This is a genomic window from Lysobacter antibioticus (assembly GCF_000731095.1).
Taxonomy (GTDB): Bacteria; Pseudomonadota; Gammaproteobacteria; order Xanthomonadales; family Xanthomonadaceae; genus Lysobacter; species Lysobacter antibioticus_B.
This window is the reverse complement of record NZ_JMTZ01000059.1, coordinates 1-46,067: the sequence shown is the minus strand read 5'-3', so window position 1 is coordinate 46,067 and position 46,067 is coordinate 1. Positions and strand designations below refer to the sequence as shown.

General features: G+C 68.2%; 32 protein-coding genes. 13 read left to right on the top strand and 19 right to left on the bottom strand.

Annotated features, from left to right (window positions below; translation table 11 throughout):
• Positions 1–179: 179 nt before the first annotated feature.
• Together EX88_RS0116715 and EX88_RS0116710 are read right to left on the bottom strand one after the other, a co-directional pair.
• A complete protein-coding gene (locus EX88_RS0116715; RefSeq protein ID WP_036149219.1) occupies positions 180–758 on the bottom strand; it encodes a response regulator transcription factor in 579 nt (192 codons plus the stop codon).
• 158 nt (positions 759–916) lie between these two features.
• Positions 917–3,505 (bottom strand): glycoside hydrolase family 3 protein, encoded by a 2,589-nt coding sequence (locus tag EX88_RS0116710; RefSeq protein ID WP_081931122.1) that lies wholly within the window; start codon positions 3,503–3,505, stop codon positions 917–919.
• A gap of 134 nt (positions 3,506–3,639) precedes the next feature.
• On the opposite strand from EX88_RS0116710, the gene EX88_RS0116705 reads away from it, so the two are divergent.
• Positions 3,640–4,665 (top strand): LacI family DNA-binding transcriptional regulator, encoded by a 1,026-nt coding sequence (locus tag EX88_RS0116705; protein WP_031373134.1) that lies wholly within the window; start codon positions 3,640–3,642, stop codon positions 4,663–4,665.
• A gap of 89 nt (positions 4,666–4,754) precedes the next feature.
• Here the strand turns inward: EX88_RS0116705 and EX88_RS0116700 are convergent, their stop codons facing one another.
• The 9 genes from EX88_RS0116700 to glnA form a co-directional block, all read right to left on the bottom strand.
• The gene (locus EX88_RS0116700) at positions 4,755–6,317 is read right to left on the bottom strand and encodes a sodium/sugar symporter (RefSeq protein ID WP_031373133.1); all 1,563 of its coding nucleotides are present in this window, start codon (positions 6,315–6,317) and stop codon (positions 4,755–4,757) included.
• Positions 6,318–6,592: 275 nt separating this feature from the next.
• Positions 6,593–9,259 carry a TonB-dependent receptor gene (locus EX88_RS0116695; RefSeq protein ID WP_031373132.1) on the bottom strand — a complete coding sequence of 889 codons (2,667 nt, stop codon included), beginning with the start codon at positions 9,257–9,259 and terminating at the stop codon, positions 6,593–6,595.
• Between the two features lie 472 nt (positions 9,260–9,731).
• Positions 9,732–11,114: a S8 family peptidase gene (locus EX88_RS0116690; protein ID WP_031373131.1), complete on the bottom strand. Its 1,383-nt coding sequence runs from the start codon at positions 11,112–11,114 to the stop codon at positions 9,732–9,734.
• A 535-nt stretch (positions 11,115–11,649) separates the two neighbouring features.
• The gene (locus EX88_RS0116685) at positions 11,650–12,009 is read right to left on the bottom strand and encodes a VOC family protein (protein ID WP_031373130.1); all 360 of its coding nucleotides are present in this window, start codon (positions 12,007–12,009) and stop codon (positions 11,650–11,652) included.
• A 23-nt stretch (positions 12,010–12,032) separates the two neighbouring features.
• A complete protein-coding gene (locus EX88_RS0116680; protein ID WP_031373129.1) occupies positions 12,033–12,884 on the bottom strand; it encodes a helix-turn-helix domain-containing protein in 852 nt (283 codons plus the stop codon).
• Between the two features lie 221 nt (positions 12,885–13,105).
• On the bottom strand, positions 13,106–14,479 hold the full coding sequence (locus tag EX88_RS0116675; protein ID WP_081931120.1) for an ammonium transporter: 1,374 nt from the start codon (positions 14,477–14,479) through the stop codon (positions 13,106–13,108).
• 20 nt (positions 14,480–14,499) lie between these two features.
• Entirely contained in the window at positions 14,500–14,838 is a 339-nt protein-coding gene (locus tag EX88_RS0116670) for a P-II family nitrogen regulator (protein ID WP_031373127.1), read from the bottom strand.
• 46 nt (positions 14,839–14,884) lie between these two features.
• Positions 14,885–15,688: a TorF family putative porin gene (locus tag EX88_RS0116665; RefSeq protein WP_051885219.1), complete on the bottom strand. Its 804-nt coding sequence runs from the start codon at positions 15,686–15,688 to the stop codon at positions 14,885–14,887.
• Between the two features lie 574 nt (positions 15,689–16,262).
• Positions 16,263–17,672, bottom strand: a complete 1,410-nt coding sequence (glnA, locus tag EX88_RS0116655; RefSeq protein WP_031373125.1) for a type I glutamate--ammonia ligase — start codon at positions 17,670–17,672, stop codon at positions 16,263–16,265.
• A gap of 290 nt (positions 17,673–17,962) precedes the next feature.
• On the opposite strand from glnA, the gene EX88_RS0116650 reads away from it, so the two are divergent.
• From EX88_RS0116650 to EX88_RS0116630, 5 genes are all read left to right on the top strand, one after another.
• The gene (locus EX88_RS0116650; protein ID WP_031373124.1) at positions 17,963–18,769 is read left to right on the top strand and encodes an undecaprenyl-diphosphate phosphatase; all 807 of its coding nucleotides are present in this window, start codon (positions 17,963–17,965) and stop codon (positions 18,767–18,769) included.
• A gap of 31 nt (positions 18,770–18,800) precedes the next feature.
• Entirely contained in the window at positions 18,801–19,292 is a 492-nt protein-coding gene (locus EX88_RS0116645) for a DUF2750 domain-containing protein (RefSeq protein ID WP_031373123.1), read from the top strand.
• A gap of 85 nt (positions 19,293–19,377) precedes the next feature.
• Positions 19,378–19,881, top strand: coding sequence for an META domain-containing protein (locus tag EX88_RS0116640; protein ID WP_031373122.1), 504 nt, complete (start codon positions 19,378–19,380; stop codon positions 19,879–19,881).
• Between the two features lie 127 nt (positions 19,882–20,008).
• The gene (locus tag EX88_RS0116635) at positions 20,009–20,938 is read left to right on the top strand and encodes a DUF4377 domain-containing protein (protein WP_031373121.1); all 930 of its coding nucleotides are present in this window, start codon (positions 20,009–20,011) and stop codon (positions 20,936–20,938) included.
• Between the two features lie 98 nt (positions 20,939–21,036).
• Positions 21,037–21,891: an META and DUF4377 domain-containing protein gene (locus EX88_RS0116630; protein ID WP_031373120.1), complete on the top strand. Its 855-nt coding sequence runs from the start codon at positions 21,037–21,039 to the stop codon at positions 21,889–21,891.
• A gap of 24 nt (positions 21,892–21,915) precedes the next feature.
• Here EX88_RS0116630 and EX88_RS24685 read toward each other — a convergent pair whose 3' ends face one another.
• From EX88_RS24685 to EX88_RS0116600, 6 genes are all read right to left on the bottom strand, one after another.
• Entirely contained in the window at positions 21,916–22,389 is a 474-nt protein-coding gene (locus EX88_RS24685; protein WP_051885217.1) for an RDD family protein, read from the bottom strand.
• 139 nt (positions 22,390–22,528) lie between these two features.
• Positions 22,529–23,155 carry a YbhB/YbcL family Raf kinase inhibitor-like protein gene (locus EX88_RS0116620; RefSeq protein WP_031373118.1) on the bottom strand — a complete coding sequence of 209 codons (627 nt, stop codon included), beginning with the start codon at positions 23,153–23,155 and terminating at the stop codon, positions 22,529–22,531.
• 99 nt (positions 23,156–23,254) lie between these two features.
• The gene (locus EX88_RS0116615) at positions 23,255–25,330 is read right to left on the bottom strand and encodes a tetratricopeptide repeat protein (protein ID WP_031373117.1); all 2,076 of its coding nucleotides are present in this window, start codon (positions 25,328–25,330) and stop codon (positions 23,255–23,257) included.
• Between the two features lie 93 nt (positions 25,331–25,423).
• Positions 25,424–26,413 carry a YheT family hydrolase gene (locus EX88_RS0116610; protein WP_031373116.1) on the bottom strand — a complete coding sequence of 330 codons (990 nt, stop codon included), beginning with the start codon at positions 26,411–26,413 and terminating at the stop codon, positions 25,424–25,426.
• Positions 26,414–26,420: 7 nt separating this feature from the next.
• Positions 26,421–27,230 carry a lysophospholipid acyltransferase family protein gene (locus EX88_RS0116605; protein ID WP_031373115.1) on the bottom strand — a complete coding sequence of 270 codons (810 nt, stop codon included), beginning with the start codon at positions 27,228–27,230 and terminating at the stop codon, positions 26,421–26,423.
• A 341-nt stretch (positions 27,231–27,571) separates the two neighbouring features.
• A complete protein-coding gene (locus EX88_RS0116600; RefSeq protein WP_051885216.1) occupies positions 27,572–28,891 on the bottom strand; it encodes a sugar MFS transporter in 1,320 nt (439 codons plus the stop codon).
• 451 nt (positions 28,892–29,342) lie between these two features.
• On the opposite strand from EX88_RS0116600, the gene EX88_RS0116595 reads away from it, so the two are divergent.
• From EX88_RS0116595 to EX88_RS24680, 6 genes are all read left to right on the top strand, one after another.
• Positions 29,343–30,431 (top strand): glucokinase, encoded by a 1,089-nt coding sequence (locus tag EX88_RS0116595; RefSeq protein ID WP_036149215.1) that lies wholly within the window; start codon positions 29,343–29,345, stop codon positions 30,429–30,431.
• A gap of 202 nt (positions 30,432–30,633) precedes the next feature.
• Complete coding sequence (locus EX88_RS0116590; protein WP_031373112.1) at positions 30,634–33,321, top strand: TonB-dependent receptor; 2,688 nt, start codon at positions 30,634–30,636, stop codon at positions 33,319–33,321.
• A 194-nt stretch (positions 33,322–33,515) separates the two neighbouring features.
• Positions 33,516–35,921, top strand: coding sequence for a family 20 glycosylhydrolase (locus tag EX88_RS0116585; RefSeq protein WP_051885215.1), 2,406 nt, complete (start codon positions 33,516–33,518; stop codon positions 35,919–35,921).
• Between the two features lie 243 nt (positions 35,922–36,164).
• Positions 36,165–36,803, top strand: a complete 639-nt coding sequence (locus EX88_RS0116580) for a hypothetical protein (RefSeq protein WP_051885214.1) — start codon at positions 36,165–36,167, stop codon at positions 36,801–36,803.
• A gap of 217 nt (positions 36,804–37,020) precedes the next feature.
• A complete protein-coding gene (locus EX88_RS0116575) occupies positions 37,021–38,217 on the top strand; it encodes an EAL domain-containing response regulator (RefSeq protein ID WP_036149213.1) in 1,197 nt (398 codons plus the stop codon).
• An 8-nt stretch (positions 38,218–38,225) separates the two neighbouring features.
• Entirely contained in the window at positions 38,226–41,072 is a 2,847-nt protein-coding gene (locus EX88_RS24680) for an ATP-binding protein (RefSeq protein WP_051885212.1), read from the top strand.
• A gap of 430 nt (positions 41,073–41,502) precedes the next feature.
• On the opposite strand, the gene EX88_RS0116565 is transcribed toward EX88_RS24680, so the two are convergent.
• Entirely contained in the window at positions 41,503–42,165 is a 663-nt protein-coding gene (locus tag EX88_RS0116565) for an ankyrin repeat domain-containing protein (protein WP_161786139.1), read from the bottom strand.
• Between the two features lie 271 nt (positions 42,166–42,436).
• Positions 42,437–43,942: a DUF2974 domain-containing protein gene (locus EX88_RS26105; protein WP_152566317.1), complete on the bottom strand. Its 1,506-nt coding sequence runs from the start codon at positions 43,940–43,942 to the stop codon at positions 42,437–42,439.
• Between the two features lie 220 nt (positions 43,943–44,162).
• On the opposite strand from EX88_RS26105, the gene ggt reads away from it, so the two are divergent.
• Complete coding sequence (gene ggt / locus EX88_RS0116555; protein ID WP_031373105.1) at positions 44,163–45,893, top strand: gamma-glutamyltransferase; 1,731 nt, start codon at positions 44,163–44,165, stop codon at positions 45,891–45,893.
• Positions 45,894–46,067: the final 174 nt, after the last annotated feature.

The window sequence follows — 46,067 nt, the reverse complement described above, 5'->3', positions numbered from 1 at the left end:
ACAAAAGAAAGTAACCCGCCGCTTTAGTGGCGGAAGCTTTTGGCGTTTGATCCTGACCTTGACCTTGCTTGATCGCTTCGAAGCAAGACCATCACAGCGCGGTCGCGACTTGCGTCGCTCCTACCCTGGGCTCCAGCCGATGGCGTCGCAAGACTGATACGGCGCAGGCCACCCCAACCTCAAAACCCGATCAAACCGCGCTCCGGCCCCGGACGTTTACCCAGTTTTCGCTGCAAAGAGCGGCGATGCATCCCAAGCAAACGCGCGGTAGCGGAGATGTTGCCGCCGGTATCGGTCAGGGCCTGCTGGATGTGCTCCCACTCCATCCGCCGCAACGGCATCATCGTCTCCGGCGCGGGCAGCACCGGGGGCGTGTCGCACGACTCCAGTCCGAGCACGGCGAGGATGTTGGAGATGCTCGCCGGTTTGGGCAGATAGTCGTCGGCACCGCGCTTGATCGCGTCGACCGCGGTGGCGACGCTGGCGTACCCGGTCACCAGCACGATGCGCATGTCGGCGCGCAGCTCGCGCAAGGGACGGATCAGTTGCAGGCCAGATTCGTGTCCCAGTTTGAGGTCGATCAGGGCGAAGGCCGGCACTTGCCGCAGGGCCAGTTCCAGGGTTTCGGCGATGCTCGCCGCGGTGCGGGTTTCGACGCCGCGGCGGCCCAGGCTGCGCTGGAGGGTCGCGGCATAGGCCATGTCGTCGTCGACGATCAGGCCGCTGAGGAGCGGACGTGCACTGCTCGATGCGTTCATGCGCGGCATCCTAGTCGATGCCCGCGCGGCGGGCCTGCGGCAAACTGCCACAGGACAAACTGTCCAGGGTGTGGTGCCCCCTCACCCCAACCCCTCTCCCGTGAACGGGAGAGGGGCTAAAGCGATGACGCGGGCGCCCACGATTGCGACGAGGCGGCTTATTGGCGCTTGCAGTCCGCGACCCGGTCGGCGTCGGTGCCATAGGCCACTTCGTGCAGGGTGATCGTCGTCCCGGCCGAGGCCTGCAGGCCGAACGGCACCTCGAGCTTGGCCATGTCGGCGCCGCCGGCACGCACGCATTTCAGGGGCACGCCGATGCGCAGCCACTGGCCGCGCGGCAGGCCGCGCAAGGTGTCGCCGAACGGTACCTTGGACCCGCACTTCGGCCCGCAGGCGGCGATCAGGTTCGTCTCGCCCGCGCCGACCGCGTCGACTTTGAGGTCGATCAGCAACTGCACGTCGCCGTTGGTCTCGCGCACCAGTTCGACCGGCGTGTCGGCGACCCATTCCACCTTGGCATCGCCGTTCCATTGCAGGCGCCAGGCGTCTTCCTGCGCCTGGTAGTCGACCGCGGTGATCGCGAGCGCGCGATCCGCGGTCGCCAGCGGCGGCTTGCTCGCTTCGCCGTGCTTGCCCTGCGAATCGACGCGCAGGCGCCAGGCGCGCGGCAAGGCGCCGCGGCCGAGGAACTGCATCGAACGTTGATCGAGATCGGCCGTGCCCGGGTCCTCCGACAAGGCCGCGACCTCGCCGCCGCGGGCATAGCTCAGGCCATAGCCGAAGGCGAACTGCGGTGCATAGTCCTTGTCGCCGACATTCGCCACCTGCACCGCGGTCTTCGGCCACGAGTACGGCAACCTGCCCTTGAAGTCGTGGGCGATGCCGCCGTGGCCGTCGCGCAGCAGCACGTCGGCGATGCCGCCGCCTTCCGAACCCGGCAACCACGCAGCGACAAAGGCATCGGAGGCGTTGATCTCGCGATTGACCCACAGCGGCCGGCCCGACAGCAGCACGCTGACCACGGCGATGCCCTGCGATTTCAGGCGCTTGATCAGTTCGAGTTCCGGATTGCGGGTCGGCCGGAACGCGAGCGTGCGCAGGTCGCCCTGGAATTCGGCGTACGGGTCCTCGCCGTAGACGACGATGGCGACGTCGGGCTTGCTCTTGTACTGGCCGTCGACGGCGAGTTCGGCCTGGCCGCCCGCGGCCTGGATGCCCTCGCGCAGGCCCGACCAGATCGATTGCGCATTCGGGAAGTCGCCTGGTTTCAGGCCGGTGCCCTGCCAGTTCAGGGTCCAGCCGCCGGACTGCTTGGCGATGTTGTCGGCGCCATCGCCGGCGACCAGGATGCGTTGCTGCGGCCGCAACGGCAGCAGGCCGCCCTGATTCTTCAGCAACACCAGCGACTCGCGCACCGCCTGGCGCGCGACCGCGCGATGCTCGGGGCTGCCGAGCACCTCGAACTTGCCGCCGAGCGGGCGCTTGGACGGTGCGCCGGCTTCGAACAGGCCCAGACGCAGTTTGACCCGCAGGATGCGCGCCACCGCATCGTCTAGCCGCGCCATCGCGATCTCGCCGCTGCGCACTTGCTTGAGCGCGTTGTCGTAATAGCCACGCCAACTGTCGGGCGCCATCAGCATGTCGACGCCGGCATTGAACGCCGCCGCACAGTTCTCATTGCTGCAACCGGTCAGCTGCCCGTGCGCGTTCCAGTCGCCGACCACGAAGCCGTCGAAGCCCATGCGCTGCTTCAACACCTGGGTCAGCAACTCGCGGTTGCCGTGCATCTTCTGGCCCTGCCAACTCGAGAACGAGGCCATCACCGTCTGCGCGCCGGCTTCCAGCGCGGGCGGATAACCGGCGCCGTGCACGTCGCGCAGTTCGGCCTCGCCGATGTGGGCATCGCCCTGGTCGCGGCCCTCTAAAGTCCCGCCGTCGGCGAGGAAATGCTTGGCGGTGGCGATCACGTGCGCGCCGTCGAGGAATTGTTTGCTGCCGAGCTTGCCCTGCAGGCCTTCGATCGCCGCCGCGGCATAGCTGGCGACCACCCGCGGGTCTTCGGAATAGCCTTCGTAGGTGCGGCCCCAGCGATCGTCGCGCGGCACCGTCAGGGTCGGCGCGAAGGTCCACTCCATGCCGGTCGCGCGTACTTCCGCCGCGGTGGCCTCGCCGATGCGCCGGATCAGTTCGGGGTTGCGGGTCGCGCCCAAGCCGATGTTGTGCGGGAACAGGGTCGCGCCGATCAGATTATTGTGACCGTGCACCGCGTCGATGCCGAACAGGATGGGGATCGCGACCTTGCCGTCGCTGGCGTCCATCGATGCCGCATAGAAGCGGTCGGCGATGTCCAGCCACTCCTGCGGCGGCGCGTCGTAGCGCCCGCCGGGCTCGGAAATGCCGCCGGGTTCGGAGTTGCCGCCGGCCAGTACCGAGCCCAGATGGTACTTGCGCACATCCTCGGGCGTGGCGCTGTTGATGTCGGCCTGGACGATCTGGCCGACTTTTTCCTCTACGCTCATCTTCGCCATCAGCTCGGCGATGCGCCGCTCCAGCGCCTCGTCGCGCGGCAAGGGCGCCTTCAGCGCCGGCCAGTGGGCCGGATCGATCTTGGCTACGCCCTCGGCCGCGACGGCCAAGGCCGGCAACAAGGCGAGGGCGAGCGCGCACAGCCGCCAGCGCCCCCGCGAGCGGCACACTTGGATCGATGGAACCGCGGCGCGAACGCGTTCGCTCGTCGTTGCATTCATGGTTCACTCCTGTTGGGGCGATACGATGGGGCACGATCTGCGAATCCGTTCGTCGTCGTCGCGCGCAATAGATGAGTATTCGGCGCGCATTCTGGCAAAATGCGCAGAACACGCGGCAAGGGAAACGACCGGTCATGCGAGTACGCATCGAAGATGTAGCGGAAGCGGCGGGCGTGTCGATGAAGACCGTCTCGCGCGTACTCAACCAGGAACCGAACGTCAGCGAGGACACGCGCAAGCGCGTCGAAGCCGCCGCGCGCAAGTTGCAGTACCGCCCCAATCCCTCGGCGCGCAGCCTCGCCGGCCAGCGTTCGTTCCTGGTCGCGCTGCTCTACGACAACCCGTCGAGCAACTATCTGATGGAAGTGCAGGCAGGCATGCTCGATGCCTGCATCGCCCATCACTACAACCTGATGCTGGCGCCGGTGACCTACGGCGAACGCAAATTCGTCGCCCACGTCGACGAGATCATCCAGCACTCGCGCGCCGACGGTCTGGTGTTGACGCCGCCGCTGACCGATCACCCCGGCCTGATGAAGCGCCTCGGCCAGCTCGGCATTCCCTACGCCAACATCTCGCCGAAACTGCGCGGCGGCCGCATCGGCGTGGTCCTCGACGAAGAACGCGCGGTGCGCGAGATGATGGCCCACCTGGTCTCGCTGGGTCATCGCCGCATCGCCCACATCAAGGGCCATCCCGAACACGGCGCCAGCCAGTGGCGCTTGAACGGTTATCGCGACGGTCTTGCCGCGGCCGGCATCGCCTACGATCCCGAACTGGTGATCGACGGCGACTTCCACTACGACACCGGCGCGATCTGCGCCCAGCGTCTGTTGTTGATGGCGGATCGGCCGACCGCGATCTTCGCCGCCAACGACGACATGGCCGCGGGCACGATCCGCACCGCCAGCGAGATGGGCTTGTCGATTCCGGGCGACGTGTCGGTGTGCGGCTTCGACGACACGCCGATCGCGCGCCAGATCTATCCGCCGCTGACCACGGTGCGCCAGCCGACGCGCGAGATGGGCCGCCTGGCGACCCACGAGTTGTTCAAGCGCATCAAGGCGCCCGACGGCGGTCAGATGATCACCGCCGGCTACGAGCTGCAGTTGCGCCAGTCGACCGGTCCGATCGGCAAGGGCCGCACGCGCCGGCGCTGAGCCGGCGCACGGGCGATGCGCCGAGGCGATATGCGCGGCGCGCGGCGCCCGCCGGGCTCGCGCGCTCGCACTTACCAGAACAGCCGCGCTCACCAGAACAGCGTGTACAGCGCGACCAGGATCGCCAGCACGGCGATCGCGGCGATGTTGAACGAAGGCGCGGTGGCAAAGCTCACGCCGTCGGTATGGATGCGGTCGCGACCGGCGCCGGACGGCGTCAGCAAGGACACCGCGACCGCCAGGATCGCCGCCAGTACGAACACCACGCCGACGCGGTTGACGAAGGGCAGCTCCGGCCAGGCTTGCTTGAGCACGATCGACAGCGCCAACGAGCCCACCGCCGCGGCGAGTGCGCCGGCTTCGTTGGCGCGCTTCCAGAACAGGCCGAGCACGAAGATCACCACGATGCCCGGGGTGAAGAAGCCGGTGTATTCCTGGATGTACTGGAAGCCCTGATCGAAGCTGCCTAGCAGCGGCCGCGCGGTCAGGATGCCGATCGCGATCGACACCGCCGCGGTGATGCGGCCGATCCGCACCAGCTTTCGCTCCGACGCATCCGGGCGGTGCTTGGCGTAGAAGTCGAGGGTGAAGATGGTCGCGACCGAATTGATCTTCGACGCCAGCGAGGCCACGATCGCCGCGATCAGGGCCGCGAACACCAGGCCCAGCGCGCCGGTCGGCAGCAGCGCCATCATCGCGGGGTAGGCATCGTCGTTGCGTTCCAGGCCCGGCGCCAGCATCACCGCGGCGATGCCCGGCAGCACCACGATGATCGGCAGCACCAGCTTCAGGATCGCGGCGAATACGATGCCTTTCTGCGCCTCGCGCAGGTCCTTGGCGGCCAGGGCGCGCTGGATGATGTACTGATTGAAACCCCAGTAGCTGACGTGCGCCACCCACAGGCCGCCGACCAATACGCCGATGCCGGGCAGATCCTTGTAGAAGGGGCTGTCCGGCGGCAGGATCATCTTGAAGTGCTCAGGATGCGTCGCCCACAAGGTCTTGAAGCCGGCGACGATGCCGGCGCCATCGCCGATCTTGCTCAGGGTCAGCCCGGCGACCAGCAAGCCGCCGAGCACCAGCAACGACACCTGCACGATGTCGGTCAACGCGACCGCCTTGAGCCCGCCGTACAGCTGATAGGCCAGGGCGAAACCGCCGAGCAGGCTCAGCGCCAGCATCTGGTCCATACCGGTCACCTGCACGATCGCCAGCGAACCGAGCCACAGGATCGAGGTCAGGTTGACGAATACGTACAGGCCGAGCCAGAACACCGCCATCAGGGTGCGGATGCGGGTGCCGTAACGTTCCTCGAGGAACTGCGGCATGGTGTAGATGCCGTTGCGCAGGAAGATCGGCAGGAAGAACTTGCCGACCACCAGCAAGGTCGCCGCCGCCATCCATTCATAAGACGCGATCGCCAGGCCGAGCGCATAGCCGGACCCGGACATGCCGATGATCTGCTCGGCGGAGATGTTGGCGGCGATCAGGGACGCGCCGATCGCCCACCACGGCAGCGCCTTGCTGGCGAGAAAGTAATCCTTTGCGGTTTTCTCGTGCCCGGGTTTCTCGCGCGAGACCCACTGCGCGAGAGCGAACACGCCGGCCAGGTAGACCAGGACGATGAGGGCGTCGAGCAGGGAGAGTTTCATGCGGTCCTATCTGTCCGGGGCGGTGTCTTCGCCGTTCTACGCGCTGCCGTGCGGCGCGGCCATGGTCGCGGCCGCTGTTCATCGATGAATTCGATTGCAGTGGCTAAGTGTGCTGCGCGGGAGGCGGCGCGGCGGCGGGAAGATGGCGCACGGAAACTCGTCGAACGCCCCCCGGTCTTCGCCCACGTCCGCTTCGAATCCCCTTCGCCCCGCCCGCACGCCGTGGAGGTTCGCGCGGAGCGGAGCGAGGGGCTTGGGACGCGGTACGACAGCCATCAGAAGTTCCAGCGCACCCGCACGCCGTAGCTGCGCGCATCGTTGAGGAAGCGCGTGTTGACGCCGGAGCCGACCAGGGCCTTCTGCGACACGTCCTTGTTGGTCAGGTTGCTGCCCCAAACCTCGACCCGCCAGGCGCCGTCGAGCGTGGTGAAACCGGCGCCGGCGTTGATCTGGGTAAAGCCCTTCTGCTCGTCGGGGAAGCCCGCGGTCGCCGACTCTTCGATACGGTCGACGGTGCCGGCAGTGTCGCGCAGGAAGATCACGTCGCGGTCGTTGTACTGGGTCAGGAAGAACGACGAGCGATACGCAGCCAGCACCTGCCAGTCGAAGGTGCCGCGCGAGAACTCGATGGCCTGTTGCAAACGCGCATTGAAGGTGTATTTGGACGACAGCGGCAGGTCGTTGCCGGACAGGTCGATCTGCGAGGTGATGCCGCCGTTGCCGAAGTCCTGGCTGCGCACGTCGGCGACGATGCCCTCCTTGATCTCGGTCTGCAGGTACAGCGCATTGAGGTCGAGGGTGAAACCGCCGCCGAAGCGCAGGCGGCTTTCGGCCTCGATGCCGTACAGCTCGGACTTGCCGACGTTGCGATTGACCAGGGCGAAACCGGTGGCCTCGCCGTCGGGGTTGAAGGCAATCACGCTGAGGTCCTGGAAGACCTGGTCGTCGTAGTCGTAGTAAAAGCCGCTGACGTTGAAGGTCGAAGTGCGGCCGAGGAACTCGAAGGAGTTCTTCGAGCCGATTTCGAACGCGGTCAGTTTCTCCGGCTTGTAGGTTTCCGGAATCACGTTGACGTCGAAGCTGTCGTTGAAACCGCCGGCCTTGTGGCCGGTGGAGACGGTCGCGTATAGCAGGTTGCGCTCGCTGAGGTCGTACTCGAAGCCCAGGCGCCAGTCGATGAAGTCGAATGCGCTCGAGCCGTGCTGCGCCGACGGCACGCCCAGCACGAGAAAGCTGTGCTGGCCGTTAGCCGGGCAGTTGACGGTGTTGCCGCCGGTGTCGGGGCGGTCGACGCAGGTGCCGTTCGGGCGGCTGCCATCGACGATGCCGGCGAGTTGTTGCTGCATGGTGTCGCGCGCGCCGGCCTGCAGGATGCCCTGCAGCAGGAAACGGGCGAGGTCGGCGTTGCTGGTCAGGCCGGTCACCTCGAACGAGGGCCGGTCGAGCAGGGTCGGCTTGAAGCCTTCGGTGCCGAGGCGGGTCTGGAACACGCCGCCGTCGCCGCCCAGGCCGATGGTCCAGTTGCCGCCGATGCCGTCGCGCGACTTGCGCTCGTCGGTGTAGCGCACGCCGCCCTTGACCCGCAGGCGCTCGTTGACATCGAAGGTGCCGTCGCCGAACGCCGCCCAGGACTTGCCGTCGACATCGGGCATGGTGAATTCGGTGCCCGAGTAGAACGCGCCCTTGTCGGCGAGGGCCATGAAACCGACCTGCTGCTTCTCGTGGAAATAGAAGCCGCCGGTGGTCCAGCGGAAGCGCGCATCGTCGTCGGACGACAGGCGCAGCTCATGGGTCTGCGACTGCGAGCGCGCCTGCAGGTAGTTGGTGCCGAAATTGTCGTAGTCGATGCCGCCCCAGGTCGCCGGCTCGCCCGGCGGCCGTGCGCGCAGGTCGCGCCCCGGCCAGGTATTGCCGTCGGCGGCGGCATTGATCTGGAAATAATCGACGTCGCGGTAGCTGCCGTTGTACTCCAAGGCGACGCCGCCGAAATCGTAGCGGACCGTGCCCTGGAAGCCCCACAGCTTGTTGTCGACCTTGCCCTGCACGCCGCGGTAGATGACATCGCGCATGTCGATGTCTTCGGACGTATAGCCTTCCTGCGCGGCGCGGAACAGGCCGGCGCCGGGATAACCGGTGCCGAGTTCGCGGCCGACGTCGAGCATCGCGAACACCGACAGCTTGTCGTCGGGTTCGTACAGGAACGACAGGCGTCCGGCGCTGTCGTCCTGGATGCCGGCCGGGTCGAGGTGCTGCCACAGGCCGACGTTCTTGAAGCCGGCGTGCTTCTCGAGGTGATAACCGGCGAAGCGAAGCGCAGCGTATTCGCCGAGCGGGAAATTCAGCGCGGTCTCGTAGCCCTTCTGATCGCGGTTGCCGACCTCGCCCTGCACGTAGCCGCTGAACTGGCCGCCAAGCTCGGGCTTCTTGGTGACGATGTTGAGGGTACCGGCCAGCGCGTTGCGGCCGCGCAGCGTGCCTTGCGGGCCCTTGTTGATCTCGACGCGTTCGAGGTCGTAGAACATGCCGCCAAGGCCGCGCGGACGCGGGATGTAGGCGCCGTTGACGTGCGGCGCGGCGCCGGGGTCGCCGAGTTCGGTGTTGTTGGACGAACCCACGCCGCGGATGAAGACTTCGGTTGCGCCTTCCTGGTTGGCGATGCTCAGGCCCGGCACGGCGACCTGCATCTGGCGCAGTTCGTTGTTGATGCCCAGCCCGCGCAGATCGTCCTGCGACAGCGCCTGCGCGGTGCCGGCGTACTTCTGCAGGCTTTGCTCGCGGCGTTCGACGGTGACGATCACCGAATCCAGATCGGTCGCCTCTTTGCCCGATGCGGGCTGCGCATCGGCGGGCGTCGACGCGCTGTCCTGGGCGGCGGCATGGCCGGCCAACAACGCGGCGAAGATCGCGAAACTCAAGGTCGAACCGCGGACACGCTGGTGCATAGGCACGTTCATCAGGACATCCCCTCCCCGGGGCCGGCTGCGAGCCGATCGTGTTGTCTGTGGTGTGAGCGCGCCGGGCCGACAGGCCGGCGGCAGTGCGCAAAGCTTGTAGCGCGGCTATGACAGCGCTGTCAACTTGCGGACAGGATGCGGCAATGCAGCATGGTTGCATCGCACAACCGATCGCCGCGGCGAGGCCAGGACGACTGTCCCAAGGGAGCGTGATGCGGATCACGCGCAACGCGCATTCACCGAGGCGTAAGCGTTTTCAACGCGCGCGCGGCGACTGCGCGTCTGCGACCAAAGTCGATGGCGTAAAGGATCGCGTCAATGGAACTCGCAGCACATTGCTCGCCCGTGCATGCGCACGGGTTTGCGCAATGCATCACGCGCGCGCGCACGGCGCCGCGCCAACGAAGAACCCCGGCCTAAGCCGGGGTTCCTGGCACTGCCTTGCGAACGAGAGATGCGGTTACGGCATCGCGTCGGTGGCCGCATCGGCGTTGACGATGCCGGTACCGATCAACTGCGGCGGCACCGGCGGGATCGGGAACGGACGCGCGGTGGCCTTGATCAGGCGTTCGATCACCGCCGGCACTTCGTCGGGCGCCGGCTTGGACTGCATCAACGCGACCACGCCGGCCACGAACGGTGCCGCCATCGAGGTGCCGTTGTAGTTCGCGTAGCTGGGTGCGCCCGGCGTGGTCGCGCCGGTGTTGAGCGTGGACAAAATCCCCACGCCCGGCGCCGCCACGTCGACCACGCTGGTGGTGCCCCAGTTCGAGAAGCTGGCCTTACCGCCGGCCGAGGTGCTGGCGCCGACGGTGATTACGTTCTGGCAACTCGCCGGCTGGAAGTTGGCGGCGTTGGCGTTGCTGTTGCCGGCCGCCACCACCACGGTCACGCCGCGCTGCACCGCGCCGTTGATCGCATTCTGGAAGGTCGAACTGCAGGTGCCGCTGCCACCGAGGCTGAGATTGATGACCACCGCCTTGTTGGCGCCGACCGCAGGCACGCCGGCGACGGTGCCGCCGGAAGCCCAGGTGATTGCATCGGCGATGTCGACCAGGGTGCCGCCGCACTTGCCGAGCGCGCGCGCGGTCAGCACCTTGGAGCGGAACGCGGTGCCGGCCACGCCGGTCTGGTTGTTGGTGACCGCCGCGGCGATGCCGGTGACGTGGGTGCCGTGCCAGCTCGACGGGTTGGTGCCGCACCAATCGCCCGGGTCGGCCGGATTGCTGTCGCGGGCGCTGCCGTCGTTGGCGGTGGTGACGTTGGTGATGAAGTCGTAGCCGGTCGGCGTGGTCAGGTTGGCGGCGAGGTCGGGATGCGTGGTGATGCCGGTGTCGATCACCGCGATGATCTTGCCCTGGCCCTGAAAACCGTTGTCCCAGGCGGTGTTGGCGCGGATGCCGCCGGCGGCGCCGTGCAGGCCGTACTGCGAGGGATAGCTGGGATCGTTCGGGGTCAGGATCGGCTGGAAGATCGAGTTCGGCTCGACGTATTCGACATCGGGGTTGGCGGCGATCTGCTGCATCAGCGTGGTCGCTTCGACCACGTCGAGCGGACGGCTGACTTCGATCAGCTCGGCGCCGGTCGAGACCGGGCCGGCGTGCTTGATGGTCAGGTTCTTCTGCCCAAGGGTGCCGATGGCGGTGCTGAGTTCGCGCTGGAAATCCAGGGCTTTCGGCGCACCCGACTTATAGGCGACGACGAAGCCGGCGACCGGCCGGTCGGGATCGAGGCTGCTGAGGTTGACGCGGTCGGCGGCGAAGGCCGGCGCGGCGAGCAGGATGGATACGGTGGCGACCGCCAGCGCATGCCGGCGGAGCTTGGACTTTGATGGCTGAGACATTGCGAAACTCCCGTGAGGTTTCGTAAGCCGCACAATGCGGCGGAACCGTCCTGGTTCTCTCTCGCGATCGACTGTTGGAGGGACTGCTGCCTAGCGCGAGCGCGTCCGGACGTGGAGCGGACACAGCGCTATGTCCGCGCTAGGCAGCCTAGGCGCTCATGCCGCGCGCGCAAGGCGCAAATGCATCTGCATCACACCGCATTCGTGAACCCGCCGGATGGATACGGGATTCGCTCGCAGGCATCGCGCGCTGGCTGAACGAGTCGCTTGCGCGGGCGCGGTTCGCGCGGGTTCGTTCGAGTTGCGACGCCACGCGTGAAGACTTTGCCCGGCGGTTTTTTCGCCATTGGAAAGTTGCAACCGAGAGTGGCGCGGCAAGGCGCGGCGGACGATTCGCCGACAGGAATTGAGCGCGTGCACCGCAGGCGCGGCGCATCGGCCGTCCGGCCACGGTCGTGTCGATGACCTTGCCGCATCCGCCATGTCATACCCGACCGCGGGCGATCCGCCGCGCGGCGATGGCCGTCTCGCCGGCTTATTCCATGTACACGGCTTCGACGTTGTGGCCGTCGGGATCGAGCAGAAAGGCGGCGTAATAACCCACGCCATAGTCCTCGCGCAGGCCGGCACCGCCGTTGTCGCGGCCACCGGCCTTGACGCCGTCGCGATGGAAGCCGTCGACGGCGGCGCGGCTTTCGGCGCGAAAAGCGACATGCGCGCCGCCGCGCGCGTCGGCGTCAGGATACAGCCACAGTGCCGGCGCATCCTTCGGGCCGAGCCCGGCGCCGCTGTCGTCGCTGGAGCCGACGACATGGCCGAGCGGCTTCAGTGCGGCACGGTAGAACTTCAGGCTGGCGGCGAGATCGCGCACCTTCAAACCGATATGGTCGTACATGGCATAACCTCCTTGAAGGGAGGTCAGCTTGCGACGATGCGGCCGATGCGTTCTTGGAAAATCTTGCGGTCGCCGCGCGCCGCCTGGCGGAACCGGCGCGGCGAGACGCCCGCAGCGCGATGAAAGCTGCGGCTGAAGTTGGACAGGTCGGCAAAACCGCTGTCGTAGGCCACCTCGGTGATCGCCCGCTGCGGGTCGGCCAGCATCGAGGCGGCGCGGCGCAGGCGCGCGCGCAACAGGTACTGGTGCGGGGTGACGCCGAGCGCGTCGGCGAACAGGCGCAGGAAATGGAAGGCGCTGAGCCCGGCGATGCGCGCGCCGTCGTCCAGGCCGACGGCGCGATGCGCATTCGCGTCCAGCCACATCGCCGCCTCGACCGCGCGGCGGCGGTCGGCGGCGCGCGGCCGTGGCCGCGTACTGGCCGTACCTTCGACGGTGTCGACGCAACGCCGCGCCAGCAGCAGGCCGACTTCGTCGACGCCAAGGTCGCTGCGCCCTTCGGCGGCGGCCTGGGCGAGTTCGCCCCAGACCATCAACTCCGGCAAGGGCGGCACGCCGCCAGCGCGCCACAGCGCGCTGTGTGCACCGAGTTCGTCGACGAGTTCGGGCGACAGATGGAACGACAGGCATTCGTCGCCGCAGCCGTGATGCTCGTGGGTGCACAGGAATTCGTCGCCGGCGTGGCCGATCAACAGACTGCCGGCGACGAGCTCGTAGGCCTCGCCGCGCACGCGATAACCGAAGCTGCCGCGGCGGACGTAGGAGATGCAGTGACTGCGATGGCGCTCGACGAAGGGCGCATCCTGTGGACCGGCCCCGCAGCGGTAATCGACCGTGCAGAGCGATGCGCCTTCACTGAGCGGGGTGATGTGCATGCGGCCGATGCTAGGCCCGGGTGCAGGCGGTGGCAATGGCCGAATCCGGGATTTCCTGCCGATGGCGGCCCTCACCCCAACCCCTCTCCCATGAACGGGAGAGGGGCTGTGCGGCGTCTAGCAGCAGATGCGAGAGGAGAGGAACGGGAAACTAGTTCAGTGTCGGGCCCCACTCGTTCCTCATTCCTAGTTCCTAGTCACTCGTTCCTCTCTCCCCCAACTCAGCTCTCGTAAGCCGACTCGCCATGGGTGGTGATGTCGAGGCCTTCGCGCTCGGACTCCTCCGGCACGCGCAAGCCCACCAGCAGCTTGACGATCGCGAAGGCGATCACCGAGACCACGCCCGACCAGACCACGGTGATGCCGACGCTCAGCGCCTGCACGCCGACCTGCTGGGCGATGGTCTCGTTGCCGGCGCCGAGGCCGAAGCCGCCGAGCGCGGGCGAACTGAACACGCCGGTCAACAACGCACCGATGATGCCGCCCAGGCCATGCACGCCGAACACGTCGAGGGCGTCGTCGGCGCGCAACAGGCGCTTGAGGCCATGCACGCCCCACACGCAGACCGCACCGGCGATCGCACCGATCGCGATCGCGCCGAACGGGCCGACCGTGCCGCAGGCCGGAGTGATCGCGACCAGGCCGGCGACCACGCCCGAGGCGCCGCCGAGCATCGACGGCTTGCCCTTGATCACCTTCTCGACCAGGCTCCAGGCCAACGCCGCCGCGGCCGTGGCCAGCAAGGTGTTGAGGAAGGCCAGCGCCGCACCGGCGGTGGCTTCGAGGTTGGAGCCGGCATTGAAGCCGAACCAACCCACCCACAGCAGCGACGCGCCGATCATGGTGAAGGTGACGTTGTGCGGCTTGATCGCCTCGCGTCCGTAACCCACCCGCTTGCCGACGAAGTAGGCGCCGACCAGACCGGCGATGCCGGCGTTGATGTGCACCACCGTGCCGCCGGCGAAATCGATCGCGCCCTTGGCGAACAGATAACCGTCGGGCCCGTACCAGACCATGTGCGCGATCGGCAGGTAGGCGAAGGTGAACCAGATCGCCGAGAACAGCAGCACCGCCGAGAACTTGATGCGCTCGGCGAAGGCGCCGACGATCAGCGCGCCGGTGATGCCGGCGAAAGTCGACTGGAAGGCGATGAAGACGTACTCCGGCAGCGACACGCCGGCGGTGAACGTTGCTGCGAGCGAGGCCTTGTCGACGCCCTTGAGGAACAGCTTGTCGAAGGTGCCGATGAAGGCGTTGCCGCCGCCGAAGGCCAGCGAGTAACCGTAGGTCACCCACAGCAGGACGATCAGCGAGAACACCGCCAACACCTGCATCAGCACCGACAGCACGTTCTTGGAGCGCACCAGGCCGCCGTAGAACAGGGCCAGGCCCGGTACCGTCATCAACAGCACCAGCAGGGTCGAGGTCAGCATCCAGGCGACATCGCCCTTGTCGACCACGGGCGCGGCCGCGGCGGCGGCCTCCTGCGCGTGCGCGGCGCCGGCCGACAGCAGCGCCAGGGCCGGCGCGGCGGTCAGCGCCAGAGCGCGGGTGATCCGCTCGCGCGAGCGGGAATCGATCGTCGTGTCTTTCATTTCGTTTCTCGCGTGGAGGGTCACAGGGCGTCGTCGTCGAGCTCGCCGGTGCGGATGCGCACCGTGTTCTCGACCGGCAGAACGATGATTTTTCCGTCGCCGACCTTGCCGGTGCGCGCGGCGTTCTGGATCGACTCCAAGGCCGCGTCGAGCAGGCTGTCGGGGACGGCGCACTCGATCTTGAGCTTGGGCAGGAAATCGACGACGTACTCGGCGCCGCGGTACAACTCGGTGTGGCCCTTCTGGCGTCCGAAGCCTTTGACTTCGGTGACGGTGATGCCCGATACGCCGACTTCCGTCAGCGCCTCGCGCACCTCGTCGAGCTTGAACGGGCGGATGATGGCAATGATCAGTTTCATCTCGCGGCTCCGTGGTGGTTCGTGTGCGGTCGTGCGCGGGGCGTGCTCAGAACGCCTTGCTCACGGTCAGGGTGAAGGCGTCGTCGGCCAGGAAGTTGTCGTGGGCGTTGGTGTACAAGGCCTGCTCGGCATCGGTGTCGCTGTAGGCGGCGGCGACCGAGAAGCCGTTGTCGAAGCTCTTGGTCACGCCCACTTTCCAGTCGGCGTACTCGAAGTCCCTGTTGTGCTCGATCCACTGCTTGCCGCCGTGGACGTTGAGCGTCCAGCCCGGCTGGAAGGTCCAGTTGAGGTTGGCGTCGAGGTAACCGCTGCCGTCGGAATCGGCGTAACCGAACAGGTCGGTCACGGCATAGGAATATTTGAGCCCGACCGACACCGTCTCCGACGGCGCCAGCGTGCCGCCGAGGTAGATCTCGGTGGTGTCCGGGCTGTTGAAGCCGCTCGGGTAGTCGCCGGGGTAGTAGTAGGTCAGCACGCCGACGTCGTAGGAGAACAGCTCGCCGGCCTTGCCGCGGTAACCGGCGTAAGCGTCGAGTTCGAGGCTGTTGGAGATGTCGTCGCCGATCACCACGGTGTCCGACAGCCAACTGACGTTGCTGCCCCAGGCGCCGACGTAGAAACCGCTGTCGTGCGCGTACTCGATACCGCCCTGCAAGGCGGGGTTCTGGTTGTTCTGCGACACCCCACGGAACAGGTAGTCGCTGGTCAGGCTCACCGAGCCCGAGGTTCCGGCGTGCGCGGTCGTGGCCGCGAGCGCGGCGAACGCGAGCGCGATGGCGAGCGCCGCCTTGGCCAGCGCGGTCTTACCGGCGGTGGCGCCGGCGTGTTCGGTTTTGCGATGTAACGACATGACGCAGGCTCCTCATAAGCGGTGGCCCCTCCCCGGTCATTGCTTCGTTGCGCTCCGGCCGCGTCGACGCCTTCGTCGTACTCGTGCCGGAGGTGGACGCGCGGGCGGACTCTGCGGTCCGCGCCTGCGTCGAATGGCTGTCCTCCTGTCGGTGCGGTCGTCCTGGCATCGCGCGGGTCGATCGGTCGCGGCTCGATGGCTGCGTACTCGTCGCGTCGGCTGCGTTGCGTCGGTCGATCGTTTCTGGGTTTCGGGGTTTGCGGTTCTGCTTCGGTTTTCGGTTTTCGGTCCGGGACTTTGCGTTGCGTGTCCTGGGTTTGTTCGGGCAAGCCGCTCCCGCGACGTCGACCTCAGGCCGATATCGGGTGGCGTGGGCGAGTGGCGTCGCCCGGGTGGGTTCGTCTTCCCTGAAAGCGACACGGCCCGGAGCGTTAGCCCCGGGCCGTGTGCTGGTTACCGCATGTCGCGCATCGCGTCCGCGCGCCGCCGCGAGGCATCCCGCCGCGCCGCATCGAAGCGGCGCGGGCGATCGGGACGGCAGGCGGGTGGCGGCAGGGCGTAGGCGCTCATGTGATCAGACCGCGTAGTACATCTGGTATTCGAGCGGATGCGTCGCGGCGCGGAACTTGGTCACTTCCTGCATCTTCAGCGAGATGTAGCTGTCGATGAAGTCGTCGGTGAACACGCCGCCGGCCTTGAGGAAGTCGCGGTCCTTGTCGAGCGCTTCGAGCGCCTGATCGAGCGAGTGGCACACGGTCGGGATGCCCTTCTCCTCTTCCGGCGGCAGGTCGTAGAGATCCTTGTCGCTCGGCGCGCCCGGGTCGATCTGGTTCTTGATGCCGTCCAGGCCGGCCATCATCAGTGCGGCGAAAGTCAGGTAGCCGGACTGGATCGGGTCGGGGAAGCGCATCTCGATGCGGCGCGCCTTCGGGTTGGCCACGTAGGGAATGCGGCAGCTGGCCGAACGGTTGCGGGCCGAATAGGCCAGCATCACCGGTGCTTCGTAGCCCGGCACCAGGCGCTTGTAGCTGTTGGTGCCCGAGTTGGTGAAGGCGTTGATCGCGCGCGCGTGCTTGAACACGCCGCCGATGTACCACAGCGCCATCTGCGACAGGCCGCCGTAGCCGTCGCCGCTGAACAGGTTGACGCCGCCCTTGGCGAAGGACTGGTGCACGTGCATGCCGCTGCCGTTGTCGCCGACGATCGGCTTGGGCATGAAGGTCGCGGTCTTGCCGTTGCGGTGGGCGACGTTCTTGATGATGTACTTCATCGTCAACAGCTCGTCGGCCTTGGCGACCAGCGAGTTGAACTTGGTGCCGATCTCGCACTGGCCGGCGTTGGCGACTTCGTGGTGGTGCACTTCGACTTCGATGCCGACCTGCTCGAGGGTCTTGCACATCTCGGCGCGGATGTCGTGCAGCGAGTCGAGCGGGGCGACCGGGAAATAACCGCCCTTCACGCCCGGACGGTAACCGCTGTTGCCGCCTTCGTATTCCTTGCCCGAGTTCCAGGCGGCTTCTTCCGAATCGATGTGGAAGAAGGTGTGGCCCATCTCATTGGCGTAACGGACCGAGTCGAAGATGAAGAATTCGGGTTCCGGGCCGAAGAAGGCCTGGTCGGCGACGCCGCTGGACTTCAGGTAGGCCTCGGCGCGCTTGGCGACGCCGCGCGGATCGCGCGAGTAGGCCTGCATGGTCGCCGGGTCGAGGATGTCGCAGGTCAGCACGACGGTCGGATCGGCGGTGAACGGGTCCAGGAACGCGGTCGAGGGATCCGGCAGCAGGATCATGTCCGACTCGTTGATGCCCTTCCAGCCGCTGATCGACGAACCGTCGAACATCTTGCCGTCTTCGAACAGCGAGGGCTCGACGATGGACTTGGGGAAGGTCACGTGGTGCTGCACGCCACGCATGTCGGTGAAACGCAGGTCGACGAATTCGACCTTGTGATCCTTGATGAGCTTTTCGACCTGTTCGAGAGACATGTTCGTTCCGGGAATGGGGAGTCGGGTGAAAGAGTCGTGCAACACGAGGGCATTGAAGCCGCCTGCCTATTGGGGAAGCAAGCGTCGTGCCAACTTTCAGTCGCCGGTAAGCCAATGAAATAAAAGCGAATCCTCGATTCACTGCCGACAGAACGCACCAAATGAGCGCAACCAAGCAAGCAATCGCACCAAATTAGTGCAGCACGCTTTCCGTTATTCTGGCGCGCCGCCGCGAACCCCCGATCGCGCCGCCGGCGTCCCGACTCCCCGACCCAAGACCCCCGCCCCTAATGACCGACCTGCTCGCCGCCCTGCTTCTCGGCATCATCGAAGGCATCACCGAATTCCTGCCGATCTCCAGCACCGGCCATCTGCTGATCGCGCAACACTGGCTCGGGCATCGCTCCGACCTGTTCAACATCTCGATCCAGGCCGGCGCGATCCTGGCCGTGGTGGTCATCTACTGGCGCCGGCTGTGGACGTTGGCGACCGGCTTCGGCCAGCGCGACAACCGCGACTACCTGTTCAAGCTCGCCCTCGCCTTCGGCGTAACCGCGGTGCTCGGCATCGCGGTCAAGAAGGCCGGCTTCTCCCTGCCCGACCAGGTGCTGCCGATCGCCTGGGCGTTGGTGCTCGGCGGTGTGTGGATGATCGCGGCCGAGCATTTCGCCGCCAAGCGCGCCGCCGCGCTCGGCGAACGCAGCGAGATCACCTGGACCGTCGCGACCCTGGTCGGCATCGCCCAGGTCGTCGCCGGCGTGTTCCCGGGCACCTCGCGCTCGGGCGCGACCATCTTCATCGCCCTGCTGGCCGGCACCACCAGCCGCGCCGCGGCGACCGAGTTCACTTTCCTGATCGGCATCCCGACCATGTTCGCGGCCAGTGGCTACGAACTGCTCGGCGTGCTCGGCACGCCCGCCGCGGCCAACGAAGACTGGAACGCGCTCGCGGTGGCCTTCGTCGCCTCGGCGGTGACCGCCTTCATCGCGGTGAAGTGGCTGTTGCGCTATATCCAGACCCACCGTTTCACCGCGTTCGCGATCTACCGCTTCGTGTTCGGCGCAGCGCTGTTGCTGTTGATGCCCTCCGGTAGCTGATCGCATCGCCCCACCGGCAGGAGCCGCCGCCATGAACGAAGCAGATCGCGCCGCCGAACAAGAGTTGCTCGACTACGCGCAGTTGTCCGGACCCGAGCGCTACGCCGCCTTCGTCGCGGCCATCGCAGGCACCGGGCAGTTGTGGGTCGCCGAATCCGGCGAATTCGTCCTGACCCTGTTCGACGCCGACGGCCAGGAACTGCTGCCGGTATGGCCCTCGACGGGCACCGCGCGCGCCGCCCTGGCAGCCGCGCCGAACCTCAAGGGCTATGCGCCGGTGCTGCGCGAGTTGGAAGCCTGGCGCGCGAAGGCCGCACCGGCGCTGACCGAAGCCGGCCTCGGCGTCGGCGTGTTCCCGAACACGACGATGCAGTGCGCGGTGGTCACCCCGGCGGAACTGCTGGGGCATATCGACGCCGTGCTCGCCGACGAAAGCGAGCAGGAAGACGACGGCGACGGCCGCCTCGACCTGGAGCGCGCCCAGCGCGAACTGGCGCAAAAGTTCGCCAAGCCGAAGTCCTGAACCCCGCGCGGCGCGACGGCGCGTTCGCCCAGGAGCCGCGGGCGCTGTCGTGCCCGCAGCGCATCCCCTTCGACAAGGAGTCGGCATGCACCGGATCTGTTCTGCCGCAGCGCTCGCCGCGGCGCTCGCGGCCTGTTCGCTGTCCTCATCCGTCGCATCGAAACGCTCGGCCCCGACAGATCCGCTGCCGCAGACCCAGGCCGGCTTGTTGCGCGCCTTCGATTGGTATCCGCTGGAGGCCACCGATGCGCAAGGCCGTCGCGTCGGCGAGCTGCGCGGAGCGCGTCGACGCGGCTTGCATGTGCGCTTCGGCGACGAGAGCTATCGAGTGAAAGGGGCCTGCAACACCATCAGCGGCGCCTATCGGGTCGAAGGCGAACGGATCGTGCACGACGAACGGCTCGACGCGGTACAAACCGTGGCGGGCTGCCGCGGCGGCGCGGCGATGGAGCGCGCCTTTTTCGCCCAGCCCCTGATCGGCGCGCATTTCTTCATCGACACCCGCGGCCGCGCGCCGGTCCTGCGCCTCACGGCCGACGACGGCGCGCACATGCAGTTGATCGGCCTGCCGGCCGCGCCGGCGCGCTGAAACGCGGGCGGGCGCGAGCTGTTTCCTTCTTCGACAACGTGACCGAACCCGCATTTATCCACGTCGCGGCGATGGCGCGCGACGGCACGCGCGACCCAGGCTATGCCATCTCGCCGAGGAGGCCCTCATGCCCACGCCATCTTCCGTTTCCACCCATCGCTACCGTGCGCCTCTGCTGACGCTGGTCGCCGCCCTGCTCACGGCCGCCTGCAGCAGCGGGGCCGGCGATCTGCCCGGCCATACTTCGGCGGCGGCGGCGACCGAGCCCGAACCCACCGCCAAACCGGGCGACGCGCGCCCGGCCGCGGTGACGCAGCGCCCGCCACCGCCGAAACCGGATCCGGGCCCGCAAGGCCTGGTCGGCTATCGCTGGCAGATACTGCTCGCGACCGCGGCCGACGGCCGCGCGCTGCCGGAGCTGCAGCCGAACGCGTTCTCGCAAATCCATTTCGAGTTCGGCGACGACGGACGCCTGACGATCGACGGGCACTGCGGCGAAATGTCCGGCAACTATCGCCTGCGCGGCGATGTCCTCGAGGTGTCCGATGAAGTTCAACAGGCCCTCGGCTGTGTCAACCATCTCGCCCAGGCGACTTCGATCGCGGTCCACGAATACCTGCTCTCGCCTTACCGCTACCGCCTGGAGGGCCGGGGCGTGCGCCAGCGCCTGCACTTGACCAGCCGTAACGGCACCCAGTTGGTCTTGCAGACCGCGGATGCGCTGTGGGGCAGCAAGCCGGTCGAGATGACGCTCGAGGTCGCGGCGAAAGAAGTCGATTGCGAAGGCCTGCTGGTCGCCGCATCCCGTTGCCTGTGGGTGCGCGAGCTGCATTACGTCCTCGGCCGGCGGGTGTCGGCCTCGGATTGGCATCGCTTCTACGGCCTTATCGAGGGCTATCGCCATTCACCCGGGGCGCACGAACTCGTCCATGTTCGCCATTACCCGCTGATGCTGCGCGGCCGGCTCGTAAGCTCGTATGCGCTGGACTACGCCACGCCCTCGACCCCGGAACCGACCCATGTGAACGGCAGCGTAGGCGGAGCGGTCGCCCAATGATCGGCCCTGGCCGACCCGCGGCTGAACGCGGCCAACCCCATGGCCCGCGCACGGCCGTTGATCCTGTCTTCGCAGCAAACAATGGATCATCGCGCCCCATGACTATCACTCGCCCCCTCGTTTTGTCCGCCGCCGCGCTGTCGCTCGCCCTGCTTGCCGCCTGCGCCGCGCCTTCCCACAACACCGGCAACGGCGACACCGCCAAGCTCGCCCACGACAGCGCCGCGCCGGCCGATGCCGCGCCGGCGACTTCCGCCATCGACCTGGGCGGCTACAAGTGGAATCTCGACTCGGCCACCGACAACGCCGGCAAGCCGATCGCCGCGCTCCAGCGCGAAGGCAAGTACGGCCTGCAGCTGAGCTTCGTCAAGGACCGCCTCGGCGTGTCCGGCGGCTGCAACCACGTCGGTGCGATGTACGCGCTCAAGGGCGACCGTATCGAGGTCAAGCAGTTCCAGACCACGCTGATGGCCTGCCAGGACCAGCGCCTGATGCAGATGGACAGCGAGATCTCCAAGCAGCTCGAAGGCAGCGCGAAGTTCGCCATCGAAGGCGAGGCGCCGCAGCCGCGCCTGCTGCTGACCACCGCCTCGGGCAGCACGCTGAGCCTCAGTGGCGAGCCGACCGCGGAAACCCGTTACGGCAGCGCCGGCGCGACCGTGTTCTTCGAGGTCGACGCGCAGCGCCGCACCTGCCCGCATCCGCTGATGCCCAAGCACCAGTGCCTGTGGGTGCGCGAGCGCAGCTACGACGCCAACGGCGTGTCGCAGGCGCCGGGCGAGTGGCAGTTCCTGTACCAGGACATCGAGGGCTACAAGCACGAAGCCGGCGTGCGCAACGTCGTGCGGGTCAAGAAGTTCGACATCAAGAACCCGCCGGCCGACGCTTCGTCGGTGGCCTACGTGCTCGACATGGTGGTCGAGAGCGAACTGGTGCCGGCGCCGAAGTCGTAAGCCTCCACTGCGGACGCGCTGGGCTCAGCGCGTCCGCACCACCAGGGTCTTCGGCAGACGGTCGTGCCAGCCGGCAGGACGGCGACTGTCCGAGAACAGCACCGAAAACGGCTCGAACGGGATCAGGCGCGCGACACTGCGCCCGATCACCTGCCCCCAACTCGGCGGACGCCCCTGCTCGTCGACCACGCGGGTGCCGGTGATGAGCTTGCCCACGGTGACGCCGAACATGCCTTCGAGCGGGATGTAGTAGATCAGCATCAGGCCCACGCCGATGGCGTAGTCGCGCAGCAGGTTCGGCTGCTCCATCCAGGCCAGCGCGCCTTCCCCGGCGAACAGAAGGTAGGCGAAGGCCAGCACGAAGCCGATCGCATAACAGGCGATGAAATCGATGAAGTAGTTGAAGAAGCGCCGGAGGAAGCTCGCCGCCTCCAGCTTCGCCATGCGCTCGTCCGCATGCACGTCGGTCTGCGGTGCGTGATACGGGTTGTCGTCCATGTCGGTCGTGCTCCCTGTCGGTCCCGAAGCGGGCCCCCTCGGCGGACTCTAGGGCAACCGACAGCGCGCCCGCAATCGCGGTGCGCGCCGCTCCGGTGCCGATGCACGCTCGCCCAGCGGCGATGCCGTGCGCCGTCGATCAGCCGGCGACCGCCGGATTCAACGCATACGTCGCATAGGTCGTGGCCTGGCCCAGCACGTGGCCCTGCATCGCGTACAGCACCTCGCCGGCGGTGAAACGCGCTTCCACCTCGAGGCGCTCGACGTCGAGGGCGAACACGCGGAAGAAATAGCGGTGCAGGCGCAGGTCGTTCGGCGGCGGGAAGGCGCCGTCGTAGCCGTACCAGTCGCCGGCCATGTCCGGGTTGCCGACGAACCAGCCGGTGTAATCGTTGATGCCCTGGCGCGCGCCCGCCGGACCGGCCGGGTTCTGCTTGCCGTGCGCGGTCACGCCGTCGCTGCAGCTGCCGGCGGCGATCTCGGTGACGGCGGCAGGGATATCGATCATCGCCCAGTGGAAGAAATCGCCGCGCACCTGGTCGACCGGGATCTGCACGTCGTCGCGGTCGACCATCTCCGGCACGGTCGGCGCATCCGGGTCGATGCACAACAGCGCGAACGAGCGCGTGCCGGCCGGCACCCCGTCCCAGGCCAGGTGCGGATTGCGGTTGGCGGCGAAGCCGAAACCCTCGGCGGTGGCCTGGCCGGCGGCGAACTCGGCCGGCAGACGCTTACCGTGCTCGAAACTGTTGCTGTGGATACGCATGTCGGGCTCCTGCATCGACGGCGCCGTCAGCGCGGCGTCCGTGTCGTGGGTAGGGAGGACGGCACGGCGCATCCGGCGGATGCGCCGTGCCGCTTCGGCTCAGTTTTCCGGATAGCCCAGGCGGCGGGCGACCGGCTTGAGCAGGGCGAAGGCTTCGCCGAGCGGACCGGTGTACTCGCGCCAACGGCCCGCCGCCAGACGCACGCCGCCGAGCGACAGATCGTTCGGCAGCGACACCTGGATGCGCAAGGTGTCGGCGACGGCCTGGGCGAGCGCGCCCGGGTCGTCGACGATCTCGTCGAGCTTGACCAGGTTGTGCGGGAACAGATTGCCTTCGTGCAGGTCGACGACCTGGTCCAGGGTCTGGGCCAGCCAGCGCGCGCCGGCTTCGGGCGTTTCCAGCGCGTACGGCGTGGTGCTGCCGAAGGCCAGCCAGTCGAGCAGCATGTCGCGCGGGTCGCGCACCGCGATCAGCATCATCGCTTCGGGCAGGTAGGGACGCAGCGCGCGCAGCAGGGCGTTGTCCCACCACAGCAGCCAGTCGAACACCGGGCCTTCGGCGGCGCCGCGCGCGGGCAAGGCGGCGCGGTACATCTTGACCAGGAAGGCCGGATCGAGGGTGCCGGCGAGCAATTCCTCGACCGTGCCGTAGCGCTGCAGCGGATCGGTCGGCGGCTGCTCGCCGTAGCGATCGACCAACAGCGGCGCACCGACTGCGGTCAGCATCTGGGCGAAGCGTTCGACCCGCGAACCCGGCGCGCCCCACAGCAACAGCACGCCTTGGGCGCCGTCGGCGACCGGTGCCATCGCCGGCCATTCGGCGGCGTTGCGACGGCTGATGGTGTTGCGCGGCAGGCGCTGGTCGATGACTTCGGCATGCAGCTCGGCCCAGGTCGCGGCCGCGGCTTCGGGCTGGCCGGCCAGGTCGAAGGCGCGCCCGAGCAACTGGCGCAACTCGCGCTTGACCAAGGGATCCGGCGACAGGCTGATCAGGCGTTCGATGCGTTCGGCGGCGGCGTCGGGATCGGTCTCGGCCAGGCCCTGGACGATGCGCATCTCGGCGCGCACGTCGCCGGGATGCAGCTCGACGATGCGATGGGCGATGGCTTCGGCCTGGGCGCGTTCGCCGAGGTAATCGTGCACCGCCGCGCGCGCTTCCAGCGCGCCCAGGTGATCGGGCATGGCCTGCTGCCAGCGCTCGATGACTTCGATCGCGCCGGCTTCGGCGAACGGCTCCAGGGCCAGGCGCGCGCGCCACAGGTTGGGCAGGTCGGCGTGGGTGGCGAGCGCGGATTCGAGGGTACGGCGCGCATCGTCGACGTCGTCGAGGCGGCGCCAGGCTTCCATGATCGCGTTGAGCGTGCGCGGGTCGTCGGGGATGACGGCCAGCGCCGAGCGCAGCGCCGGCAGCGCACGCTCGGGGCGGCCGGCGTCGAGTTCGAGCTCGCCGAGCCAACGCTGCACGCCGAAGCCGGCATCCTCGCGCTGGGCCACCGCGGCGACGCGGTCGGCGGCTTCGCCGAAGCGCTGCTGGCGGCGCATCAGGTCGGCGATCATCAGCTGCAGCGTGGGCTGCTCGGGCTGACGCTCGGCCAGGGTCAGGAAAGCCTGCTCGGCGAAGGCCAGATGGCCTTTGGCGAGGTAAGCGAAGGCGAGCGCATGGATGATCTGGGCGTCTTCCGGCGCCAACGAGGCGGCCTGGCTGAGCACCGCCAGGGCGCGGTCGTTGTCGCCGCGGCGCAGCGCCAGCGAACCTTCCACGGCGGCGACCTGCGGATGGCCCGGGGCGATGCGCGCCGCGGTGCGGCCGAGACGCTCGGCTTCATCGAGGTCGCCGCGCGCGATCGCGAGGTGGGCTTTGACGATGTAGGCCGGGAACTGATTGGGGTCGAGCCCGATCGCGGTGGCGAGCGCGGCCTGGGCCTCGTCGAGCTGACGACCGTCGAGCAGCGCGCCGGCGCGTTCCAGATGCAGCTGCGCATCCTCGGGGGCCAGGCCGATCGCGCGATCGATCGCCGCGACCGCACCTTCGCGGTCGCCGCCCAGGCGCAGCGCGGCGGCGTGCAGGCGATGCGCAGCAGCGTCTTGCGGGTCTGCGGCCACGGCCTGCTCGGCGGCGGACAACGCCTCCGCGGTGGCGCCGCGGCGCAGGGCGTCGAGGATGGGTTCGTACATTCGTCTGCTTCGGGTGGGATAAGAACCGCAATTGTAGGCGGGCCGCGGCGGTTTTCCCGGTCCCGGACCCCGCTTGCGCCGCCAGCGCGCGCCTCAGGCCGAAGCGCAGGCGCTCAGGCGGTCGGCGATCCAGCGTTCGGCGAAGCCGTCGAGCTGGGCGTTCTCGAGGAAGCCGCAATGCCCTCCCCAGGGCGCGATCTCGACGCGTGCGTGCTCGGGCACGACCAGTTCCTGGAAGCCGGCGACCGGGATCACCGGGTCGTCGGCGGCCATCAGGATGCTGACCGGCACTTCCAGGCGGGCCAGGCGCTGACCGGCGATCGAGTAGCCGTCGAAGTAGCGGTCGAGGGTGCCGAAGTCGGTGTGGCGCTCGACCATCCACTGGGTCAGCGGGCGCATGCTCAGGCCCAGGGTGCGGTCGTCGAAATCGTGCAGCGCCGGGAACAGCGCGCGCTTGCGCGCCAGCGAATCGCGCCATTTGCGCTCGAAGTACCACAGGTACAGCGGCAGGCCGGACTCCATCGAATCCATGGTCCGGGCCGGATCGAGCACCGGGCAGACCGCGGCGACATGGGCCAGCGGCAAGCCGGCGTCGGTGGCGCGCAAGGCCAGGCGCAGGGCGAAGTTGCCGCCGAGCGAATAGCCGGCGACCGACAGCGGCCGCAACGGAAAGCGCCGCGCGATCTCGGCCGTGGCCTGCACCACCTCGTCGATGCGGTTGGAGTGGAACAGGCCTTCGTTGAGATGGTGGGTGCCGCCGTGATCGCGGAAATTGAGCCGGAACACCTCGAAGCCGCGCGCCAGCAACTGCGCCGCGGTCAGGCGCATGTAGTTGGAATCGGCGCTGCCTTCCCAGCCGTGCAGCAGCATCACCAGCCCGCGCGGGGCGGTGCCGGGCACGGCGCTGTGCAGGCCGTGCAGGCGCACGCCGTCGCCGGCCTCGATCAGGTGTTCGGTGGTCTGCGCGCCGATCTGGGCGAAGCGTTGCTCGGCGCGGCGCCGGCGCAACGGGCTGGAACCCAGCGCCGACTGCACGTGCGCGTTCCTCAGCCAGCGTGGAGGCGCGTAGTCGGCGGCGGTCAGCATGGCCTCAGCTCGCCATCGCCTCGACGATGCGCTGCCGCGCCAGGTCGGCGATGCGGCGGCGGCCATCGGCTTCGCCGGGACCGATCGGGGTCAGGAAATGGATCTCGGCCACGCAGCCGGGTTCGCCGAGCAGGCGCAGGAAGTTGGCGAAGAAGCTTTCCTTGCCCTGGAAGGCGACCACCGACTGGGCGTTGCCGCGCTCGCCGTAGCGCAGCGCGACCGGCTGCACCGGCACGTTGGCCTCGACCGCGGCGAGGAAGATGCGCGCATGGAAGGGGCCGATTTCGCCGCCGCCGCGCGTGCCGCCTTCGGGAAACACGCCGACCGAGCGCCCGGCGCGCAGGCGCGCGAGCATCTCGTGCAGCACGCCGCCGAGCGATTCGGTGTTGCCGCGGTGGTGGAAGATGGTCTCGCCGCGCGCTGCCAGCCAGCCGACCACCGGCCAGCTCTCGATCTCGCGCTTGGCCACGAAACCCATCATGCGCTGACTGTGCAGGGTCTCGATGTCGATCCAGCTGACGTGGTTGGCGACGAACAAGGTCGCGCCCGGCAGCGGCGTGCCGACGCGGCGCAGGCGGAAACCGAACACGTGCATCAACCCGGCCGACCAGGCGCGGATCAGGCGATGGCCCAGGGTTTCGCCGCCGCCGACCGGGATGCGGGTGGTCAAGGGCGTGGTCAGCAGCAGCACGAGCGGCAGATGGACGAGCACATGCCACAGGAGCAGAGGTACACGGATCAGGTAACGCAGCGCGCGCGCGGTCGACGCACCCGTAGGCGCGACCGCGCCGGCGTGGGGAGGCGGCGCATTCATTGTGTGCACGATACCGAAGCGTCGTCGCAGCGGCCAGCGGCGATTGCGACTGATGGCGGGTTTTCGATTCGACGGTGAAAAATTGACCGCTCGTTCGGGCACGAGGGCGGTTGCAGGCCGGCAGCGGCGCCGCACCTGAGAAGGCAGACCGGGCACCCGCTCCCCTCTTCGACAGAGCGGGCGGGGGAACTGCATCAGCCGGCTGGCTGAACCCGCCCAGCGCGGGGTGGCCGGCGCTGGCGCCCGGTCACCCGATGCGCAGGCTCGGCACGCCCACGCCGAGCCCGCCGGATTCCCCTCGTACGAGTTAACGCACAAGGGGAACCGCGCCCGAAAGGCCCTTAGTTCGAGACCGCGGCCGAGGCGGTGCCCGCAGCCGTGGCCCGATGAGCCAGGCCGACCTTATGCCCGGCCTTGGCGAAGTACAGGATGTACAGGTAGCAGGGCACCATCAGCAGCAGGAACACCAGTTGGAAATCGAAGTGCTGCTTGAGCGCGGCGAACAGCTGCGGGATCACCGCGCCGCCGGCGATGCCCATCACCAGCAGCGCCGAACCGCGCTCGGTCAGACGCCCCAGCCCCTCGATCGCGAGCGGGAAGATCGCCGGCCACATCATCGCGTTGGCGAAGCCCAGCGCGGCGACGAAGCCGACCGAGACATAGCCCTTGGTGAAGAACGCACCGACGGTGAAGACGATGCCGAGCACGGCCGAGATCGCCAGGTATTTCTGCTGGCTGACGAAACGCGGAATCACCACCAGCCCGACCAGATAGCCGACCAGCATCGCGATCAGGGTGAAGGTGGTGAAGAAGCTGGTCTCGCTCGGCGGCAGGCCCAGGGCCGCGCCATAGGTGCCGATCGCGTCGCCGGCCATCACTTCGGCGCCGACGTAGACGAAGATGCACAAGGCGCCGAGCCAGACGTGCGGGTAATGCGCCAGGCCCTTCTTGTCGACGCCGCCGCTGTCGGCCGGCGTCGCGTTGACGTCTTCGGCGCGGATTTCCGGCAGCGGCGAGCGCAGCAACAGCACCGCCAGCAAGGCCAGCACGCCGGCCATGGCGACGTAAGGCACGTGCACTTTCGCGGCGAATTCGTCGAGCAGGGTCTGGCGGCCGGCCGGGGTCGCCGCGGCGAGCTGCGCATCGAATTTGTTGATGCCGGCCAGCACCAGGGTCGCGAACGCGAACGGCGCCAGCGCACCGGCGATCTTGTTGCAGATGCCCATCACCGCGATGCGCTGCGCCGCGCCTTCGATCGGGCCGAGGATGCTGATGTAAGGATTGGCCGCGGTCTGCAGGATCGCCAGGCCCGCGCCGATGGTGAACAGTCCGGCCAGCGCGCCCGGGTAGGAACCGCGCAAGACGAATTCGCCGAAGGCGAAGGCGCCGATCGCCATCACGAACAGACCCAGCGACATGCCTTTCTTCATGCCGGTGCGCTTGAGGATGCTCGACGCCGGCAGGGCCAGGAACAGGTAGGACAGGTAGAACACCGTCAGTACCAGGAACGCGTTGAAGTCGTTCAACTCGAACCGGTATTTGACGAAGGTGATCAGCGGCCCGTTGAGCCAGGTGACGAAACCGAACACGAAGAACAGCGCGCCGATGATCGCGATCGAACCCAGGTGACGCGGCCGAGCGCTGGCGTTGGAAACCGACATGAGACTCCCCTCCCAGAGCGGCGGGGACCGTTGGAAACCGACATGAGACTCCCCTCCCAGAGCGGCGGGTACCGCCCGCCACGTCCCGCTGGTCATCCGGATGACCGGCACGACAAGCGTCGGCCCAACGTTGTCACAAGTCGCTCCCGCATACCAGTCGCATGGCCAAGAAGCCCGCCAAACCGTGATCTTGCGCGCGCGCCGCCATGTTGCGGCGCATCAATATTCCGGGCAGCGAAACACGGTTTTGAGGCCTGGGAGACACATTGGCGCGAACTTGTTGACAACGTTGTCAAACCCAGAGCACTCTCGGCGCCGCCAAGGGGAAACACACCGGCAGCCGCGGAGGGCGCATGCAGTGGGAATGGAACGGGACGTCGTCGATGTCCTTGCGGGGACGCATCATGAACACACACGCCGGCGTAGCGACGGCCGTCGCCGGAGCCTGCGCATGAGCGCGGCTGCACGGCTGAATACGGCCACGCCCCAGTTCATCGCCGCCGACGTCGGCGGCACTCATACCCGTGTCGGCCTGGTCCGCCCCGGCAACGGCGGCGAGTCCACCGTGACCGTGCTCGCTCACCGCAAGTACGTCTGCGCCGATTACCCGAGCCTGGCCGCGATCCTGGCCGAGTTCATCGCCAGCAACGGTGTCGGCGTCGATCACGTGGTGATCGCCTGCGCCGGCGTGGTGCTCGACGACCAGGTCATCAATTCCAACCTGCCGTGGCGGATCTCGCTGTCGGAACTGCGCCGCGAGCTCGGCCTGCGCCAGGTGCTGTTCATCAACGATTTCCAGGCCAACGCCAACGCCGCCCAGTGCATGGCGCCAAACGATTCGACCCTGCTCACGCCCGGCGTCAGCGAGTCGACGCCCGGCCCGGTACTGGTGATCGGCCCCGGCACCGGCCTCGGCGCGGCGGTGCGCATTCCGCACGGCAAGACCACCGTGGTGCTGCCGACCGAAGCCGGCCACACCGCCTTCGCGCCGGGCAATTCGCGCGAAGTCGAAATGCTGAGCCTGGCCCAGCAACGCGGCCAAACCCACGTGCCGACCGAGCACTTCGTCTCCGGTCCCGGCCTGGTCAATCTGTATAGCGCGCTGTGCACGCTCAACGGCGTCGAGCCGTCGCTGCGGGCGCCGGCTGCGATCACCGAAGCGGCGCGTCGCGGCGAAGCGATCGCGCGCGAAGCGGTGCTGACGTTCTGCGCGCTGCTCGGCAGCGTGATCGGCGATCTGGCCGTGATCAGCGGCGCCAAGTCGGTGTTCATCGCCGGCGGCATCCTGCCCCAGCTCAAGGACTTCGTGCCCGAGAGCGAATTCCACGCCCGCATGCTCGACAAGGGCGCGATGCGTCCGGTGCTCGAACGCGTGCCGGTGCGGCTGATCGAGAACGAACGGCTCGGCGTGATCGGTGCGGCGAGCTGGTATCTGGAGCACGGTCGGTACGAGCCGGGCCAGTACGAGCAGGGCCCGCAGGAAAGCGAACCCGGCGATGGCGCGACGGCGCCGGCGAATCGCCAACAAAAAACGCAGTAGGCGCAAGGCCTCAGGCGCACGCGCGCAAGGCGCGTGCGCGAAACCGCGGCCTCGCATCGAAGGCGGCAACACCGAAACCGGAAACGGCGTCGCCGCGACCGGCTGCATCAAGACAAACAAGACAAGACAAACCGGACTTCGCGACGAACCGGCTTTCCCCGGTCGATCGCCGAGCCATCACCGCCCGAGGGAGGAACAGTTAATGAAAGCGCGCAAGAGCATCCTGTCAGCCAGCATCGTCGCGGTCCTGACCTGTATCGGTCCGGGCCTGGCGGCCGCCCAGGACACCCAGGCAGCAACGAGCCCGTCCGCATCGTCGGAAGCCACCGAGCTCGATACCGTCGTCGTCACCGGCATCCGTGCGAGCCTGGAAAAGTCGCTGGATACCAAGCGAGCCAACGTGACCGTGTCGGAAGCGATCACCGCCGAGGACATCGGCAAGTTCGCCAACACCAATGTCGCCGAAGCGATGTCGCAGATTCCCGGCGTCACTCTCGATCGCCGCTTCGGCCAGGGCGAGCGGGTCAGCATCGACGGCACCGATCCCAGCCTCAACCTGACCTTCCTCGACGGCCATCCGGTCGCGCAGGCGATCTGGCTGTACGGCGAACAGCCGAACCGCGGCTTCGATTACACCCTGCTCGCGCCGGAAATCCTCGGCCGCCTGGAGATCATCAAGTCGTCGGAAGCGCGCATCACCGAAGGCAGCCTCGGCGGCACCGTGCTCATGCACACCCGCCAGCCGCTCGACATGGACGCCAACTCCGTCGCCGGATCGGTCAGCTACAACTACAGCGACCAGGGCAGCAAGGGCCGCCCGAGCGCGTCGCTGCTGTACAGCTGGAAGAACCCGGAAGAAACCTTCGGCGTCTCGGTCGCCGCGCAGCACTACGAAGAGCAGGTCGATCGCCAGGGCCTGGAAATCTTCGGCTACGCGAAGGCCTCGACCTTCACCAACGCCGCACGCGCCGGTCTCGACCCGAACGCGGAAGTGCCGAACTCGATCAACGCCGCCTGGTTCCAGCAGCACCGCAAGCGCGACAGCGCCGTGGTCAACCTGCAGTTCAAGCCGAGCGACGAGTGGGAGTTCAACCTCAGCGGCCTGTACATCAAAGAAAACTTCGACAACTACAACCAGTCGCTGTACAGCTTCCTGACCTGGAACGACGGTACCGTCGCCGCGGTCAACCGCCTCGGCGATGCGAAGAACGGCGTGGTCACCAGCGGCCACTCCAACGCCAACGCCGATGCCACCGGCGGCACGGTGCTGTACGACAACAACGTGCGCGAGTCGGAAGTCGAGACCAAGGGCATCGACCTGCGCACCGCGTTCGACGGCGAGGGTTGGGGCTTCAAGGGCCAGATCGGCAGCAGCAAGTCCGAGAACAAGCACCTCGCCCAGTACTTCATCGAGCCGGTCTACAACGGTGGCTTCAGCTGGGACATCGACCGCGGCATCACCTTCGACAACCCCGACGCCGCGCGCAATCCGGCCAACTGGGGTCCGTCGGGCGGCCTGGTCAACGGCTGGATGGGCAACAACGGCGTGTTCTCGACCGAGAGCAAGGACACCTACGGACAAGTCGACTTCAACGTCGAGTTCGACAGCGTGTTCAACAACCTCCAGTTCGGCGTACGTCGCGCCAAGCACGAGGAGTCCTTCGAGCTCAACATCTACGGCCCGGTCAACCGCGGCGCCCTGGCGAACGTCGGCACCGTCGGCCTGACCGACATCCGCGGTTTCAGCAACGACCACGGACGCCACATCCAGGTCGGCCGCGGCAACGTGCTCGACTGGGTCAAGGGCAGCCCGCTGAACTTCGCCAACCCCGACCCGGCCGGCTTCCTCAACAACACCTGGGCGCTGGAACAGACCAACACCGCGGCCTATGTGCAGGCCGACTTCGCCAGCGGCGCCTGGCGCGGCAACTTCGGTTTGCGTTACGTCGAATCCAAGACCGACGCCAGCGGCTTCGTCTACGGCGGCGCGCCTTCGCTCGACAACCTGGCCGGCAAGTGGCAGACCAAGTCGAAGAAGGAAGACTTCGTGCTGCCGTCGCTGAACGTGGTCTACGACACCGGCAACGACGTGCTGCTGCGTTTCGCCGCGGCCAAGGTGATCGCCTGGGCGCCGTACAACCAGATGGTCAACAACACCTTCCTCAACGACACCACGTATAACGGCAGCGGCGGCAACGCCGACCTGTCGCCGTACGAGTCGACCAACTTCAACCTGTCGGCCGAGTGGTACTTCGCCGAACAGTCGGTGCTGGCGGCGTCGGTCTTCTACAAGGACATCTCCAACTACATCGACAGCGCGGCCCGGATCGAACGCCAGTACAACTCGATCCGCGACACCAACCGGGTCGTGTTCGACACCACCCTGGTCGGTTTCCACGGCTGCACCGCGGACGGTTATTGCGACTACGACATCCAGCGTCCGCGCAATGCCGGCAAGGGCAAGGTCAAGGGCTTCAACGTCAGCTACCAGCAGCCGTTCGCCGACACCGGCTTCGGCCTGACCGCGAACTACACCTACGCCGACGGCGAAAACAACACCGGCGACCCGCTGCCGTACCAGTCGCGCGACAGCGTCGCGATCAGCCCGTACTACGAGAACGGCCCGCTGACGTTGCGCCTGTCGTACAACTGGCGCAGCCATTACCTGGCCGGCGGCTACGTGGCCGGCGCAGCGCCGGCGAGCGTCGACGCCTACTCCGAACTCGGCGCCAGCGTGGGTTGGAAGTTCAACGAGAACATGGCCTTGTCGTTCGACGCCATGAACATCCTCGACGAGGAATACGTGCAGTACTCCGGCAGCAAGAGCAAGCCGGTCGGTACCTACCACAGCGGCCGTCGCTACATGGCCGCGTTCCGGTTCAACTTCTGATCCGCACCGCAACACGCACGCGCCGGCCGCTAGGCCGGACGCGTGGCCACGTCGCCGGGATCGCCACGATCCCGTCGGCATCTCGCATCCGAAGCCCGGCACTCACCCTGCCGGGCTTCGCCGCATTGAGCACCGCACACTGACACCGCCGGCGCGCCTCCACGCACGCCGGCCACGAACGGAGCAGCGCAACGATGAAAACGCGTACCGCCTGGAACCTGGCCCTGGCCAGCGCCGCGGCGATCGGACTGGCCGCCTGCCAGAACACGACCCCGCCGGCCGGCGCCGGCTCAGCCGACGCCACCTCCACCGCCGCGAGCGGCGCCGAGCCGGCGATCGCCGCGCATGCGAGCGCGGTGATCCCGCGCCCGGCGCAAGTCGTCGCCGGCGAAGGGCGGTTCGTGTTCGGGCCGCAGACGCGTCTGGTGGTCGCCGCCGACGACACCGCCGCGCGCCGCGTCGCCGAGGATTTCGCCGCACGCGTGCAGCAGCTGCGCGGCTTCGCGCCGAGCATCGACAGCGGCGGCAAGCCCGGCGCCGATGCGATCGTGTTCGCGCTCGACCCCAAGTCCGCCGCCAGCGGCGACGAGGCCTACACGCTGGAGATCGGCCGCGACGGCGTGCGCGTGCAGGCGCGCGCCGCGGCCGGCCTGTTCTACGGCGCGGTCACGCTGTGGCAGTTGGCCACCGCCGACGGCGGCAAGGGCGCGGCGAGCATCGCCGCGCAGCGCATCGACGACGCCCCGCGTTTCGTCTGGCGCGGCCTGATGCTCGACGTCGCCCGCCACTTCCGCAGCGTCGACGAGGTCAAGTCGGTGCTCGACCAGATGGCGCTGCACAAGCTCAATACCTTCCACTGGCATCTCACCGACGACCAGGGCTGGCGCGTGGAGATCAAGAAGTACCCGCGCCTGACCGAGGTCGGCGGTTGCCGCATCCTCGCCGGCGCCGCCGGCCGCGATGCCGAGGGCAAGCCCAAGCCCTATTGCGGCTACTACACCCAGGAGCAGATCCGCGACGTCGTGCGCTACGCCGCCGAGCGCCACATCACCGTGGTCCCGGAAATCGAAATGCCCGGCCATGCGCAATCGGCGATCGCCGCCTATCCCGAGCTCGGCGTCACCGACGTCGTACGCAAGGCGCCGCCGGTGTCGCCGGACTGGGGCGTGCACACCTATCTGTACGGCGTCGACGATTCGACTTTCGGCTTCCTCGAAAACGTCCTCGATGAAGTCGCCGGGTTGTTCCCGTCGCGCTACATCCACATCGGCGGCGACGAAGCGGCCAAGGACCAGTGGATCGCCTCGCCGAGCGTGCAGGCCAAGATCAAGTCGCTCGGCCTCAAGGACGAGATGGCGCTGCAGAGCTGGTTCGTCGGCCGCATCGCCGGCCACCTGCAGAAGCACGACCGCATCCTGCTGGGCTGGGACGAGATCCTCGAAGGCGGCAAGCTGCCGGCGAGCGCGACGGTGATGTCCTGGCGCGGCACCAAGGGCGCAGTCGAGGCCGCGCGCGAAGGCCACGACGTGGTCGTCGCGCCCGACCGCCAGCTCTACCTCGACTACGTCCAGAGCGATCGCGACGACGAGCCGAGCGGGCGCTTCCCGATCAGCACCCTGCGCGACTTCTATCAGTTCTCGGTGGTGCCGCCCGAGCTCGACGCGGCCCAGAGCAAGCACGTGCTCGGCGCCCAGGCCAACCTGTGGAGCGAGCACCGCCGCAGCTTCGAGCGCATCCAGACCGCGCTGTACCCGCGCCTGGACGCCCTGGCCGAAGTGGTGTGGTCGCCGCAGGCGCGGATCGACTGGAACGACTTCCAGCAACGCCTGGCCGCGCAGATGGCGCGCTACCGCGCCCAGGACGTGAAGGCCTCCGACGTCGCGTTCGCGGTCAAGTTCAAGGTCGAGGACGGCGCCGACGGCGCCGCGCCGAAGCTGGCGCTGAGCAACCAGACCGGCTTCGGCGAGATCCGCTACCGCACCGACGGCCAGGAGCCGGGCGTCGACGCTCCGCTGTACCGGCAACCGCTCGCCGCGACCCTGCCGCTGGACGTGGTGGCGACCACCTTCGTCGACGGCAAGGCGATTTCCGCGCCGCGCCGTTTCAGCGCCCGCGACCTGTCCGACCTGAGCACCCGCACCAGCGCCGGCCTGCGCCCTTGCCGCGAGGGCTACAACCTGCGCCTGGAGGACGACGCCGCGATCGAAGGCAAGGGCGACGGCGCCCGCGCCTCGCTGACCACCAACCTGATCGACCCCTGCTGGATCTACGAAGGCGCCCGCCTCGACGGGGTCGGCCGGATCGAGGTCCGGGTCGGCCAGGTGCCCTACAACTTCCAGCTCTGGCACGACACCAAGAACATCGTGACCCGCAAGGCCGAACTCGGCGGCGCCCTGGAAGTGCGCGTCGACGACTGCAAGAGCGCACCGATCGCGCGCCTGCCGCTGGCCGAGGCCAAGCGTTCGGACGGCCTGAGCACGCTGCAGGCGACCCTGCCGAAGCTCGCCGGCCGCCACGACCTGTGCTTCGTGTTCGCCAGCGGCGGCCACGACCCGCTGTGGGCGCTCGACCGCGTGACCCTACGCCCGGCCGCGAACTGACCCGGTCAGGCGCCCTTCGCTCCGCCGCGGCGACCGCGGCGGAGCGCTCGCCCACTGACCGCCGCTGCCCGTCCTTGCCCGAGCGTACCCGCGCCGGGGATGGCCGACCCGGCCGCAAGCGAGCGATGCCGCCCGTCCGTATCACGCTATTCGCCCGCTTGCGTCAAATAAATTATGTGCGCGGATTCATGGATTGTGCATCGCAGCGGTTAGCATGTAGGGGTTCCAGGGGGATCTACAAACATGCCTATTCGCAAGTTGTTGTTGGCTGCGGCACTCGCCGCCGCCGTGGTATCCGGCTCCGCCGGCGCCCAGGCCCTGTCGAAGCCGGGCGAGTTCTACTTCGACGCCGACGCTCAGACCACCAAGCCGGTGGTCGCGATCAAAGAGAACGGCGACGCAGCCATGGAACGGCTGGCCAAGATCATCGAACGCAAGGCGCACGCGCCGACCGAGGCCGCGCAGCTCGCGCACCTGGCCATGGAAGGCGGCCGGGTCGAGTTGGGCCGCCAGTTGTACGGGCGGGCGCTGCGCGAGATCGACAGCGGCAGCACCTACTGGCGCGCGATCATGTGGAACTACGCCTGGGATCTGTACCACCTCGGCGCCCACGAAGAAGCGTTCAAGTACTGGGTGACCCTGCACGGCGCGCGCAACGTCAGCGCCGCATGGATGCCGCCGACCTACGCGGTCGCGCTGTGGTCGTTGGGACGCAAGGACGAAGCGGTGGAGTGGTATGCCGCCGCGGTGCGCAGCGAGCCGGACCTGTGGCGCGACAGCTCGCGTTACGCCGAGCTGCTGCCGGCGTGGCGCGACAGCGACCGCGCCACCCTCGCCCAGGTGCAACAGGCCTGGGCCGAGAACCCGCCGCGCTGGCCGTAAGGCCGCGCAAGACCGCGCCGGGCGCCTCGCCCGGCCTGCGCGAAAGCAGCGGCGCGGCGTGATGCCGCGCCGCTTTTTTGTGGCCGACTCCGCCACCGCGACCGTTCGTCGCCGTTGTTTCCGTTGGACTCCTTACACGGCTACAGTCGGCCGTCCACAGCCGCGCGTTCGCTCGACGACGTCGGTCTGTCGATGCGCCGTCGCAGCCGAGGATCGGATGTCCCTTTCGCTACTGAGCGTTGTGGTGGTCGAAGACCACGGCTTCCAACGCCGCATGGCGCTGCGCCTGCTGTCCGAACTCGGCGTCGCCCGCCTGCACGAGGCCGGCGACGGCGCCTCCGCACTGCGCCTGCTGCGCTCGCTGGCGCAGGTGCCGGACGTGGTGCTGGTCGACCTGGACATGCCTGGCATGGACGGCATCGAATTCATCGACCACCTCGCCCGCGAGCACCTGGCTCGCGCGATCCTGGTGGTCAGCGCGCTCGACGCGGCCTTGCTGCACACCGTCCAGACCATGGCCCGCGCCTGCGGCCTGCGCGTGCTGGAGGCGGTGCCCAAACCGCTGACCCGGAGCAAGCTCGCCCAGGCCCTGGCCGGCCTGGAACTGGTCGCCGCCACCGTCGCCGACGACGACCCCGGCGAGATCGGCCTCGACAGCCTGCGCGCGGCCCTGGCCGCCGGCGAGATCGTGCCGTGGTTCCAACCGCAGGTCGAACTCGGCAATGGGCGGGCGATCGGCGTCGAGGCGTTGGCGCGCTGGCCCCGCAGCGACGGCCGCGTGGTGCTGCCGCAGCATTTCCTGCCGTTGCTGGAAAGCGAAGACCTGGTCGACGAACTCACCGAACAGATGCTCGCCCAGGCCTGCCGCTGGAAACGCCAGTGGGACCGCAGCGGGCTGCGCCTGAAACTGTCGGTCAACGTCTCCGCCTCGACCCTCGACGATGCCGGCGCCGCCGATCGCTATCAGCGCATCGTCCGCGAGGCCGGCGTCGACCCGGCCGAGGTCGTGCTCGAACTCACCGAAAGCTCGCTGATCGCCGACGCCGCGCGCGGCCTCGGCGTGCTCGCGCGCCTGCGCCTGAAGGGCTTCGGCCTGTCGATCGACGACTTCGGCACCGGCTGGTCGTCGCTGTCGCAACTCTCGCAGGTGCCGTTCACCGAATTGAAGATCGACCAGGAATTCATCGCCGGCGCCAGCCAGCAGCCGCGCAAGCGCGCGGTGGTCGAGGCCAGCCTCGATCTGGCGCGCAAGCTCGGCCTGGACGCGGTCGCCGAAGGCGTGGAAACGGTCGAGGACTGGCAGATGCTGGCCGAGCTGGGCTGCGCGATCGCCCAGGGCCGGCTGATCGGCGACGCGGTGCCCGGCGAAGAGTTGCCGGCCCTGCTCGGCCGCTGGCGTCGGCCCGAACATTGAGGCGCGCGGTGTTCGCCTGGCTCGACCGCTTCAGCATCCGCCACCAGTTGTGGGGGCTGTTCGGCCTGTTCCTGCTCACCGGCGCCAGCGTGCTGGTGATCGACGAGATCGAGCAGTACCGCGCGCGCCGCACCCTGCAGACCTTGCAGGACGACGCCCTGCTCGGCCTGCGCCTGATCAAGACCGTGTCCGACGGCTACGGCCTGGACGTGGTCGACACCACTTTCCGCGTACGCAACTATCTGGTCGACTGGGACGAAGGCCTGCAACGCGTCGACAGCGCGCAGCGTCGCGTCGACCAGGCCTGGCCGCGCCTGCAGGCCTTGCCGCATTCGGCCGAGGAGCGCGCGCAGTTGCTCGCCGCCGCACAGGCCCGCCGCACCGCCGACGCCGCCGCGGCCGAGCTGCGCGCGATATTGCGCCATCGCGACATCCGCGCACTGGGCCAATTCGCCGACAAACGCCTGTACCCGGCGATCGACCCGCTGACCCAACGCCTGCAATTGCTGTCCGACCTCAAGCTGGTCCAGGCCGACAGCGTGGTGCGCGCCGACATCGTCCGCAGCGAGCGGGTCAGCCTGATCCGCATCGCCCTGTCGCTGTTCGCCCTGGCCACCGCGGCGCTGATCGGCCGGCGCATCCTGCGCAACGCCTCGCGCGGTATCGACCGCCTGACCTGGCTGGCGCGGCGCATGCGCGAGCACGACTACACCGCCGAGCCCGGCGAGCTGCCAGCCGGCGAACTCGGCGCGGTCATGCAGGCCTTCATCGACATGCGCCGCGACGTGCTCGGCTTCGAGACCGAACTGACCGGGCAGTTGATCCGCAACGAACGCACCCGCGCCGAACTCGAGCAGCGCGAGCGCTTCCAGCGTTCGCTGTTGGATTCGGCGCAGATCGCCATCCTCGCCGTCGACGGCGAGGGCTGCCTGACCCTAGTCAATCCCTTCGCCGAACGCCTCCTCGGGGTCAGCGCGCGGGAGGTGATCGGCCACGAACGCCTGCACACCGTGTTCGAACCGCGCGCCTTACAGGCCTTGGCGAGCGAGTTGAGCGCGCAGACCGGCCAAAGCGTACGCGCCGACTGGACCGCCTTGCGCGAGCTCGCCCTGGCCAACGCCGCGCCGCGCGAAACCCGCCTGCGCCACCGCAACGGCACCTGGGTGCCGGCGCTGGTCGCAGTGTCGGCCACCCACGAAGACGAAGACGCACCGGGCCTGCTGCTGATCGCCGCCGACCTGAGCGCGCTCAAGCGGCTCGAACGCGAACTGCGCGCCAGCGAAGCGCGCGCCCAGGACGCCAACCGCGCCAAGTCCTCGTTCCTGGCGGCGATGAGCCACGAGATCCGCACCCCGATGATCGGCGTCACCGGCATGATCGAGGTGCTCGCGCATTCGCGCCTGGACGCCGAGCAGCGCCGCGCCCTCGACGTGATCGAGCAGTCGTCGCAATCGCTGCTGCAGATCATCGGCGGCATCCTCGACTTCTCCAAGATCGAAGCCGGACGCCTGGAGATCGTCACCGAGGCGGTCGACCTGCCGGCGCTGGTGCGCAGCACGATGGCCGGCTTCGTCGGCGCCGCCGCCAGCCGCGGCGTGACCCTGAGCTGCCGGATCGACGCCGGCATCGCCCCGGCGCACTACGCCGACGCCCTGCGCCTGCGCCAGATCCTCGGCAATTTCCTCTCCAACGCGGTCAAGTTCACCGAGCGCGGCAGCATCGAGGTCGCGCTCGAATACCTCGGTCCGGCCCCCGCCGACGGCGACGACGAAGCCCGCGATGCCTTGTGTCTGCGCGTCAGCGACACCGGCATCGGCGTCAGCGCCGAGCAACAACAGCGTTTGTTCGAACCTTTCAGTCAGGCCGACGGCGACACCACCCGCCGCTACGGCGGCACCGGCCTCGGCCTGGCGATCTGCCGGCGCCTGGCGGTACTGATGGGCGGCGATGTGACGATGGAAAGCGCGCCCGGCGTTGGCACGAGCATGCGCTTGCGCGTCGCCCTGGCGCGGGCGCCGGTTTCGGAACTGCGTGCCTCGACCGTCGGCGATGCCGAGGCGACGGCACTGGTCGCGCGTCCGCTGCCCGACCTCGCCACCGCCGAGCGCGAACGCAGCCTGATCCTGCTGATCGACGACCACCCGACCAACCGGTTGGTGATCGCGCGCCAGCTCGCCCTCGCCGGGTATGCCAGCGAAGCCGCCAGCAGCGGCCAGGAAGGTCTGCAGCGCTGGCGCAGCGGGCGCTATGCCCTGCTGCTGTCGGACGTGCACATGCCCGGCTTGGACGGCTACGGCTTGGCTCGCGCGGTGCGCGAACAGGAAACGCGCGACGGCCTGCCGCGCACCCCGATCGTCGCCCTGACCGCGTCGGCCTTGAAAGGCGAAGCCGAGGCCTGCCAGGCCGCAGGCATGGACGACTACCTGGTCAAGCCGGTCGCGGTCGCGCGCCTGGCCGCCACCCTGCAGCGCTGGTTGCCGCACACCGTGCCGCCGCCGGGCACCTCGCCGGCGCTGGCGAGCGACGAACGCGCACGCGTACTCGACGGCGAGGTGCTGCAGCACCTGCTGAGCGACAGCGGCAGCGATACCGCCGAGGTGCTCGACGACTTCCTCGTCGTCACTCGCCAAGACCTGGCCGAGTTGCAGAATGCGCGCACGCAAGGCGACCTCGCCGGCGTGCGCCGTCAGGCCCATCGCATCAAGGGCGCCGCGGCCCTCATCGGAGCCCACGAACTCGGCGAGGCCGCGCAGGCCGTCGAACAGGCCGCGCACGACGAAGACTGGGCATCGTTGCTGGCGGTGCTCAGCGAGTTGGAAACCGCGCTCGAGCGTTTGCGGCGACTGCCGCGCTGAATCGAGCGTGGCGCTGGGCCGGATGAGAACGCCAAGAGCACCCCTCCTGCCCCCCTTTTCCAAAGGGGGGGAGCGGCAGTTGCGGCGGGTGCGGCGCGGGCGGCGGCAGCGATAGGCGCAGCCGCAGCGACGATCGCCTCTACACCTTTCGACCAAGCGTGTTGACTCGCCCCTTTGACAAAGGGGCCGCGCCCGGCGCAACGCCGAAGTCTCTCGTGCCTACAGCGCGGGGGATTTGCCGTTGCCGTTGCTGTTGCAACGACAGCGACGCTGGCCTCAAGACCTTCCGAACAAGCGTGTTGATTCGCCCCCTTTGACAAAGGGGGCGGCGCCCGGCGCAGCGCCGGGGTCGCTCGTGTCTACAGCGCGGGGGATTTGCTGTTGCTGTTGCTGTTGCCGTTGCCGTTACTGTTGCTGTTACCCCAACGCCCTACTTCGCCTGCGCATCCTCGATCGGGATTTGGTGCTCGCGCAGCCATTCGATCACCGCTTCGCGGTCGCGGCGGGTCTGGCCGTTGAGGACCTTCTCCGGGGTCATGAACATGAAACGCTGGAAGCTCGCGCCCTGCACGTTGCGGGCGTTCGGGCTCGCGCCGGCCTGCAACAAGGTCAGGGCATGGCCGAATTCGTTGACCTTGGCGGCCTGGTGCAACGGGGTGTTGCCCATGCGGTCGGCCAGGTCGGGCTTGGCGCCGGCGGCGAGCAGGGCCTTGAAGTTGTCGGCGCGCTCGCCCATCAGCGCCGCCGCGAGCGGGGTGGCCTGGGTGACGGTGTTCGGGGTGTCCGGGTTGGCGCCGCGATCCAGCAGCACCCGCAGGTAACGCGGGTCGTTGGCCATCGCCGCCAGATGCATCACGGTCATGCCGTCGTCGCTGCCGACCGCCGGGTCGGCGCCGACGCCCAGCAAGGCCTCCAGGCCGGCGCTGCTGTGGTGATACAGCGCCCACTGCAACGGGGTGGTGCCCTTGGCGCCGCGCGCGTTCGGGTTGGCGCCGGCGGCGGCGAGCTCGCGCACGCGCGCGGCATTACCGTCCGCCGCGGCCTCGGCCAGTTCGGCGCTGCGCACGTCGGGGAAGACTTCGCTGGCTTGCATCGATCGGTTTCCCGGGCCTGCACACGCCGTGCAGACCGACAGCATAAGCACGATGGCGGCGGCCATCACGCGCGAGGCCGCGCCACGCGGGTTCAGATGCGGAAAGTTCATGACGAGGCGCCTGCTCTGGAAGACGACCGTGGTCGGATGGCCGGATCGTAACGCAGCCGCGCCGGCGGATAAGAGAAGGCGATGCCGTTCACGGGCAGACGCGACCACGCGGCGCGCCGCCGTGGCGCGCCCAGGCCGTCACCACGCTCGCGTCCGCGCCTCAGTCGAAGGGATTGAGGAAGCTGCCGACGTCGTCGAGGACCTTGGCCGTGCCTTCGGCGACATCGCCGGCGAAGTCGAGGGTGGCCTCGGTCGCGGTGCCCAGGCCATCGAACACGATCTCGGTCAGCTCGCCGGCGCCTTCGGCGACATCGCCGAGGATCTGGCCGCCGTCCTCGATCCAGCCGCCGAGGGTGTCGCCGGCATCCTTGAGGCCGACGTATTCGCCGAGGTCGCGGATCAGGCCGCCGGCAAGTTCGCCGCTGCCTTCGGCGACGTCGCCGACCAGGTTGAAGCCGCCGCGGCCGACGTCGCCGGCCAGATTCAAGGTGCCCTCGGCGAGGTCGCCGGTGAGCTTGAGGGTGCCGTCGATGTAGCGGCCATCGGCGTATTCGTTGTTGATCACGCCGTCGAGGTCGCCGCCGAAATCGTAGCCGACGTTGAAGGCGTCGACGCCGAGGTCGATCAGCTCCTGGGCGCCGTCGCCGAGCAGATCGATCGCGGTTTCCGAAACCGTCTCGGCCGTGCGGTCGAGGAGTCCGAGATCGTCGCCTTCGATGCTTTCGGTCGGGGTCGGGGTCTGGGTCTTCATCGCCTCGATCACGGTCGCGGCGCCGTGCGCGCTGAGCACGTTCGGCCAGCCTTCCGGATGCTTGAGGTTGAGCTCGTAACCGACCGCATCGGGCGTGCCGTTGAGCACCTCGACGCTCTGCTGCACGCCGGTCAGCGGGTCGCCGTCGACGTTGTAGCGACGGATCTGGCCGTCCTCGGCCTGCGAGCGCGCGTCGTGCGGGCTGAAGCCCAGGTCGCGCAAGGTGTCGTTGCTGAGACCGGCGGCGTTGAAGGTCACCGCGGTGTTGCCGGTGGCCAGCGCCGCGGTCGAGGCCAGGCCGCCGCCCAGCGAGTGGCCGGTGAACACGACGTTGTCGCCGAATGCGGCCTCGGCCTCCTTCGCCAGGGCGACCGCCTGCTTGTACTGGCTGGTGTCGAAGCCCAGGCCCTGGCCGACGTCGTTGGCGATGTCGCCGTCGCCGAACGGGCTGAAGCCGTTGGTGCCGGCGAAGGCAACCACGTACTGGCCGTTGTTGTTGGTGTAGACCGCGGCGCGGAAGCCGGTGCCCTCGGTCTCCAGCGAGGCCGGGTCGATGCCGGCCGGCTTGCCGTCGGGGCCCTTGAGGTCGAGCAGTTGCTCGGGGGTGAGACGCGTCCAGCCGGCGGTACCGGCGCCGTCGGTCTTGTAGACGTCGCTCGACAGCTCGGCCAGCGAGGTGTCGATGGCCTTCTGCGGCTGCTGGCCGTAGAGCTGCTCGCTGAAGGGTTCCTGCGCGGCGGTGTCGACCGGCGCGTGCGGCGAATACGGCAGCTCGACCGGTGCGCTCGCCAGGGTCAGCGGTGGTGCGGTGTCCTGCGGCAGGGGTTGCGAGGACGGCTGCGGGTGCAGCAGGTGATCGATCAGATTCGGCAACTGGGCGAAACGGAACGCACTGTCGAACTCTGGAAAGCTCATCGCGGCCACCCCCTGGGTACTTGAACGCAGCGTATGGACGCGGATTGTGCAGAAACAGCTGGTACGCGCCCGAGCTAGGGTTGACCCTAGGGTTCGGGAATCGGGAATCGGGAATCGGGGGAGCAAAGCAGGAACGGGAGCGGGTGGGAGGTCAACCTTCGGCCCAGGCGCGCGGTCGCCGGGCTGCGTTATGGTCGGGGTTCACCTGGAGAGGCACCGCATGTCCCGACCGATCACCGCGCCCCGCCGCGGCCTGGCGCTGCTCGCCCTGGCCTGCGCGCTCGGCCTGCCGCTGTCCGCCCCCGCCGCCGACCGCATCAGCGGCAAGGCCTTCGCCACCCGCAGCGAGGTCTACGCCCCACACGCGATCGCCGCAACCTCGCACCCGCTGACCACCCAAATCGCGCTCGACGTGATGAAGGCCGGCGGCAGCGCGGTGGATGCCGCCATCGCCGCCAACGCCGCGCTCGGCCTGATGGAGCCGACCGGCAACGGCATCGGCGGCGATCTGTTCGCGATCGTGTGGGACCCGAAGACCCAAAAGCTCTACGGCTACAACGGCTCGGGCCGTTCGCCCAAGTCGCTGACCCTGGCCGAGTTCCAAAAGCGCGGGCTCAAGGACATTCCGCCGCACGGACCGCTGCCGGTCACCGTGCCCGGCACGGTCGACGGCTGGTTCGCCCTGCACGAACGCTTCGGCCGCAAGCCGATGGCCGAGAACCTGGCGCCGGCGATCCGGTATGCGCGCGACGGCCACCCGGTGCACGAGGTCATCGCCTACTACTGGAACGCCTCGGTGCCGCGTCTGTCGAAGTGGCCGGGCTTCAAGGAGCAGTTCACCATCGACGGCCGCGCCCCGCGCACCGGCGAGATGTGGAAGAACCCGAACCTCGCCAACACCCTGGAGCAGATCGCGAAGGGCGGGCGCGATGCGTTCTACAAGGGCGAGATCGCCCACACCATCGATGCCTACTTCAAGGCCAACGACGGTTTCCTGAGTTACGACGACCTCGCCGCCCATCGCGGCGAATGGGTCGAGCCGGTCAGCACCAACTACCGCGGCTACGACGTCTGGGAACTGCCGCCGAACGGCCAGGGCATCGCCGCGCTGCAGATCCTCAACCTGCTCGAAGCCTACGACCTGAAGTCCTACGGCTTCGGCAGCGTCGAGCACCTGCACCTGTTCACCGAGGCCAAGAAACTCGCCTTCGCCGACCGCGCGCGCTGGTACGCCGACCCGGGGTTCTCGAAATCGCCGGTCGCGAAATTGATCTCCAAGGACTACGCCGCGCAGCGGCGCAAGCTGATCTCGATGGACAAGGCCTTGCGCGAAGTGCAGCCGGCCACGCCGAAGGAACTCGACGAAGGCGACACCATCTACATGACCGTCGCCGATGCCGACGGCATGATGGTCTCGCTGATCCAGTCCAACTACCGCGGCATGGGCAGCGGCATGGCGCCGCCGGGCCTGGGCTTCATCTTCCAGGACCGCGGCGAGCAGTTCGTGCTCAAGGAAGGCCATCCCAATTCGTTCGCGCCGGGCAAGCGCCCGTTCCACACCATCATTCCCGCGTTCGTGACCAAGGACGGCAAGCCCTGGCTGTCGTTCGGGGTGATGGGCGGGGCGATGCAGCCGCAGGGCCATGCCCAGATCGTCATCAACCTGATCGACTTCGGCATGAACCTGCAGGAAGCCGGCGACGCCCCGCGCCTGCAGCACGACGGTTCCACCGAACCGGCCGGCCAAGCCACGGTCATGAGCGACGGCGGCGAACTCGACCTGGAGACCGGCTTCGCCTACGAAACCGTGCGCGAGCTGATGCGTCGCGGCCACAGCGTGCGCTTCGCCCACGGCCCTTACGGCGGCTACCAGGCGATCATGGTCAACCCCCACGGCGGCTACGTCGGCGCCAGCGAATCGCGCAAGGACGGCCAGGCCGCGGGCTACTGAGCGAACCGCTTCGGGCTCGGAATGTAGGAGCGACGTAAGTCGCGACATGCGCAGCGACATGAGCCCACGCAGTCGCGGCTCACGCCGCTCCTACAAAAGCCCCGCGGCTTCAGGGTAGGAGCGGCGCAAGCCGCGACCGCGTCGGCACACGCGGCTGCGCAGTCGCGGCTCCCG

Bases quoted from the DNA above. Each gene is read 5' to 3' on its own strand.
- EX88_RS0116635 (WP_031373121.1), top strand. From the start codon at position 20,009: ATGCCCACGCCATCTTCCGTTTCCACCCATCGCTACCGTGCGCCTCTG.
- EX88_RS0116565 (WP_161786139.1), bottom strand. From the start codon at position 42,165: ATGCAAGCCAGCGAAGTCTTCCCCGACGTGCGCAGCGCCGAACTGGCC.
- EX88_RS0116665 (WP_051885219.1), bottom strand. From the start codon at position 15,688: ATGTCGTTACATCGCAAAACCGAACACGCCGGCGCCACCGCCGGTAAG.
- EX88_RS0116640 (WP_031373122.1), top strand. From the start codon at position 19,378: ATGCACCGGATCTGTTCTGCCGCAGCGCTCGCCGCGGCGCTCGCGGCC.
- EX88_RS0116685 (WP_031373130.1), bottom strand. From the start codon at position 12,009: ATGTACGACCATATCGGTTTGAAGGTGCGCGATCTCGCCGCCAGCCTG.
- EX88_RS0116680 (WP_031373129.1), bottom strand. From the start codon at position 12,884: ATGCACATCACCCCGCTCAGTGAAGGCGCATCGCTCTGCACGGTCGAT.
- EX88_RS0116620 (WP_031373118.1), bottom strand. From the start codon at position 23,155: ATGCGTATCCACAGCAACAGTTTCGAGCACGGTAAGCGTCTGCCGGCC.
- EX88_RS0116715 (WP_036149219.1), bottom strand. From the start codon at position 758: ATGAACGCATCGAGCAGTGCACGTCCGCTCCTCAGCGGCCTGATCGTC.
- ggt (WP_031373105.1), top strand. From the start codon at position 44,163: ATGTCCCGACCGATCACCGCGCCCCGCCGCGGCCTGGCGCTGCTCGCC.
- EX88_RS0116590 (WP_031373112.1), top strand. From the start codon at position 30,634: ATGAAAGCGCGCAAGAGCATCCTGTCAGCCAGCATCGTCGCGGTCCTG.
- EX88_RS0116595 (WP_036149215.1), top strand. From the start codon at position 29,343: ATGAGCGCGGCTGCACGGCTGAATACGGCCACGCCCCAGTTCATCGCC.
- EX88_RS0116585 (WP_051885215.1), top strand. From the start codon at position 33,516: ATGAAAACGCGTACCGCCTGGAACCTGGCCCTGGCCAGCGCCGCGGCG.
- EX88_RS0116675 (WP_081931120.1), bottom strand. From the start codon at position 14,479: ATGAAAGACACGACGATCGATTCCCGCTCGCGCGAGCGGATCACCCGC.
- glnA (WP_031373125.1), bottom strand. From the start codon at position 17,672: ATGTCTCTCGAACAGGTCGAAAAGCTCATCAAGGATCACAAGGTCGAA.
- EX88_RS0116710 (WP_081931122.1), bottom strand. From the start codon at position 3,505: ATGAATGCAACGACGAGCGAACGCGTTCGCGCCGCGGTTCCATCGATC.
- EX88_RS26105 (WP_152566317.1), bottom strand. From the start codon at position 43,942: ATGAGCTTTCCAGAGTTCGACAGTGCGTTCCGTTTCGCCCAGTTGCCG.
- EX88_RS0116630 (WP_031373120.1), top strand. From the start codon at position 21,037: ATGACTATCACTCGCCCCCTCGTTTTGTCCGCCGCCGCGCTGTCGCTC.
- EX88_RS0116575 (WP_036149213.1), top strand. From the start codon at position 37,021: ATGTCCCTTTCGCTACTGAGCGTTGTGGTGGTCGAAGACCACGGCTTC.
- EX88_RS0116650 (WP_031373124.1), top strand. From the start codon at position 17,963: ATGACCGACCTGCTCGCCGCCCTGCTTCTCGGCATCATCGAAGGCATC.
- EX88_RS0116605 (WP_031373115.1), bottom strand. From the start codon at position 27,230: ATGAATGCGCCGCCTCCCCACGCCGGCGCGGTCGCGCCTACGGGTGCG.
- EX88_RS0116615 (WP_031373117.1), bottom strand. From the start codon at position 25,330: ATGTACGAACCCATCCTCGACGCCCTGCGCCGCGGCGCCACCGCGGAG.
- EX88_RS0116700 (WP_031373133.1), bottom strand. From the start codon at position 6,317: ATGAAACTCTCCCTGCTCGACGCCCTCATCGTCCTGGTCTACCTGGCC.
- EX88_RS0116670 (WP_031373127.1), bottom strand. From the start codon at position 14,838: ATGAAACTGATCATTGCCATCATCCGCCCGTTCAAGCTCGACGAGGTG.
- EX88_RS0116645 (WP_031373123.1), top strand. From the start codon at position 18,801: ATGAACGAAGCAGATCGCGCCGCCGAACAAGAGTTGCTCGACTACGCG.
- EX88_RS0116705 (WP_031373134.1), top strand. From the start codon at position 3,640: ATGCGAGTACGCATCGAAGATGTAGCGGAAGCGGCGGGCGTGTCGATG.
- EX88_RS0116690 (WP_031373131.1), bottom strand. From the start codon at position 11,114: ATGTCTCAGCCATCAAAGTCCAAGCTCCGCCGGCATGCGCTGGCGGTC.
- EX88_RS0116600 (WP_051885216.1), bottom strand. From the start codon at position 28,891: ATGTCGGTTTCCAACGCCAGCGCTCGGCCGCGTCACCTGGGTTCGATC.
- EX88_RS24685 (WP_051885217.1), bottom strand. From the start codon at position 22,389: ATGGACGACAACCCGTATCACGCACCGCAGACCGACGTGCATGCGGAC.
- EX88_RS0116580 (WP_051885214.1), top strand. From the start codon at position 36,165: ATGCCTATTCGCAAGTTGTTGTTGGCTGCGGCACTCGCCGCCGCCGTG.
- EX88_RS0116695 (WP_031373132.1), bottom strand. From the start codon at position 9,259: ATGCACCAGCGTGTCCGCGGTTCGACCTTGAGTTTCGCGATCTTCGCC.